The organism is Pseudomonas defluvii, assembly GCF_001695625.1.
In the GTDB taxonomy this organism is placed as follows: domain Bacteria; phylum Pseudomonadota; class Gammaproteobacteria; order Pseudomonadales; family Pseudomonadaceae; genus Aquipseudomonas; species Aquipseudomonas defluvii.
Map to the genome: position 1 here is coordinate 1 of NZ_MBPN01000006.1, position 56628 is coordinate 56628.

The 56628-nt window shown below is 60.9% G+C and carries 52 protein-coding genes and 1 pseudogene (1 of these 53 only partly in view); 20 read left to right on the plus strand and 33 right to left on the minus strand.

Features of this window, described 5'->3' with window-relative positions:
- From ftsY to rpoH, 4 genes are all read left to right on the plus strand, one after another.
- The coding region (gene ftsY, locus EKA13_RS02560) for a signal recognition particle-docking protein FtsY (protein ID WP_065757979.1) at positions 1-1115 on the plus strand (1115 nt) is incomplete at its 5' end.
- Complete coding sequence (gene ftsE / locus EKA13_RS02565) at positions 1112-1783, plus strand: cell division ATP-binding protein FtsE (protein WP_065757980.1); 672 nt, start codon at positions 1112-1114, stop codon at positions 1781-1783. The genes ftsY and ftsE, both read left to right, overlap by 4 nt.
- Positions 1780-2808 (plus strand): permease-like cell division protein FtsX, encoded by a 1029-nt coding sequence (gene ftsX, locus EKA13_RS02570; RefSeq protein ID WP_065757981.1) that lies wholly within the window; start codon positions 1780-1782, stop codon positions 2806-2808. Before ftsE ends, ftsX begins: the two co-directional genes overlap by 4 nt.
- Before the next feature lie 113 nt (positions 2809-2921).
- Entirely contained in the window at positions 2922-3776 is an 855-nt protein-coding gene (gene rpoH / locus EKA13_RS02575; RefSeq protein ID WP_065757982.1) for an RNA polymerase sigma factor RpoH, read from the plus strand.
- A gap of 130 nt (positions 3777-3906) precedes the next feature.
- On the opposite strand, the gene EKA13_RS02580 is transcribed toward rpoH, so the two are convergent.
- Complete coding sequence (locus EKA13_RS02580) at positions 3907-4227, minus strand: DUF3077 domain-containing protein (RefSeq protein WP_065757983.1); 321 nt, start codon at positions 4225-4227, stop codon at positions 3907-3909.
- 454 nt (positions 4228-4681) lie between these two features.
- Here EKA13_RS02580 and EKA13_RS02590 point away from each other — a divergent pair, with 454 nt between their 5' ends.
- Positions 4682-6073, plus strand: coding sequence for an L-cystine transporter (locus EKA13_RS02590; protein WP_065757984.1), 1392 nt, complete (start codon positions 4682-4684; stop codon positions 6071-6073).
- Positions 6074-6088: 15 nt separating this feature from the next.
- On the opposite strand, the gene EKA13_RS02595 is transcribed toward EKA13_RS02590, so the two are convergent.
- Positions 6089-6610 (minus strand): dihydrofolate reductase, encoded by a 522-nt coding sequence (locus EKA13_RS02595; protein WP_065757985.1) that lies wholly within the window; start codon positions 6608-6610, stop codon positions 6089-6091.
- Between the two features lie 63 nt (positions 6611-6673).
- Between EKA13_RS02595 and EKA13_RS02600 the strand changes: the two genes are divergently transcribed.
- Together EKA13_RS02600 and EKA13_RS02605 are read left to right on the plus strand one after the other, a co-directional pair.
- A complete protein-coding gene (locus EKA13_RS02600) occupies positions 6674-8065 on the plus strand; it encodes a DUF2868 domain-containing protein (RefSeq protein WP_065757986.1) in 1392 nt (463 codons plus the stop codon).
- The gene (locus tag EKA13_RS02605) at positions 8058-9422 is read left to right on the plus strand and encodes a GTPase/DUF3482 domain-containing protein (RefSeq protein ID WP_065757987.1); all 1365 of its coding nucleotides are present in this window, start codon (positions 8058-8060) and stop codon (positions 9420-9422) included. The genes EKA13_RS02600 and EKA13_RS02605 overlap by 8 nt, the downstream gene beginning before the upstream one ends.
- Positions 9423-9432: 10 nt before the next feature.
- Here the strand turns inward: EKA13_RS02605 and EKA13_RS02610 are convergent, their stop codons facing one another.
- From EKA13_RS02610 to EKA13_RS02630, 5 genes are all read right to left on the minus strand, one after another.
- Positions 9433-10458, minus strand: coding sequence for a putative 2-aminoethylphosphonate ABC transporter substrate-binding protein (locus EKA13_RS02610; RefSeq protein WP_065757988.1), 1026 nt, complete (start codon positions 10456-10458; stop codon positions 9433-9435).
- Between the two features lie 36 nt (positions 10459-10494).
- Positions 10495-12219 (minus strand): putative 2-aminoethylphosphonate ABC transporter permease subunit, encoded by a 1725-nt coding sequence (locus tag EKA13_RS02615; RefSeq protein WP_065757989.1) that lies wholly within the window; start codon positions 12217-12219, stop codon positions 10495-10497.
- Position 12220: 1 nt separating this feature from the next.
- Entirely contained in the window at positions 12221-13285 is a 1065-nt protein-coding gene (locus EKA13_RS02620; RefSeq protein WP_065757990.1) for a putative 2-aminoethylphosphonate ABC transporter ATP-binding protein, read from the minus strand.
- Positions 13286-13510: 225 nt separating this feature from the next.
- Positions 13511-14380 (minus strand): LysR family transcriptional regulator, encoded by an 870-nt coding sequence (locus tag EKA13_RS02625; protein ID WP_065757991.1) that lies wholly within the window; start codon positions 14378-14380, stop codon positions 13511-13513.
- Between the two features lie 6 nt (positions 14381-14386).
- Positions 14387-16642 carry a heavy metal translocating P-type ATPase gene (locus tag EKA13_RS02630; RefSeq protein ID WP_065758068.1) on the minus strand — a complete coding sequence of 752 codons (2256 nt, stop codon included), beginning with the start codon at positions 16640-16642 and terminating at the stop codon, positions 14387-14389.
- An 82-nt stretch (positions 16643-16724) separates the two neighbouring features.
- On the opposite strand from EKA13_RS02630, the gene cadR reads away from it, so the two are divergent.
- Entirely contained in the window at positions 16725-17168 is a 444-nt protein-coding gene (gene cadR, locus EKA13_RS02635) for a Cd(II)/Pb(II)-responsive transcriptional regulator (protein ID WP_065757992.1), read from the plus strand.
- Between the two features lie 6 nt (positions 17169-17174).
- Here the strand turns inward: cadR and EKA13_RS02640 are convergent, their stop codons facing one another.
- Complete coding sequence (locus EKA13_RS02640; RefSeq protein WP_065757993.1) at positions 17175-18098, minus strand: LysR family transcriptional regulator; 924 nt, start codon at positions 18096-18098, stop codon at positions 17175-17177.
- 194 nt (positions 18099-18292) lie between these two features.
- Between EKA13_RS02640 and lysA the strand changes: the two genes are divergently transcribed.
- Complete coding sequence (gene lysA / locus EKA13_RS02645) at positions 18293-19531, plus strand: diaminopimelate decarboxylase (protein WP_218060837.1); 1239 nt, start codon at positions 18293-18295, stop codon at positions 19529-19531.
- A 53-nt stretch (positions 19532-19584) separates the two neighbouring features.
- Here the strand turns inward: lysA and EKA13_RS02650 are convergent, their stop codons facing one another.
- The 3 genes from EKA13_RS02650 to EKA13_RS02660 are packed head-to-tail and all read right to left on the minus strand — an operon-like array spanning position 19585 to position 22216.
- Positions 19585-20556 carry a thymidylate synthase gene (locus EKA13_RS02650; RefSeq protein ID WP_065757994.1) on the minus strand — a complete coding sequence of 324 codons (972 nt, stop codon included), beginning with the start codon at positions 20554-20556 and terminating at the stop codon, positions 19585-19587.
- Between the two features lie 48 nt (positions 20557-20604).
- Complete coding sequence (gene lgt, locus EKA13_RS02655; RefSeq protein ID WP_065757995.1) at positions 20605-21417, minus strand: prolipoprotein diacylglyceryl transferase; 813 nt, start codon at positions 21415-21417, stop codon at positions 20605-20607.
- 16 nt (positions 21418-21433) lie between these two features.
- Positions 21434-22216 (minus strand): sulfite exporter TauE/SafE family protein, encoded by a 783-nt coding sequence (locus EKA13_RS02660; RefSeq protein ID WP_065757996.1) that lies wholly within the window; start codon positions 22214-22216, stop codon positions 21434-21436.
- A 112-nt stretch (positions 22217-22328) separates the two neighbouring features.
- Here EKA13_RS02660 and EKA13_RS02665 point away from each other — a divergent pair, with 112 nt between their 5' ends.
- Complete coding sequence (locus EKA13_RS02665) at positions 22329-23075, plus strand: NRDE family protein (RefSeq protein WP_065757997.1); 747 nt, start codon at positions 22329-22331, stop codon at positions 23073-23075.
- 87 nt (positions 23076-23162) lie between these two features.
- On the opposite strand, the gene ptsP is transcribed toward EKA13_RS02665, so the two are convergent.
- Together ptsP and EKA13_RS02675 are read right to left on the minus strand one after the other, a co-directional pair.
- Entirely contained in the window at positions 23163-25442 is a 2280-nt protein-coding gene (gene ptsP / locus EKA13_RS02670) for a phosphoenolpyruvate--protein phosphotransferase (RefSeq protein ID WP_065757998.1), read from the minus strand.
- Positions 25443-25464: 22 nt separating this feature from the next.
- Complete coding sequence (locus EKA13_RS02675) at positions 25465-25944, minus strand: RNA pyrophosphohydrolase (RefSeq protein ID WP_065757999.1); 480 nt, start codon at positions 25942-25944, stop codon at positions 25465-25467.
- Between the two features lie 140 nt (positions 25945-26084).
- Between EKA13_RS02675 and EKA13_RS02680 the strand changes: the two genes are divergently transcribed.
- Positions 26085-26741, plus strand: coding sequence for a histidinol-phosphatase (locus EKA13_RS02680; RefSeq protein WP_065758000.1), 657 nt, complete (start codon positions 26085-26087; stop codon positions 26739-26741).
- 74 nt (positions 26742-26815) lie between these two features.
- On the opposite strand, the gene EKA13_RS02685 is transcribed toward EKA13_RS02680, so the two are convergent.
- Entirely contained in the window at positions 26816-27226 is a 411-nt protein-coding gene (locus EKA13_RS02685) for a DUF2269 family protein (RefSeq protein ID WP_065758001.1), read from the minus strand.
- A gap of 47 nt (positions 27227-27273) precedes the next feature.
- A complete protein-coding gene (gene ilvA / locus EKA13_RS02690) occupies positions 27274-28788 on the minus strand; it encodes a threonine ammonia-lyase, biosynthetic (protein WP_065758002.1) in 1515 nt (504 codons plus the stop codon).
- A 136-nt stretch (positions 28789-28924) separates the two neighbouring features.
- On the opposite strand from ilvA, the gene rpiA reads away from it, so the two are divergent.
- Positions 28925-29596, plus strand: a complete 672-nt coding sequence (gene rpiA, locus EKA13_RS02695) for a ribose-5-phosphate isomerase RpiA (protein ID WP_065758003.1) — start codon at positions 28925-28927, stop codon at positions 29594-29596.
- A 40-nt stretch (positions 29597-29636) separates the two neighbouring features.
- On the opposite strand, the gene EKA13_RS02700 is transcribed toward rpiA, so the two are convergent.
- The 4 genes from EKA13_RS02700 to EKA13_RS02715 all read right to left on the minus strand — a co-directional run bounded on the left by EKA13_RS02700 (position 29637) and on the right by EKA13_RS02715 (position 33847).
- The gene (locus EKA13_RS02700; RefSeq protein ID WP_065758004.1) at positions 29637-30551 is read right to left on the minus strand and encodes an SdiA-regulated domain-containing protein; all 915 of its coding nucleotides are present in this window, start codon (positions 30549-30551) and stop codon (positions 29637-29639) included.
- Between the two features lie 80 nt (positions 30552-30631).
- Positions 30632-31564, minus strand: a complete 933-nt coding sequence (locus EKA13_RS02705) for an SdiA-regulated domain-containing protein (protein WP_065758005.1) — start codon at positions 31562-31564, stop codon at positions 30632-30634.
- 177 nt (positions 31565-31741) lie between these two features.
- Positions 31742-32407: a fumarylacetoacetate hydrolase family protein gene (locus tag EKA13_RS02710; protein WP_065758006.1), complete on the minus strand. Its 666-nt coding sequence runs from the start codon at positions 32405-32407 to the stop codon at positions 31742-31744.
- 42 nt (positions 32408-32449) lie between these two features.
- On the minus strand, positions 32450-33847 hold the full coding sequence (locus EKA13_RS02715; protein ID WP_065758007.1) for an FAD-binding oxidoreductase: 1398 nt from the start codon (positions 33845-33847) through the stop codon (positions 32450-32452).
- A 172-nt stretch (positions 33848-34019) separates the two neighbouring features.
- Here EKA13_RS02715 and serA point away from each other — a divergent pair, with 172 nt between their 5' ends.
- Positions 34020-35249: a phosphoglycerate dehydrogenase gene (gene serA, locus EKA13_RS02720; RefSeq protein ID WP_065758008.1), complete on the plus strand. Its 1230-nt coding sequence runs from the start codon at positions 34020-34022 to the stop codon at positions 35247-35249.
- Between the two features lie 59 nt (positions 35250-35308).
- Here serA and EKA13_RS02725 read toward each other — a convergent pair whose 3' ends face one another.
- Entirely contained in the window at positions 35309-35782 is a 474-nt protein-coding gene (locus tag EKA13_RS02725) for a DUF4399 domain-containing protein (RefSeq protein WP_065758009.1), read from the minus strand.
- Positions 35783-36014: 232 nt separating this feature from the next.
- Between EKA13_RS02725 and EKA13_RS02730 the strand changes: the two genes are divergently transcribed.
- Positions 36015-36785 (plus strand): transporter substrate-binding domain-containing protein, encoded by a 771-nt coding sequence (locus tag EKA13_RS02730; protein ID WP_065758010.1) that lies wholly within the window; start codon positions 36015-36017, stop codon positions 36783-36785.
- Here the strand turns inward: EKA13_RS02730 and EKA13_RS02735 are convergent.
- Together EKA13_RS02735 and EKA13_RS02740 are read right to left on the minus strand one after the other, a co-directional pair.
- Entirely contained in the window at positions 36782-37270 is a 489-nt protein-coding gene (locus tag EKA13_RS02735) for a 2-thiouracil desulfurase family protein (RefSeq protein ID WP_065758011.1), read from the minus strand. The genes EKA13_RS02730 and EKA13_RS02735 overlap by 4 nt on opposite strands.
- 1 nt (position 37271) lies before the next feature.
- Positions 37272-37904, minus strand: a complete 633-nt coding sequence (locus tag EKA13_RS02740; protein WP_065758012.1) for a 2OG-Fe(II) oxygenase — start codon at positions 37902-37904, stop codon at positions 37272-37274.
- 113 nt (positions 37905-38017) lie between these two features.
- Between EKA13_RS02740 and EKA13_RS02745 the strand changes: the two genes are divergently transcribed.
- Complete coding sequence (locus EKA13_RS02745) at positions 38018-38767, plus strand: DUF2059 domain-containing protein (RefSeq protein WP_065758013.1); 750 nt, start codon at positions 38018-38020, stop codon at positions 38765-38767.
- Here the strand turns inward: EKA13_RS02745 and bipL are convergent.
- Positions 38760-39701, minus strand: coding sequence for a phospholipase BipL (gene bipL / locus EKA13_RS02750; RefSeq protein WP_065758014.1), 942 nt, complete (start codon positions 39699-39701; stop codon positions 38760-38762). The two genes, EKA13_RS02745 and bipL, sit on opposite strands and share 8 nt — an antisense overlap.
- 97 nt (positions 39702-39798) lie before the next feature.
- Here bipL and EKA13_RS02755 point away from each other — a divergent pair, with 97 nt between their 5' ends.
- The gene (locus EKA13_RS02755) at positions 39799-40368 is read left to right on the plus strand and encodes a DUF6436 domain-containing protein (protein WP_065758015.1); all 570 of its coding nucleotides are present in this window, start codon (positions 39799-39801) and stop codon (positions 40366-40368) included.
- Positions 40369-40475: 107 nt separating this feature from the next.
- Positions 40476-42851 carry a penicillin acylase family protein gene (locus EKA13_RS02760; protein ID WP_065758016.1) on the plus strand — a complete coding sequence of 792 codons (2376 nt, stop codon included), beginning with the start codon at positions 40476-40478 and terminating at the stop codon, positions 42849-42851.
- A 45-nt stretch (positions 42852-42896) separates the two neighbouring features.
- Here the strand turns inward: EKA13_RS02760 and EKA13_RS02765 are convergent, their stop codons facing one another.
- The 5 genes from EKA13_RS02765 to trxA form a co-directional block, all read right to left on the minus strand.
- Positions 42897-43544, minus strand: coding sequence for a gamma-glutamylcyclotransferase (locus EKA13_RS02765; protein WP_065758017.1), 648 nt, complete (start codon positions 43542-43544; stop codon positions 42897-42899).
- 273 nt (positions 43545-43817) lie between these two features.
- Entirely contained in the window at positions 43818-44789 is a 972-nt protein-coding gene (locus EKA13_RS02770) for a CDP-6-deoxy-delta-3,4-glucoseen reductase (protein WP_065758018.1), read from the minus strand.
- Positions 44789-46255 (minus strand): 4-hydroxy-3-polyprenylbenzoate decarboxylase, encoded by a 1467-nt coding sequence (gene ubiD, locus EKA13_RS02775; protein ID WP_065758019.1) that lies wholly within the window; start codon positions 46253-46255, stop codon positions 44789-44791. Before ubiD ends, EKA13_RS02770 begins: the two co-directional genes overlap by 1 nt.
- 127 nt (positions 46256-46382) lie before the next feature.
- Positions 46383-47642 (minus strand): transcription termination factor Rho, encoded by a 1260-nt coding sequence (gene rho, locus EKA13_RS02780; RefSeq protein ID WP_065758020.1) that lies wholly within the window; start codon positions 47640-47642, stop codon positions 46383-46385.
- A 229-nt stretch (positions 47643-47871) separates the two neighbouring features.
- Positions 47872-48201, minus strand: coding sequence for a thioredoxin TrxA (gene trxA, locus EKA13_RS02785; protein WP_065758021.1), 330 nt, complete (start codon positions 48199-48201; stop codon positions 47872-47874).
- Positions 48202-48442: 241 nt separating this feature from the next.
- Here trxA and ppx point away from each other — a divergent pair, with 241 nt between their 5' ends.
- A complete protein-coding gene (gene ppx / locus EKA13_RS02790; protein WP_065758070.1) occupies positions 48443-49945 on the plus strand; it encodes an exopolyphosphatase in 1503 nt (500 codons plus the stop codon).
- Here ppx and ppk1 read toward each other — a convergent pair.
- Positions 49932-52172 (minus strand): polyphosphate kinase 1, encoded by a 2241-nt coding sequence (ppk1, locus tag EKA13_RS02795; RefSeq protein WP_065758022.1) that lies wholly within the window; start codon positions 52170-52172, stop codon positions 49932-49934. The genes ppx and ppk1 overlap by 14 nt on opposite strands.
- Before the next feature lie 19 nt (positions 52173-52191).
- Complete coding sequence (hemB, locus tag EKA13_RS02800; protein WP_065758023.1) at positions 52192-53202, minus strand: porphobilinogen synthase; 1011 nt, start codon at positions 53200-53202, stop codon at positions 52192-52194.
- 208 nt (positions 53203-53410) lie between these two features.
- Between hemB and EKA13_RS02805 the strand changes: the two genes are divergently transcribed.
- The gene (locus EKA13_RS02805) at positions 53411-54091 is read left to right on the plus strand and encodes a DedA family protein (RefSeq protein ID WP_176717390.1); all 681 of its coding nucleotides are present in this window, start codon (positions 53411-53413) and stop codon (positions 54089-54091) included.
- Between the two features lie 501 nt (positions 54092-54592).
- Here EKA13_RS02805 and EKA13_RS28250 read toward each other — a convergent pair.
- Positions 54593-55219 (minus strand): annotated as a pseudogene (locus EKA13_RS28250) (sterol desaturase family protein); the annotation flags it as partial.
- 113 nt (positions 55220-55332) lie between these two features.
- On the opposite strand from EKA13_RS28250, the gene elbB reads away from it, so the two are divergent.
- Positions 55333-55998 carry an isoprenoid biosynthesis glyoxalase ElbB gene (gene elbB, locus EKA13_RS02815; protein WP_065758025.1) on the plus strand — a complete coding sequence of 222 codons (666 nt, stop codon included), beginning with the start codon at positions 55333-55335 and terminating at the stop codon, positions 55996-55998.
- A gap of 6 nt (positions 55999-56004) precedes the next feature.
- Here elbB and EKA13_RS02820 read toward each other — a convergent pair whose 3' ends face one another.
- Positions 56005-56466, minus strand: a complete 462-nt coding sequence (locus tag EKA13_RS02820; RefSeq protein WP_065758026.1) for a YaiI/YqxD family protein — start codon at positions 56464-56466, stop codon at positions 56005-56007.
- Positions 56467-56525: 59 nt separating this feature from the next.
- On the minus strand, positions 56526-56628 hold the 3' end of the coding sequence (locus tag EKA13_RS02825; protein WP_065758071.1) for a cytochrome c/FTR1 family iron permease. The gene runs 1796 nt beyond the window's last position; only the last 103 of its 1899 coding nucleotides appear in the window; the start codon falls outside the window, past its right edge; its stop codon occupies positions 56526-56528.

Consider the following 56628-nt stretch of genomic DNA (forward strand, 5'->3'; position numbering starts at 1 on the left):
CGATTCCCCATCGCGATGCACCGGTTGCGCCGCTCGAATCGACCCCGCCGGTGGTTGCAGCGCCTGCGCCAGCCGCCGAACCTGCACCTGCGTCGGTCGTAACTGCGCCGATCACTCAGGCAGCGCCACCTGCGCCTGTGGCTGCACCAGTCGAGCCGGCACCAGAGCGTACCGAAGAAACCAAAACTGGTTTCTTTGCCCGCCTCAAGCAAGGCCTGTCGAAAACCAGCGCCAGCATCGGCGAAGGCATGGCCAGCCTGTTCCTGGGCAAGAAGGCTATCGACGACGACTTGCTCGACGAAATCGAAACCCGTCTGCTGACCGCCGACGTCGGCGTTGAAGCCACATCGGTAATCATCCAGAGCCTGACCCAGAAGGTCGCGCGCAAGCAGTTGGCGGACAGCGATGCCCTGTATAAATCGCTGCAAGGCGAACTGGCCGACCTGCTCAAGCCTGTTGAACAACCGTTGCGCATCCAGTCGCAGAGCACGCCTTTCGTGATTCTGGTCGTCGGTGTCAATGGCGCGGGCAAGACCACCACCATCGGCAAACTGGCGAAGAAACTGCAGCTTGAAGGCAAGAAAGTCATGCTGGCAGCAGGCGACACCTTCCGTGCCGCCGCCGTCGAGCAGTTGCAGGTGTGGGGTGAGCGCAACAATATCCCGGTCATTGCCCAGCACACCGGCGCCGACTCGGCCTCGGTCATCTTTGACGCACTGCAGGCCGCGAAAGCCCGCGGTATCGACGTGCTGATCGCCGACACCGCAGGCCGCCTGCATACCAAAGACAACCTGATGGAAGAACTCAAGAAGGTCCGTCGGGTAATGGGCAAACTCGATGCGGCTGCCCCACACGAAGTCCTGCTGGTGCTGGACGCCGGCACCGGGCAGAACGCCATCAATCAGGCCAAGCACTTCAACCAGAGCGTTGAGCTGACCGGCCTGGCATTGACCAAACTCGACGGCACCGCCAAAGGCGGGGTGATCTTCGCCCTGGCCAAGCAGTTTGGCTTGCCAATTCGTTACATTGGTGTGGGCGAAGGCATCGACGATCTGCGGACCTTCGAGGCCGAACCCTTTGTGAAAGCACTGTTTGCCGAGCGGGAGCATCCATGATCCGATTCGAACAGGTCGCCAAACGCTATCCGAATGGTCACGTTGGCCTGCATGAATTGAGTTTTCGGGTACGTCGGGGCGAATTCCTGTTCGTCACCGGCCATTCCGGCGCCGGCAAGAGCACCTTGCTGCGCCTGCTGCTGGCCATGGAACGTCCGACCAGCGGCAAGTTGCTGCTGGCTGGCCAGGACCTGGGGCAGATCAGCAACGCACAGATCCCGTTCTTACGCCGCCAGATTGGCGTAGTGTTCCAGAACCACCAGTTGCTGTTCGACCGCACCGTGTTCAACAACGTCGCCCTGCCGCTGCAGATTCTTGGCCTGTCCAAGGTCGAGGTGGCCAAGCGGGTCGACTCCGCACTTGAACGCGTGGCCTTGTCGGACAAAGCCGAGCTGTACCCCGGCGACTTGTCCACAGGGCAACAGCAGCGCGTCGGTATCGCCCGGGCCATCGTTCACCGCCCGGCCTTGCTGCTGGCTGACGAACCGACCGGTAACCTTGACCCACGCCTGGCGGCAGAGATCATGGGTGTTTTCGAAGACATCAACCGCCTGGGCACCAGCGTGCTGATCGCCAGCCACGACCTGGCACTGATCGCACGCATGCGTCACCGCATGCTGACCTTGCAGCGCGGCCGTCTGATCGGCGATGGGGAGGCCGGGCAATGAGTGCAACACGTAGTCCCAAGGTTTCCGAGCGGGTGGCACCGAAACCGGCCGACCCTGCCCCGGAGAAGAAAAAACGCGGCAACGACGACGATGACGGCCCGGACTTCGGCACCCTGCTGCATGCGTGGCTGGAAAGCCACCGCTCGAGCCTGCTCGACAGCCTGCGTCGCCTGGGCAAACAACCGATTGGTAGCTTCTTCACCTGCCTGGTGATGGCCGTCGCCCTGAGTCTGCCCATGGGCCTGTCATTGCTGCTGAGCAATGTCGAGCGGCTCGGCGGCTCCTGGCAGCGCGCAGCGCAAATCTCTTTGTACCTGAAGCTGGACGCCAGCAGCCGTGACGGCGAAGCCTTGCGCGACCAGATCAAAGGCATTGCGGGTGTCGCCGAGGCAGAGTTTGTCAGCCGTGATCAAGCCCTCAACGAGTTTCAGAAGCAGTCCGGCCTGGGCGAAGCCCTGCGCGAGCTGCCCGAAAACCCGTTACCCGGTGTAATCGTGGTCACCCCGAAAGAAGTCGACAAACCGGCGCTCGAGGCCTTGCGTCAGCGTCTGGCCGAACTGCCACGGGTTGAACTGGCCCAACTGGACCTGGTCTGGGTCGAGCGCCTGGCAGCGATCCTGAAGCTGGGTGACCGCTTTGTGTTCGGTCTGACCGTGCTGCTGGTCTCGGCGTTGCTGCTGGTAATTGGTAACACCATTCGTCTGCATATCGAGAACCGCCGCATCGAAATTGAAGTCATCAAGCTGGTCGGCGGTACCGATAGCTATGTCCGTCGACCGTTCCTGTACATGGGCGCACTCTACGGATTTGGCGCAGGTGTACTGTCCTGGGGCGTGCTGGCATTTGGCTTGAACTGGCTGAATGATGCGGTGATCGGGCTTTCTGGCCTCTACGGTAGCGATTTCGCACTGGCAGGTGTGCCGCCAGCCGATGGTCTATCGCTCTTGCTTGGTGCAGTGTTGTTAGGGTATATCGGTGCTTGGATTGCGGTCGCTCGTCACTTGAGCGAGCTCGCACCGCGATAAAAGTGTCTTTTTGCCTGCATTGACGTAGCGTTTGGGGGAACTTGTTCTGGGTTCCCCGGTCAATGTTGGCAGTGCCCACGGGCACGAATTCAGTGAGTCGGAGGTTTTTTCGTATGACCACTTCGTTGCAACCTGCTTATGCCCTGGTCCCCGGTGCAAACCTGGAGGCCTACGTACACACGGTCAACAGCATCCCTTTGCTGACCGTCGAGCAGGAGCGTGAACTGGCCGAGAGTCTCTACTACCAGCAGGATCTTGAGGCGGCTCGGCAAATGGTGCTCGCCCACCTGCGTTTTGTCGTGCATATCGCCCGCAGTTACTCGGGTTACGGGCTGGCCCAGGCTGACCTGATCCAGGAAGGTAACGTTGGCCTGATGAAGGCGGTCAAACGCTTCAATCCGGAAATGGGCGTTCGTCTGGTGTCGTTCGCCGTGCACTGGATCAAGGCCGAGATCCACGAATTCATCCTGCGTAACTGGCGGATCGTCAAAGTCGCGACCACCAAGGCTCAGCGCAAGCTGTTCTTCAACCTGCGCAGCCAAAAGAAACGTCTGGCCTGGCTGAACAACGATGAAGTGCATCGTGTAGCCGAAAGCCTGGGTGTAGAGCCGCGTGAAGTCCGCGAGATGGAAAGCCGCCTGACCGGTCAGGACATGGCCTTCGACCCAGCCGCTGAAGCGGACGACGACAGCGCCTTCCAGTCTCCAGCCAACTACCTGGAAGACCACCGTTACGACCCGGCCCGCCAGCTTGAGGATGCCGACTGGAGCGACAACTCCACCAGCAACCTGCACGAAGCCCTGCAAGGCCTGGATGAGCGTAGCCGCGACATTCTCTACCAGCGCTGGCTGGCCGAGGAAAAGGCCACCCTGCATGACCTGGCTGAGAAATACAGCGTGTCGGCTGAGCGTATTCGCCAGCTGGAGAAAAACGCGATGAACAAGGTCAAGGCGCTGATCGTCGCCTGAGACCGCCTTAGCGGCCCAAACCCATCGTTGGCAAGCCAACTCCCACACCGCCTTGTGCAATCCAGTGGAAGTCAGGCTTGCCTGCGATACAGGCGCCGCGAACCGACTGCCCTGCAGAATCATGCGCTCGCTACGTTGACGTAGGCGCCGGCCCTGCCGACGACACCGGCATCCCATCCAATACGCCTTCAACCAATGCCTTGGCCATTTCCGCCGAATGCAGCACCGACCACAACATCCCACGCCCGGTTTCTTCGGCATGGTGCTGGCAGTAGTAGTCGGTAACGTCACGGATACCACGCAGCAATAGGGTCGCATGAACCAGCGCGTCTTCGGCCTGGACACCGCTGCAAACGCTGAACATCGGAGGATGACTGGACTGGCAGGTGCCAAAAGGGATGGCGGCAGTGGTGCCAAGGGCGGGCGGCGGATCGGGGACGATTTTTTTCATGGTGCAGCCTCCAAACTCATTATTGAAGCTGACCACCCCTCCTTCTCACAGAATGGGTGGCAGCCATGCGCGGAGTGAGAAACCGGCGAGTTTGGAGACCGGCCAGGCATAAGCCTGCCCGCGCACAGCTACCATAAAGACGCTGCTACACGAAAACTCGCGGGTTCTCACGCCCGATCGCCGATGGAGCGGCGACTGAACGAAAGTAATCTCACGATTCCCCCCGAACAACCTTTCGAGTTCGACAGCGCTCGTAGGATAGTTCCTAAATTCTAGAATTACAGTAGCCCGTGACACCGGTTAGCTAACGCTTCAACGCTTCGCAACACTTTTTTATTCCAAAAACAACTAAGCAAATTCCATTTCGATATAAATTCGTCAGTTTTCATGCTGTTAGCATTTCTGTTCGCAATCGCACACAGAAGCGATGCCCCTGCTTTGTTCTGGAGCTTCAATGAATCTGCCGTTAACCCTCAACCTGCTGGCGTTCCTCGCATTGCTGCTAGGCCTGGCACAAACCCGTAACAGCACCTGGAGCCTGGCGAAGAAGGTCCTCGCGGGCCTGATCCTCGGCGTACTGTTCGGAACCGCTCTGCATGCCATTTATGGCGCCGGCCACCCGGTGCTCAAGGCCACCCTCAGTTGGCTCGATCTGGTCGGTAACGGCTATGTGCAGTTGCTGCAGATGATCGTCATGCCGCTGATCTTCGCGTCGATCCTCAGCGCTGTGGCCCGTTTGCACAACGCCTCGTCACTGGGCCGGATCAGCTTCCTGACCATCGGCACCCTGCTGTTCACCACGGCCATTGCCGCGCTGATCGGCATCGTGCTGACCAACCTGTTCGGTCTGAGTGCTGAAGGGCTGGTCGCCGGCACTCAGGAAATGGCGCGCATGCAGGCCATCCAGAGCGATTACGCCGGTAAGGTCGCCGACCTGAATATCCCGCAATTGCTGCTGTCGTTCATCCCGCAGAACCCGGTGGGTGATCTGGCACGGGCCAAGCCAACCTCGATCATCAGTGTGGTGATCTTCGCGGCCTTCCTCGGCGTGGCCGCGCTGCAGCTGCTCAAGGACGATGCGGAGAAAGGCAACCGTGCCCTGGCGGCCATCGACACCCTGCAAGCCTGGGTGATGCGCCTGGTTCGCCTGGTGATGAAGCTGACCCCCTACGGCGTGCTCGCACTGATGACCAAGGTGGTGGCCAGCTCGAACCTGGACGACATCCTCAAACTGGGTAGCTTTGTGGTGGTGTCCTACATCGGCCTGGGGCTGATGTTCGTGGTGCATGGCCTGTTGCTGTCGCTGAGCGGCATCAACCCGCTGCGTTTCTTGCGCAAGGTCTGGCCGGTGCTGACCTTCGCCTTCACCAGCCGCTCCAGTGCAGCCAGTATTCCGCTGAATATCGAAGCGCAAACCCAGCGCCTGGGCGTGCCGCAGTCGATTGCCAGCTTCGCTGCCTCGTTCGGCGCCACCATTGGCCAGAACGGCTGTGCCGGCCTGTACCCGGCAATGCTGGCGGTAATGGTTGCACCAGCGGTGGGCATCAACCCGCTCGACCCTCTGTGGATCGCAACCTTGGTGGCGATTGTGACCCTGAGTTCGGCCGGTGTGGCGGGCGTGGGGGGCGGAGCTACCTTCGCCGCGCTGATCGTGCTGCCGGCGATGGGCTTGCCTGTGGAACTGGTGGCGCTGCTGATTTCGGTAGAACCGCTGATCGACATGGGCCGTACAGCGCTGAACGTCAGTGGCTCCATGACAGCGGGCGTGGTTACCAGCCAGATGATGCAGCAGACCGACAAGGCACTGCTGGCGGCGGATGAACACGCGGCGCTGTCAAATACCTGAGTAGGGCGTCAGCGCCTACAAGGCCTTCTCCCAGACCTCGAAGTGATACGCCGGGGTCTGTTCATTGGCCGGGTTTTCCTGGGTGGATGCCAAGCGCCAGTGCGCAGCATCAAACTCAGGGAACCAGGCGTCCCCTTCCGGGCTCAACTCGACCCGGGTCAGGTACAAGCGATCTGCCAGACCACCCGCCAGCGCCTGGGTGTAGAGCTGCGCACCGCCGATCAGCATCAGCTCGTCCACCCCCTGCTCACGCGCCCAGGCGTCGGCACGGGCGATAGCCGCCTCCAGCGAATCGAACACCTCGGCACCTTCCAGTGTCAGCCCGGGCTGGCGGCTGACCACCAGATTGAGCCGCCCCGGCAATGGTCGACCGAGCGAATCCCAGGTCTTGCGACCCATGATGATCGGCTTGCCCAAGGTGGTGGCCTTGAAGTACTTGAAATCCCCCGGCAGGTGCCAGGGCATGCGGTTGTCGATGCCGATCACACGGTTCTCGGCGAGCGCCGCGATCAGGCTGAGGGGAAGTGATGTTTTCATGTCGGCGAGGATAGCAAAGCCCGCTGTGCCACGCCTGGGTTATGCTCTGGACTGACGTGATCAATGGACTTTTGCGTGACTGGACTGACAGACCTGGACAAACGCTGGCTTACCGAAGCGGTACGCTTGCGCGAAGAACACGCCGGCCCTCTGGACGATCAGGAGGCTAATCGCCGTGCCCGCCAACTGGGGGGCGACCTCGCAACGCGGATCGAAAACCGTGCGCTCTGGCTGGCTGAACGTGACGGCATGCGTGCCGCGCTGCTGCACTGGAAACAGGGCGCGCGCCTGGCACTGCTGGTGCTGCTGGCGGTGGCTGTGCTGAGCGGTGCCGGTTTGGCCTTTGCCGCGCTGGGCGACGGCCAGCGACCGGTGAATGTGTTCTGGGCCGTGGGCAGCCTGCTCGGGGTCAACCTGCTGCTGTTGCTGAGCTGGGCCATGAGCTTTTCCCTGGCTGGCGAGCAAGGTGCAAGCCTGGGCCGTGTGTGGCTATGGCTGAGCGAAAAGCTCGCCCGTGACGCGCAGGCGGTGCATCTGGCGCCGGCCTTACTGCTGTTGTTGCAACGCCAGCGGCTCAACCGCTGGCTGCTCGGGGCACTGGTCAACGGCCTCTGGCTATTGGCACTGGGCAGCGCCCTGCTGGTGCTGCTGGTACTGCTGGCAACCCGCCGTTATGGCTTTGTCTGGGAGACCACCATCCTCGGCGACCAGACCTTCATTGACCTGACCCAGGCACTCGGTGCCTTGCCGGCACTGCTGGGTTTCAGCGTACCGGACGTGGCCATGATCCGCGCCAGCGGCGTCAGCCAGCCGGTGCTGGAACTGGCCCGTCAGGCGTGGGCCGGCTGGTTGCTGGGCGTGCTGGTGGTCTACGGCCTGCTGCCGCGCCTGCTGCTGGCCGCGACCTGCCTGTGGCGCTGGCGACGCGGCCGTCAGCACCTGAGCCTGGACCTGCAACTGCCCGGCTACAGCACCCTGCGTGAGGCCCTGATGCCCAGTAGCGAACGCTTGGGGATCAACGACCCAGAACCCGCGGCCATGCCAGAGGTCACTCGTCTGGCCGACGCGGAACACAGCGCAGGCGCCCTGCTGGTGGGCCTTGAGCTGGACGACCAGCGCCCGTGGCCACCCGCACTACCCGCCAGCGTCGTGGATGCCGGCATCCTCGACAGCCGCGAGTCGCGCAACCGGCTGCTGGAGCAACTGAGCCGCTTCCCCCCTGCACGTCTGGCGATAGCCTGCGACCCACGCCGCTCGCCGGACCGTGGCAGCCTGGCGTTGATCGCCGAACTGGCGCGCAGCGCCGGGGCCACGCGGATCTGGCTGATGCAAGCGCCACCTGGGCAAGCACTGGACAGCGAGCGACTGGGCGACTGGCATCAGGCGCTGGAAAAACTTGACCTGACGTTCGCCGACACGGCGCCCTTGCACTGGCTGGAGCATGGCCATGACTGAGCCCTTGAAGCTGGCCGTGGTCGGCCACACCAACGTCGGCAAGACCTCGCTGCTGCGCACCCTCACCCGCGATGTGGGGTTTGGTGAAGTGTCACACCGGCCCAGCACCACCCGCCACGTGGAAGGCGCACGGTTGTCGGTGGCGGGCGAGCCCCTGCTGGAGCTTTACGACACACCGGGCCTGGAAGACGCCATCGCCCTGCTCGACTACCTCGAACGCCTGGAGCGGCCCGGCGAACGCCTCGACGGCCCGGCACGACTGGAGCGCTTTCTGCAGGGCAGCGAAGCCCACCAGCGTTTTGAACAAGAAGCCAAGGTGCTGCGCCAGTTACTGGCCAGCGATGCCGGGCTATACGTGATCGATGCCCGCGAGCCGGTGCTGGCCAAATACCGCGATGAACTGGAGGTGTTGGCAGGCTGCGGTAAACCGCTGCTGCCGGTGCTCAATTTCGTCGCCAGCAGCAACCATCGTGAACCAGACTGGCGCGAAGCGCTGGCCCGTTTGGGGCTGCATGCGCTGGTGCGCTTCGATAGCGTGGCCCCACCGGAAGATGGCGAACGCAGGCTTTATGAGAGCCTTGGCATTCTGCTGGAAAGTGCCCGCCCGGCCCTGCAGCGCTTGATCGACGACCAACAGGCGCAGCGCGAAGCGCGTCGGCACAGCGCCCGCCAACTGATCGCCGAATTGCTGCTCGACTGCGCAGCCTGTCGCCGCAGTGTAGTGGCAGACCCCGCACAGGAGGCGGCGGCTATCGAGCAGTTGCGCCAGACCATACGCCAACGTGAACAACGTTGCGTCGACGCCTTGCTCAAGCTCTATGCGTTCCGCAGCCAGGATGCCAGCGCCGAGGACCTGCCGTTGCTCGACGGACGCTGGGGCGATGACCTGTTCAACCCGGAAACCCTCAAGCTGCTGGGTGTTCGCCTGGGTAGCGGCGTGGCGGCAGGGGCTGCCGCAGGTGCGGGCGTTGACTTGCTGGTAGGTGGCCTGACCCTGGGCGCGGCAGCATTGGCTGGCGCCATTGCCGGCGGCGCGCTGCAGACCGCACGCAACTATGGCTCGCGCTTGCTGGGCAAGCTCAAAGGGCAACGTGAACTGACAGTGGACGATGGTGTGTTACGCCTGCTGGCCTTGCGTCAGCGCCAGCTGGCCCAGGCATTGGACCACCGTGGGCACGCAGCACAGGCGCGCATCACACTGGGCACACCACAGGACAACAGCTGGCGTGACGGCAAGCTACCCGAAGCCCTCAACAAGGCTCGGGCGCACCCGCAGTGGTCATCGCTCAATGCGGGGGCGCGGCTGAGCCAGGCAGAGCGCCTGGAGCAGCTTGAAGCCTTGGTGCAAGAGCTGTAGGCCCTGTCACTTACTGCTGCGCCACCTTTTCCGACTTGCCGTCATAGCGCTTGCGCCATTCAGCCAGGATGCCGTCACGGTTTTTCGAGGCCCAGGCGAAGTCGTTCTTGATCAGGCGCTGTTCATAGTCGGCTGGCAGTTCGGTCTGTGGCTTGGCGATGCCCGGCTGAGCCAGCACGGCGAAGTTTTCCTTGTACAACCCCATCGCTGCCGGGCTGGCGGAGAAGTCGGCCAAGCGCTTGGCGGCTGCTTCATGCTGGCTGCCCTTGAGTACGGCAGTAGCCTCGATCTCCCAGCCCAGGCCTTCTTTTGGCAAGACGATGTCCAACGGCGCACCCTGGCGCTTGAGCTGAACCGCCGGGTATTCGAAGGAAATACCAATCGGGAATTCACCGGCCGCGGCCAACTTGCACGGTTTGGAACCGGAGTGAACGTACTGGCCGATGTTCTGGTGCAGAGCGTCCATGTACGCCCAGCCCTGTGGTTCACCAAAGGTCTGCAACCAGGCGCTGACGTCCAGGAAGCCAGTGCCGGAGGACGCAGGGTTCGGCATGACGATCTTGCCCTTGTATTCCGGCTTGGTCAGGTCCTGCCAGCTCAGAGGCTTGCTCAGGCCCTGCTTCTCGGCCTCGATGGTGTTGAAGCAGATGGTCGCCGCCCAGACGTCCATGCCAACCCAGGCCGGTGGATTGGCCGCGTCGCGGTAGTTGCCACCGATCTTTTCCAGGTCTTTGGGGGCGTAGTGCTGCAGCATGCCCTGCTGGTCAAGAACCGCCAGGCTGGAGGCCGCCAGGCCCCAGACCGCATCGGCTTGCGGGCGATCCTTTTCCGCCAGCAGCTTGGCGGTAATGATGCCGGTGGAGTCACGTACCCATTTGATCTCGATATCCGGGTTGGCCTTCTCGAAGGCCTGTTTGTAGGTCTTCAACTGCTCGGCCTCCAGTGCGGTGTACACCGTCAGTTGAGTCGTAGCGGCCTGGGCCTGCACAGTCATGGCAGTGAGGACGGCAGCGGCAAGAGCAAGTGGCTTGAACATGGTGCGGTTCCTTGAGCGGTACAGGTTAGAGGGTGATCAGTGGCCTGGCGCACGCTGGCGCCAGGCTTGGGAGCGTTGCAGCAGGCCGCGCGAGGCCCAGGCCAGCAGCAACGAGACGGCCGCGCTGGTCAGCAGAATCAGGGTGGACATGGCCGCCGCGCCGCCGACGTTGCCGGCATCGTCCATGTTCAACACAGCGACGGCGGCGAGGATGGTGTCGGGGCTGTAGAGGAAGATCGCCGCTGACACCGTGGTCATCGCCGAGACGAACAGGTAGCGAATGATGTCCAGCAGTGCGGGCAGGCAGATCGGCACAGTCACCCGCAGGAAATGCCGGTACAGCGGCGCCTTGAGCGACAGTGCGGCGGCCTCGAACTCGCCGTCGAGCTGGCGCAGTGCGGTGGTCGCGGTCATCTGAGCGGTGGTCAAATAATGTGCAATGGTGCACACCACCAGCAACGTCATGCTGCCGTAGAACACATGCAACGGGTTGCCGCTCAAGTTGAAGAAGAAGACATAGCCCAGACCCAGCACCAGCCCCGGCACAGCCATCGGCACAAAGCTGAGCAGGCGCAGCAGCAGGTTCAGGCTGCGTTGGCCGCGGGTTTTCTCCATCAGGTAGGCACCGGTGAAGATCACCACACTGCCAATCAGTGCCACACCCAGGGCCATGGTCAGGCTGTTGCGATAAGCGAGCCAGCCGCCACCGGCGGTGTCGTCGAACTGGTAGTGCTTGAGTGAAAGCGACAAGTTGTAAGGCCAGAACTTCACCAGCGACGAGTACACCGCCATGCCCACCACCAGCAACAGGATCGCGCACACCAGCAGTACCAGCGCCAGGAACCAGCCATCGCGCTGCCGCGATGGCGCCGGCAGGAACACCTGTGCCCGGCCACTCATTGCATCGCCCTGACGGCGGCGCAACCAGGCATCGACCGCGAAGCTGAACAGCGCTGGCAGCAACAGCACCATACCGATCAGTGCGCCGCGACCGAACTGCTGCTGCCCCACTACGGCCTTGTAGGCTTCCAGCGCCAACACCTGATAGTCGCCGCCCACCACGACCGGCACACCGAAGTCCGTGATGGTCAGGGTGAATACCAGGCAGAATGCAGCGAAGACCGCCTGCCGGGTTGCAGGCCAGGTAATGCTGTGGAACGCCCGCCAAGGGCCTGCGCCCATACTGGAGGCTGCATCGAACAACCGTGCATCGGCCAGCGACAGTGCCGACAGCAGGATCATCAGGGCATGAGGAAAGGTGTAGATCGCCTCGCCAAGGACAATGCCCCAGAAGCCGTAGATGTTGTCGTTGAGCAGACCGCGCAACAGCCCCTGGTTACCGAACAGGTAGACCAGCGCAATGGCCGGCAACATCGACGGCGCCAGCAGTGGCAACAGCGAAATCCCGCGCCAGATCGACTTGCCCGGAATCAGCGTGCGCTGCAGGGCATAGGCGAACAGGTAGGCCACGGGCACGACGATGGCTGCCACACTCAGCGATACCTTGAGACTGTTGCCCAGCAACCAATGGAAATTGGCGCTGGTCACCAGCTCAATGGCCGCCGTCAGGCCACCGCCCTGCCCGGCCTCGCTGCTGAAACCACGCCAGAAAATCGCAAGCAGCGGCAGCAGGACAGCGACGGTCAACAGCAGCAGCAACACCACCTTACCGCCGACCACGAACAGGCGATCACCCCGTGCGATGCGGGCCGATTGAGTGCGGGACGCCTGAGCGCCCGGCAGTGCGATTGGCGCAGCCATCTCAGGCAAACACCTGCAGGCTGCGCGGTGGCAGGGCGACCCAGATGTCCTGTGAACCCAGGCGCGGCATGGCCTCTGGCGCGACTTCCGCCAACAGCGGATGGCCGGGTAGTTCGTTGAACTCAAAGCTCATGCGGCAGCGGTTGCCGAGGAACGTGATCTCCCGCACCCGGGCCGGGAACAGGTTTTCTTCGTGGGTCGGCGGGTTGACACTGATCGCCTCGGGGCGGCAGAACAACCGACCGCTGCGGGCCTGGCTAGCGCCTTGGTCGAGGCGCATGTTCATCGAACCGACCTGTGCATGGCTGTCGCTGCTGCGCTGGAACGGCAGCCAGTTACCCTGGCCGACGAACTCGGCCACAAACGGAGTGGCCGGTTTGTCATAAATCGCCTGCGGGGAGGCGTACTGCTCAACCTGCCCGTTGTTCATCACGGCAATGCGGTCGGCCATCAGCATGGCCTCGTCCTGATTGTGAGTCACCATCAGGGTGGTGATGCCAAGCTGACGCTGCAGTTGGCGTAACTCGCTGCACAAGTGCTCACGCACACGGGCGTCGAGCGCCGACATTGGCTCATCGAGCAGCAACAGTGAGGGGGCTGGCGCCAGGGCACGCGCCAAGGCAACGCGCTGCTGCTGCCCGCCAGAGAGTTGCCCAGGGTACTTTTTCTCGCTGCCCGACAGGCCCACCAGTTCCAGCATCTGCGCGACACGCTGGCGCACTTCATCACGGCCACTGCCGCTCAGGCCATAGGCAATATTGGCTTCGACCGTGAGGTTGGGAAACAGCGCATAGGACTGGAACAGAATGCCGTAGTCCCGCGCCTGCGGTGGCAGGTCGGAAATATCACGATCACCGATGTACAGCGTGCCACGGTCCTGGCGCTCCAACCCGGCGATGCAACGCAGCAACGTGGTCTTGCCGCACCCGGAAGGGCCAAGCAGGCAGACCAGCTCGCCTGCGGCGATATCCAGGGATACATCCTGCAGTGCCGTGAAAGCACCGAAGCGTTTGTGGATGCCGCGCACCTTCATCTGTGCGCCAGGGTTTACGAGTGGGTTGTTCATGGCAGGGCCTCACCGAGCAGATGAGGGTCATGCTAGGAGGCGAATGCGAAGCTTCTGTGGCGCGCAGGCAAAAGCTACCGATAGTGGTATAGGCAGATTTGGGTTAACTGCCATTGCCAGCAAAGCCGCACCTTTTGCAGCGGCGGGGTGCCCGTGGGTGCGCAGCGCCTGCATCGCGGGCAAGCCCGGCTCCTACAGGGATAGGCGCAGCAGGCTTGCCTTGGCCTACAGGTCGCAGGCCGCGACTTCTTGGGCGAGGCCAAGAAACGCTGCGGGCAGGCGGGCCTGGCGCCGTTCCTTCAGGCAATAGAGGTATTCGTACATGTGCGGAGCGCCCTCCAGGGTCAGCACGCGCAATTCCGGGTTATGCGGCACTTCATGGCGGGCAATGATGCTGATGCCGATGTTGCGCAGCACCCCCTCGCGAATCGACTCGCGACTGCCGATTTCCAACAACGAACCCGCCTTCACCCCGGCATCGGCCAGCATCTGTTCAGTCAGGCGACGCGTCGTGGAACCAAGTTCACGCATCAGCAGGCAATGCCCGCTCAAGGCGCTGAGCGGCACAGACCCGCGATTGGCCAACGGATGATTGCGATGCACCGCCACCACCAGCGGGTCGGTGCCAAGTACCCGCCGCACCAGCCGGGCATCTTCGAGTAACTGCGAGGACGCCGCGAGGTCCACCCGGTAGTCTTCCAGCAACTCCAACACCTGTTGGGAGTTGCCGATCTCTACCGAAACCTCAACCTGCGGCAAGCGTTCACGGAAGATCTTCACCAAGTCGAGAATGTAGTACGGCGCCGTCGCGGCGATGCGCAGGGTGCCCTGGGCCTGGCCGCTGTTACGCAGGAAGAACTCGATGTCCGCTTCCTGCTGCAACAGCACCTTGACCATCGGCAACAGACGCGCACCGTCGTCACTCAAGGTCAGGCGACGACCGCCACGGTAAAACAACTCAACCCCGTACTGGCTTTCCAGATTGCGGATCTGCGTGGTCACGGTCGGTTGGCTGAGCCCGAGCTTCTTCGCCGCCAGGGTAATGCTGCCCAACCGCGCGACCATGTAGAACGCTTTCAACTCGGCACTCAACATACATCCTCATTTTCTCAGCAGACGCAGACCGTTGAAGACCACCAACAGACTGACGCCCATATCGGCAAACACGGCCATCCACATGGTCGCCATGCCAGCAAAGGTGATGCCCAGGAAGATCGCCTTGATCCCCAGCGCCAGCACGATGTTCTGCTTCAGAATCGCCGCGCTGTTGCGCGAGAGCCTGACGAAGGCCGGGATTTTGCGCAAGTCGTCATCCATCAACGCCACGTCGGCCGTCTCGATGGCCGTGTCGGTGCCGGCTGCAGCCATGGCAAAGCCAATTTCGGCCCGTGCCAGTGCCGGAGCATCGTTGATACCGTCGCCGACCATGCCCACCCGATGACCTTTGCTGTAGAGGTCTTCAATGGTCTTGAGCTTGTCGGCGGGCAACAGGTTTCCGTAGGCCTGATCGATGCCCACCTGGGCGGCAATGGCCTCGGCGGTATGCGGGTTGTCGCCGGTCAGCATGACGGTGCGGATGCCCAGTTCGTGCAATTGAGCGATGGCCTCACGGCTGCTGTCCTTGACCGTGTCGGCCACGGCAAACAACGCCACCGGGCCGGAGCCGTCAAGCAACAACACGACACTTTTGCCCTGACGCTCCAGAAGATCGAGACGGGCTTCCAGTTGCGGCGAGCACAGGCCAAGGTCTTCTACCAGCCGATGGTTACCCAGGTGGTACAAGGTGCCCTCGACCAGCCCGCGAACCCCTCGCCCCGGCAGGGCCTGGAAGTCATGAACCTCATGCACGACGATGCCCTGCTGTTCGGCCTGCTGCGCTACCGCATGGGACACCGGGTGGTCGGAACGGGCGGCGAGGCTGGCGGCGATGCGCTGCGCGGCGCTTTCGAACAGTGGATCGAGCAGTTGGAAATCGGTCTGCACCGGTTTGCCGTGGGTTAGGGTGCCGGTCTTGTCCAAGGCCAGGAAATCAAGCTTGCGACCGCCCTCCAGGTACACGCCCCCCTTGATCAGAATGCCCTTGCGCGCAGCAGCGGCCAGGCCACTGACAATCGTCACCGGGGTAGAAATCACCAAGGCACAAGGGCACGCGACCACCAGCAAGACCAAGGCCCGGTAGATCCAGTCGAACCACGCGGCTCCAGTGAACACTGGCGGCACGACCGCTACAAGCAGGGCAAGGGCAAACACCACCGGGGTGTAAATGCGCGAGAACTGATCAACGAAGCGCTGCGTCGGCGCACGCGCACCTTGTGCCTGCTCCACGGCCTTAATGATCCGCGCCAGGGTCGATTGACCGGCGGGCGCTGTTACACGGAACTCCAAGGCCCCACCCTGGTTGATGGTGCCGGCGAACAGTTTGTCGCCCGGCCCTTTCTCGACGGGCAGGCTTTCGCCGGTGATCGGCGCCTGATCGACGCTGGATTGCCCCAGCAGTACCTCACCGTCCAAACCGATACGCTCACCGGGACGAACCCGTACACGAGCGCCCAACGCCACGTGTTTGACCTCCATCTCCAGCCACTGGCCATCAGCCTGTTGCACGGTGGCGCGGTCAGGGCTCAACTGCATCAAGCCGCCGATGGCGTTACGCGCACGGTCCAGCGAGCGGGCCTCGATCAGTTCGGCCAAGGTAAACAGGAACATCACCATCGCCGCTTCCGGCCACTGACCGATCAGCACTGCACCGGTCACCGCGATGCTCATCAGGGCGTTGATGTTCAGGTTGCGGTTTTTCAGGGCGATCCAGCCCTTCTTGTAAGTACCCAGGCCGCCGCTGAGGATCGCCACCAGCGCGACCAGTGCCACCACCCAGTTCGGCGCGACCGCCGTGAAGTGAATGACTTCCGCCACCAGGGCCGCGACGCCAGAAAGCGCCAGCGGCCACCAAGGCTTCTTCGCCGTTACACGCGGCTCATCCTGCGCCTCGGCGTTCTCTGTCAGCGGTTCGGCCTGCATGCCCAGGCCAGCGATGACCTGCTCGATAACCTTTGCCTCAACCAGGGTATGCCGCACGCCAAGCACGCGGTTGATCAAGTTGAATTCCAGTTGCTCGATCCCCGCCAGTTTGCCCAGCGCGTTCTGGATCAGGGTCTGTTCGGTCGGGCAGTCCATGGCCTCGATCCGAAAGCGGCTCAGGCGAGCGTTGGCACTGCTCGCCTCGCTCAACTGAATCAGCGCCGGCGCCTCGGCAGCCGAGCAACAGGCATGGCCGTGCGCTTGATGGCCATGAGCGTGGTCATTGTCGTGGTCATCATGCGCCTTATGGGCGTGGTTGTGGCTGACAGGCTGGTGCATACGGTTCATCCCTAAAGGTCCTGTTGCCAAGTACACACCCTGTAGCCACTATAGGGTCAAGCAATCTGCCGGGGAATGTGCAATGAAAATCGGTGAACTGGCCAAAACGACTGACTGCCCGGTGGAAACCATCCGCTACTACGAGCGCGAAGGCCTGCTGCCAGAGCCTGCGCGCAGCGAGGGTAATTACAGGCTCTACACCCAGGCGCATGTCGAGCGCCTGACCTTTATCCGCAACTGTCGAACCCTCGACATGACCCTGGATGAAATCCGCAGCCTGCTGCGTCTGCGCGACAGCCCGGAGGCTCAGTGTGAAAGCGTCAACGCGCTGATCGATGAACATATTCAGCACGTCAAGGCACGGATCGACGGGTTGCTGGCCTTGCAGGAGCAGTTGCTGGAACTGCGCCAGCATTGCCACGCCCAAGAGGAACAGTGCTCGATCCTGCAGCATCTGGAGGTCAACGGGGCGGTCACCGCGCCGGGCGCAGAGCATTCACACGTAGGCCGCAGCCACGGCCACTGATGGCCCTCACAGTGCCTGGGGATTAACCGCCAACTGCGCCTTGACCGCCTCTGCCTGCTGGCGCAGGGCGTCCTCGAACAGGCTGACCAACTGTGACGGTGGCCGATGCAGGGGTTTGACGATATTCACGGTAAAGGGAATCGGCACCGTGAAGGGACGGATCTGCACACCCTGGCCAACGAAGTCCAGGGCGGTCAGCGGGTTGACGATCGCCAGGCCAATCCCCTCGCGGACCATTGAGCACACCGATGCCGCACTGTGGGTGTCCAGTACCAAGCGCCGCTCGACCTGCGCTTGCCGGAAGATTTCGTCGATCTGCTGCCGGTAGGTGTCCAGTGTGGACAGGCTGATAAAGGGTTGCCCGGAAAAGTCGGCGGGCGCCAGGCGTTGCTTTTCCAGCAACGGATGCCCGTTGGGCAATACACAAACCTCATCCACAGTCATCAGCGGCGATAGCACGGTGCCAGGCGGCGTGCTGCTCACCTCGGTCAGGCCGATGTCGTGCCGCTGCGCGGAGAGCCATTCTTCCAGCAAAGGCGATTCTTGCTGGCTGATGGTGACACTGGCCTTGGGGAACTGCGCCAGAAAGCGCTGGCAGGTCTTGGGCAGCAGCGACTGGGAAAACACCGGCAGGCAAACAATCGACAACTGCCCCTGCTCGAACTCGCGCAGGGCGTCCACCGTATTGAGAATGCGATCAAGGCCAAAGTAGGCCCGCTGCACTTCCTCGAACAGCGCCAGCGCCTGTGAGGTCGGTCGTAATCGACCGCGGGCCCGCTCGAACAGCTTCAAACGGGACAGTTGCTCGAAGCGCGCCAGTTCACGGCTGACGGTCGGCTGCGAGGTGTGCAGCATGGCGGCGGCCTCGGTCACGCTGCCCGAGGTCATGACCGCACGGAAAACCTCAATGTGACGCAAGGAGATGGACATGGGCCGCTCGGGAGATCGAAAGCCATATCATAAATGAATGACCTCACGGCAAATTGATATTTTATGCCGCCCCCACCTTTCTCCATGATGCAGGCCATCCACGCCCCGCCACGCCGGGGCCGCGCCAAACCCCAGGGAGAACATCATTGGAACACGCCGCCGCACAACGTCCAGGCCCATGCCGGACCACCGCCATCACCGATAGCATGCTGACCCGGTTGGTCGCCGAACACGGCACCCCACTGTGGGTGTACGACGCCCAGGTAATTCGTCAGCGCATCCAGCAACTGGCGGGCTTCGACACCATCCGCTTCGCCCAGAAAGCCTGCTCGAACCTGCATGTATTGCGCCTGATGCGTGAAGCGGGGGTAGCGGTTGATGCCGTGTCACTCGGTGAAATCGAGCGCGCACTCAAGGCCGGCTTCAAAACCGGCCGCACCTCAGGTGCTGCCGAAGTGGTGTTCACCGCCGACCTGTTCGACCGGGCCACCCTGAACCGCGTGGTAGAAACGCAAATCGAGGTCAACGTGGGCTCGATCGACATGCTTGAGCAACTGGGCGAGCGCTCCCCTGGGCACCGGGTCTGGCTGCGCATCAACCCGGGCTTCGGTCACGGCCATAGCAACAAGACCAACACCGGCGGTGAAAACAGCAAGCACGGAATCTGGCACGAGCAGCTGCAAGAGGCGCTGGCCCAGGTTCGCAAATATCAGCTGCATCTGGTCGGCCTGCATTTCCATATCGGCTCGGGCGTGGACTACTCCCACCTGCAGCGAGTATGCAGCGCCATGGTGGAACTGATTGGCCGCCTGGACCACGACATCGAAGCGATCTCTACCGGTGGCGGGCTGTCGGTACCTTACCGCGATGGCGAGCAGGCCGTAGACATCGCGCACTACCTCACGCAGTGGCGTGAAGCCAAACAGCAGATCGAGCAGCAGTTGGGTCACCCGGTGCGCCTGGAAATCGAGCCGGGTCGTTTTCTGGTGGCCGAGTCCGGCCTGCTGGTCGCTGAAGTACGCGGGACCAAGCCGATGGGCGGCAACCACTTCACCCTGGTCGATGCCGGCTTCAATGACCTGATGCGCCCCTCGATGTACGGCAGCTACCACGAGATTTCACTGATTCCACAGCCTGGCACCGCGCAGGCGCCGCGTCCGCCGCGCGCTACCGTGGTAGCAGGCCCGTTGTGCGAATCCGGTGATGTGTTTACTCAGCTTGAAGGCGGCATTGTCGAATCGCGCCTGCTGCCGTCGGCTCAGGTGGGGGATTACCTGGTGTTCCATACCGCCGGTGCCTATGGCGCGTCGATGTCGTCGAACTACAACAGCCGCGGGCATGCCGCTGAAGTACTGATCGACGGCGAGGCCTGTCGGTTGATCCGCAAACGCCAAAGCCTTGAGTCGTTGCTGGCGCTTGAACTGGACGCCTGAGGCTGTAACCAAACACAACACAGGCCGCAATGGCCTGTGTTGTGAGGCGGCGGTCAGACCGCCATTGGCGCGGTCATCGGCGCATGGTGCTCGTAGCCTTCAAGGCTGAAGTCGCTCGGCTCGATCAGTTCCAGCCACTCGGGCTGGTAAATACCCGTCTTGGCGAATTCCGGCACGCGGTCGGAGATCACCAGCTTCGGCGCGGCCAGTGGTTCGCGCTTGAGCTGCTCGTTGAGCATGTCCAGGTGGTTCTCATAGACGTGCGCATCGCCAATGAAGTAAGTGAACCAGCGTGGCGTGTAACCGGTCAGACGGCCCACCAGCGACAGCAGTGCAGCGCCTTCGGTGAGGTTGAACGGCGTGCCAAGGCCCAGATCGTTGGAGCGGATGTAGAGGGTCAGGGAAATTTCCTTGGTTTCGACATTCGGGTGGAACTGGTACAGCAAGTGGCACGGCGGCAGGGCCATCTCGTCAAGCTGGGCACAGTTCCAGCCGTGGAACAGGATGCGTCGGCTGCCTGGGTCATTGATGATGGTGTCGACGCACTGGCGAATCTGGTCAATGGCCTTGTACAGCACCACGAACGCTTCACCGCCTTCCTCGGCCTCGGCAATCGTCTGGAAGCCCTGGCTTTGAGCGAGCGCGATGGCAGCCGGGTTACTCAGCGCAATACGCTTGTACGCCGGCCACTGGCGCCATTGCACGCCGTAGATTTCACCCAGGTCGTCGGCGCCCTGACGGAACGGGTTGGCCAGCCACTGCGCATTCTCGTTGGCGTTCTGGTCCCAGACCTTGCAGCCCAGTTCGCGGAACTGCGCAGCGTTCTTCACACCGCGCAGGAAACCGACCATCTCGCCAATGGCTGACTTGAACGCCAGGCGGCGGGTGGTGATGGCCGGGAAGCCCTCCTGCAGGTCGAAACGCAGCATGGCACCGGGGAAGCTGATGGTGCGGATGCCGGTACGGTTACCCTGCAGGGTGCCGTGCTTGATCACGTGGGCGACCAGATCTAGATATTGCTTCATGACTTACCTGTTTCAAAACAGGCAGAGGCGCACCCCTGCCTTACACATTTAAAGCGCAGCGCCCTTGGCGGTCGGCGCGCGGCGATAGGCCCACCAGATCAACCCGATACCACCGAGGATCATTGGTACGCAAAGCAGTTGGCCCATGGTCAACCAACCAAACGCGATGTAGCCCAGTTGCGCATCGGGCACGCGGACGAACTCGACGATGAAGCGGAAGATGCCGTAGAACAGCGCGAACATACCGGAAATGGCCATCGTCGGGCGTGGTTTGCGCGAATACAGCCAGAGAACCAGGAACAATGCCACACCTTCCAGTGCAAACTGGTAAAGCTGCGACGGATGGCGCGGCAATTGTGCCGGATCACTGAAGGGCGGGAAGACCATGGCCCACGGCACATCGGTCGCCTTGCCCCACAATTCGGCGTTGATGAAGTTGCCGATACGCCCCGCACCCAGGCCAATCGGTACTAGCGGTGCAACGAAGTCCATCAGCTCAAAGAACGACTTGTTGTTACGCTTGCCGAACCACAGGGCCGCCAGCATGACGCCGATAAAGCCGCCATGGAACGACATGCCGCCCTTCCAGACTTCGAAAATCAACGCGGGATTGGCCAGGTACGCACTCAGGTCATAGAACAGTACGTACCCCAAGCGGCCACCGACAATCACCCCCATGGACAGCCAGAACACCAGGTCGGAAAGCTTTTCGCGGCTCCAGGTCGGGTCGAAACGCTTCAACCGGCGCGATGCCAGCAGCCAGGCGCCGCCGATGCCGATCAGGTACATCAGACCGTACCAGTGGATTTTCAGCGGCCCGATGGCCACGGCCACAGGGTCGATATTCGGATAAGGCAGCATCAAACGTCCTCTATTCTTAAAGCAAAAAGCTCAGGCCGACACAAAACAACAGTGCGGCAAACAGCCGTTTCAACAGGCGGGGCGACAGCTTGTGGGCCAGCCGCGCACCAAAACGGGCAAAAAACATACTGGTCAGGGCAATACCCAACAGCGCCGGTAAATACACGAACCCGAGACTATGCGCTGGCAACAACGGGTCGTGCCAGCCCAGAACCATGAAACTTAGCGCACTGGCCAGGGCAATCGGGAAGCCGCAGGCCGATGAAGTCGCCACCGCCTGCTGCATCGGCAAGCTGCGCCAGGTCAAAAACGGCACGGTCAGCGAGCCGCCGCCAATGCCGAAGATCGCCGAGGCCCAGCCGATCACACTGCCGACAGCGGTAAGGCCGGCTTTGCCAGGGATGCTGCGGCTGGCCTTGGGCTTGAGGTCCAGCGCCATCTGCAGGGCAATGATCAGGGCGAACACACCAATGATCTTTTGCAGGTTCGGGCCCTGAATCGCCGAGGCGGTTTTCGCACCAATGCCGGCGCCGATCAGGATCCCAAGGGTCATCCAGATGAAGATCGGCCACTGCACCGCGCCTTTGCGATGGTGTTCGCGAATGGCATTGACCGAGGTGAAGACGATGGTCGCCAACGAGGTGCCGACCGCCAGATGGGTCAATACCGAGGCGTCAAAGCCCTGCGCGGTGAAACTGAAGACCAATACCGGCACGATAATGATGCCGCCACCAACGCCGAACAGCCCGGCCAGCACGCCTGCACAGGCACCCAGCACTAGATAGAGCAGGAATTCCATTGTCGCCCCCGGAAAATTCTGTCCGGCATGGTAACGGAAGCCGGGGTAATGGCTCCAGTGGCTCGCAGCGAAGGCTCTGTTACAGTGAGTGAAAACCCAGGAAAGTCCAGCCATGTGCCTGATCGTTTTTGCCTGGCGACCGGGGCATCCCCAGCCGCTGATCGTTGCCGCCAACCGCGATGAATTCTATGCCCGCCCTGCCCAACCGCTCAGCCATTGGGCCGATGCGCCAGGGGTGTATGCCGGCCGCGACCTGGAAGCCGGTGGCACCTGGCTGGGCGTCGGCCCTGCCGGTCGCTTCGCCGCACTGACCAACATCCGCGACCCCGACCAGCCTCTGGGCCAGCGCTCACGGGGCGAGTTGGTGTCGGGGTTTCTGACCGGGACGCAGCCTATCGAGGCCTATCTGGATCAGGTGGCCAGCCGTGCCTCGGAGTACAGCGGCTTCAATTTGCTGCTGAGCGATGGGCAACAGTTGGCGTACTTGAGTGCGCGGGAGGCCACCCCTAGGCTGCTGGATACCGGCGTCTATGGCCTTTCCAATGCCGGGCTCGACACACCTTGGCCCAAGTTGCTCAAGGCCCGTGCCGCGCTGCAGGCACAGTTGCATGAGCCTCAGCCCGAGGCATTGTTGACGTTGCTGGCCGATGGCCAACAGGCGGCAGAAAGCGAACTGCCGGAAACCGGCGTAGGCATGGCCACGGAGCGGCTGTTGTCGAGTGTGTTCATTGCCAGCCAGAGCTACGGCACACGGGCCAGCACGGTGCTGCTGGTGTCGGCAGATGGTTCGCGGCAGTTGGTAGAGCGCAGCTTCGGGCCCTTTGGCGGGCATTTGGGCGAGGTGGCATTGCACCTATGACCCTATGAAATGCGAACCTATGAAATGCGCGGTGCCTGAGAGACAGGCACCGCGCAAGGTTATAGCGATGACGCGGCGTAGCAGCCCCTACAAGGTCTTCGGCGACGCCGGGTTGATCATCCGCGCCAGGCCCAGGTTCTTCAGGGCCAATTGCAGCGAGCTGTGGATAACTTGCGGGTTGTCGATCTTCATGGCCTGGGCCAACAAGTCCTTGGACTGGCTCAGGCTGATCTGACGCAGCATCCACTTCACCTTGGGCAGGTTGGTGGCGTTCATCGACAGGCTGTCAAAGCCCATGGCCATGAGCAGCACCGCCGCCGCCGGATCACCGGCCATCTCACCGCAGATACTCACCGGTTTGCCTTCGGCATGAGCGTCGTTGACTACGTTCTGCAACGCTTGCAGCACCGCCGGGTGCAGGTAGTCGTACAGGTCGGCAACCCGCGGGTTGTTGCGGTCGACGGCCAACAGGTACTGCGTCAGGTCGTTGGAGCCGACCGACAGGAAGTCCACCATGCGTGCCAGTTCGCGGGTCTGGTAGACCGCCGCAGGAATCTCGATCATCACTCCCACCGGCGGCATCGGCACATCGGTACCTTCATCACGCACTTCGCCCCAGGCGCGGTGGATCAGATGCAAGGCCTCTTCCAGCTCATGAATACCGGAAATCATCGGCAGCAGAATGCGCAGGTTGTTCAACCCTTCGCTGGCCTTGAGCATGGCGCGGGTCTGCACCAGGAAGATCTCGGGGTGGTCGAGGGTCACGCGGATACCGCGCCAGCCGAGGAAGGGGTTGTCTTCCTTGATCGGGAAATAGGACAAGGCCTTGTCGCCGCCGATGTCCAGGCTGCGCATGGTCACAGGCTGCGGATGAAACGCCGCCAGTTGCTCGCGGTAGATCGCCAGCTGTTCCTTCTCGCTGGGGAAGCGCTGGTTGATCATGAACGGGACTTCGGTGCGGTACAGGCCGACACCCTCGGCACCGCGCTGCTGGGCGCGGGCGACATCGGCAAGCAGGCCGGTGTTCACCCACAGCGGCATGCGATGGCCGTCGGTAGTGATGCACGGCAGCTCGCGCAGGGCGTCGAGCCCCTGAGCCAACTGGCGCTCCTCTTCCACCACCTCGGCATACTGCTTGCGCAGTACCTCGCTGGGGTTGGTGTAGACCTCGCCGTGGTAGCCGTCGACGATCATCTGAATGCCGTCGACCTTGGAGTACGGCAGGTCGACCAGGCCCATGACCGTCGGAATACCCATGGCCCGGGCCAGGATCGCAACGTGGGAGTTACCCGAACCCAATACCGAGACCAGGCCCGCAAGCTTGCCCTCAGGCACTTCGCCAAGCATGGCAGGGGTCAGCTCTTCGCTGACCAGAATCGTGTTGTCGGGATAGACCAGCGTCTGCTGGCGGGCCTCCTGCAGGTAGGCCAGCAGTCGCCGGCCCAGATCCTTCACGTCGGAAGCCCTCTCCCGCAGGTAGTCGTCGTCCATCAGCTCGAAACGGCTGACGTGCTCGCCGACCACCTGACGCAAGGCGCCTTGGGCCCATTGGCCGGTCTTGATCACCTGCACGACTTCACCGCCCAGGGCAGCATCTTCGAGCATCATCAGGTAGACGTCGAACAACGCCCGCTCTTCTGGGCGCAACTGGGTAGCCAGCTTGGCCGAGAGGGTGCGCATGTCGTTGCGCACGCCTTCAAGGGCGTTGTTGAACAGGCTTAGCTCGGCGTCGATGTCCGTGACGGTCTTATCCGGCACGACGTCGAGGTCGGCCGGCGGCAGCATGACCACGGCGGTACCGACCGCTGCACCCGGCGAACCCGGCACACCGACGAATTTGGCTTCCTGGATACCTTTGCCTTGGCGGCCCAGGCCACGGATCGAACCTGTCGCCTCGGCATGGGCGATAACCCCGGCAAGCTGCGCGCTCATGGTCACGAGGAAGGCTTCTTCGCCCTCATCGAACTGGCGGCGCTCTTTTTGCTGGATAACCAGAACACCAACCACGCGACGGTGGTGGATGATCGGCGCCCCGAGGAACGAGGCAAAGCGTTCTTCGCCCGTTTCGGCAAAGTAGCGATAACGCGGGTGATCGGCGGCGTTTTCGAGGTTCAGCGGCTCTTCGCGGGTGCCCACGAGGCCGACCAGGCCTTCGTTGGGGGCCATGCTGACCTTGCCGATAGACCGCTTGTTCAGGCCCTCGGTGGCCATCAGGACGAAACGGTTGGTTTCGGGATCAAGCAAGTAGACCGAGCAGACCTGACTGCCCATGGCCTCTTTGACGCGCAAGACAATAATCCCCAACGCCGTTTTCAGATCCTTGGCGGAGTTAACTTCCTGGACGATCTTGCGCAGCGTATTGAGCATGGCTCGGGGTCGAACTCCGTCGTCAGTCGCGCGCCAACAGGCGCGGTGCAAGCTCTTTGAGAGCGCGGCGGTAAACCTCGCGCTTGAATGTCACCACCTGGCCCAGCGGGTACCAATAACTGACCCAACGCCAGCCATCGAACTCCGGTTTCCCGGTCAAATCCATCCGCACTCGCTGCTCATTGGACACCAGGCGCAGGAGAAACCATTTCTGTTTCTGGCCGATACACAGCGGTTGGCTGTGGGTACGCACCAGGCGTTGGGGTAAACGATAACGCAACCAGCCACGGGTGCAGGCAAGAATTTCAACATCATGTCGTTCAAGCCCCACTTCTTCGTTCAGCTCGCGGTACAAGGCCTCTTCTGGTGTTTCCTCGGGGTTGATCCCGCCCTGGGGAAACTGCCAGGCATCCTGGTTGATACGACGAGCCCATAGCACCTGCCCGGCATCATTCGTCAGAATGATCCCGACATTGGGGCGAAAACCATCGGGGTCGATCACGGCAGCAACCTCGCAAACGCATGTCCCCGCATTGTTCCACAAAGCCCACAAGGCCAGCAACGCGCCTGCGGACCTTATGTGCATCGATGTGAAAAGTCCGTATTCTTAAGGACTTTTCAGATGTTATGCGAGTGACTGCAATGCGCCTGGCTTTATTCGATCTGGACAATACTCTCCTTGGCGGTGACAGCGATCACGCATGGGGCGATTACCTCTGCGAGCGCGGCATTCTCGACCCTGTCGAGTACCAGAACCGCAACGATGCCTTCTATCAGGACTACCTGGCCGGCAAGCTGAATCTGAACGACTACCTGAACTTCAGCCTGGAAATCCTCGCCAGAACCGAAATGGCGCAACTCGACGAATGGCACCGCGACTTCATGCGCGACTGCGTTGAGCCGATCATCCTGCCCAAAGCCCTTGAACTGCTGGAAGAACACCGTAGCGCAGGCGACAAGCTGGTGATCATCACCGCCACCAACCGTTTCATCACCGGCCCGATTGCCAAGCGCCTGGGCGTACAAACCCTGCTGGCCACCGAATGCGAGATGATTGATGGCCGTTACAGCGGGCGCAGTACCGATATACCGTGTTTCCGTGAAGGCAAAGTGACACGCCTTAATCGCTGGCTGCTGGAAAACGGCTTCAGCCTGGAAGGCAGCCATTTCTACAGCGACTCGATGAACGACCTGGCGCTGCTGGAAGCGGTCGAGCACCCGATTGCGGTCGACCCGGACCCGAACCTGCGCGCCGAAGCCGAAAAGCGTGGCTGGAGAGTCATCAGCCTGCGTGACTAAGGGCTGAAGGCAATCAATCGCCAGCACGTCCTGCACCCAAGTAGTGCAGGGTGTGCTGGCGACAGGCGCGACGATTACACCGGTTTAGCGACCATCAGGCCGATGATGCTGAGGAAAATAACCGCGCTCAGCGCTGCCAGTATCACGACCGAGCGTCGACTGGCTGTGGCCTTGCCCAGTCGCCCTACCAGCAGCAACCAGCACACGCACCCCAGCAGGTAGAGTACGGCCCCGCCAAGCAGCCAGGCCTGTTCCAGCGGCCAACCAATCAGGTGCACCAGCCACCAGCCACTGAAGGGCAGGCTGAACAGGCTCAGGCCCATCAGAATCCAGACGAACAACCAGGGCCGCTGCAGGCTCGTCGCTGGGCCGGCTACCGTATTGGCGCGCTGACGCCACGCCTGGAACACCAGACCCAGCGCACACCCCAGCGACAACGCCGTCGCCAGGCCATGCAACATTTTCATCACGCTTAAAGTTTCCATACGAAAGCATCCCGCCCCGTCAAAGCATCGTCTTGAGCGTAGCAGCCTCAGCCGAGGAACAGCCGGTACGCCGGGTTCTCGGTTTCATCCCAGTAGGGGTAGCCGATCTTGGCCAGCGCTGCGGGCACCAGATGGCGCTCTTCGTCCGGCACCTGCAAACCTGCAACCACACGGCCGTCAGCCGCACCGTGGTTACGGTAATGGAACATCGAGATGTTCCAGCGCCCACCCAGTTTGTTGAGGAAGTTGAACAACGCACCCGGACGCTCTGGAAACTCGAAGCGCAGGACCATCTCGTTGCTGACACCCGCCGCATGACCTCCGACCATGTGCCGGATATGCAACTTGGCCAGTTCGTTGTCGGTCAGGTCGAGCACCGGGAAGCCCTGCTCACTCAGGCTTTGCAACAAGGCGCTGCGCGGGTCGGTGTCAGGATGGGTTTGCACGCCAACAAAAATATGGGCTTCGCCCTCGGCGTGGTAACGGTAGTTGAACTCGGTGATCTGGCGCTTGCCAATGGCCTCGCAAAACGCCTTGAAGCTGCCCGGTTGCTCAGGGATGGTCACGGCAATGATTGCCTCACGCCCTTCACCCAGCTCGGCGCGCTCGGCCACATGGCGCAGACGGTCGAAGTTGACGTTGGCACCGGAGTCGATGGCCACCAGCGTCTGGCCGCTGACACCGCGCAGTTCGACGTATTTCTTGATACCCGCCACACCCAGGGCACCCGCAGGTTCAGTGATCGAGCGGGTATCGTCGTAAATATCCTTGATCGCCGCACAGATCTCATCGGTACTGACGGTAATGACCTCGTCGACGTAGTCTTTGCAGATCTCAAAGGTGTACTGGCCGATTTGCGCGACTGCCACGCCATCGGCGAACAACCCGACCTGCGGCAATACCACGCGCTCACCCGCAGCCATGGCGGCTTGCAGGCAATTGGAGTCATCCGGCTCGACGCCGATCACCTTGATCTCCGGGCGCAGGTACTTCACGTAGGCCGCGATACCGGCAATCAGGCCACCACCACCGACCGGAACGAAGATCGCGTCCAGCTGGCCCGGGTGCTGGCGCAGAATCTCCATGGCCACGGTGCCTTGGCCTGCAATGGTGTGCGGGTCGTCGTAGGGGTGGATGTAGACGAAGCCCTTCTCATCGACCAGTTTCAGCGAATAGGCCAGCGCTTCGGGGAAGGAATCACCATGCAGCACAACCTTGCCGCCACGCGAGCGTACACCTTCGACCTTGATCTCGGGCGTGGTCTTGGGCATGACGATGGTTGCCTTGATGCCCAACTCCTTCGCCGCAAGTGCTACACCCTGGGCATGGTTACCCGCCGACGCGGTGACCACGCCACGGGCGAGTTCTTCGGGGGTCAGTTGGGCCAGCTTGTTGTAGGCGCCACGAATCTTGAAGGAGAACACCGGCTGCAGGTCTTCGCGCTTGAGCAGCACGGTATTGCCCAAGCGCTTGCTCAGCTGCCCGGCACGTTGCAATGGCGTTTCGACAGCGACGTCATAGACGCGCGAGGTGAGGATCTTCTTGACGTACTGTTCGAGCATCGGGAAAGCATCACTGGGCGGCTGGGACAAGGCCTGGGAGTCTACCCCAGCGCCCTGTCGGGCGACCACCGCCAGCCTGGGGTTTTAGCCGTTATACTAGGCAACCTCAGATACTCCTCCCCGCTTCGGAGCCCGCATGACCCAGGACCAACTCAAACAGGCTGTCGCCCAGGCCGCTGTCGATTTCATTCTGCCCAAGCTCGATGACAAGAGCATCGTCGGCGTCGGCACCGGCTCGACCGCCAACTGCTTCATCGACGCCCTGGCCAAGCACAAAGGTGCCTTCGACGGTGCCGTTGCCAGTTCCGAAGCCACTGCTGCGCGCCTGAAAGGCCATGGCATTCCGGTGTATGAGCTGAACACCGTCAGCGAGTTGGAGTTCTATGTCGACGGTGCCGACGAAAGCAACGAGCACCTGGCCCTGATCAAGGGCGGCGGCGCCGCACTTACCCGCGAGAAGATCGTTGCCGCCGTGGCCAAGACCTTCATCTGCATCGCTGACGCCAGCAAGCTGGTTCCGGTACTGGGCGCCTTCCCGCTGCCAGTGGAAGTGATCCCGATGGCCCGCAGTCACGTTGCCCGCCAACTGGTCAAACTGGGCGGCGACCCGGTGTACCGCGAAGGCGTGGTAACCGACAACGGCAACATCATCCTCGATGTGTACAACCTGCAGATCACCAACCCGGTGGAACTGGAAAATCAGATCAACGCCATCGTTGGTGTCGTCACCAACGGTCTGTTCGCCGCGCGCCCTGCCGACCTGCTGCTGCTGGGTACCCCGGAAGGCGTAAAAACACTGCGTAACTGATACACCCGTCAAGCTCAGGCCGGCCCCCAACGATGGTCGTTTACGGGGCCGGTTGCTTCTTGAAGATGTAGAACAGGTTGGGTTCACTGACCAGGTAGAGCGTCCCGGCATCGTCCAGGGCAATACCTTCTGCCTGCGGCACGCTCTGCTGCAACCCTTGAAAACCCTTGTGCAGAGACAAGCTGTTCAACGGTTTCCCTTCAGTATCCAGCTCCAGCACCAGTTTCGATTCGTCCGACAAGGCCAGCAAATGGCCGCTGCGCTCATCGAACACCAGGCTCGACAAATCACGCATGAACAACCGTGAATCACGCTGGCGATCCTGCACTACATGCACGGAATAAGGCTGCCCGTCGCCCTCATGAGGGAACCCCTGCACCTCGTAGATCAACATCGGGTCGCGCTCCTTGGCCACGAACAGACGCTTGCCTGCCGAGTCATAGGCCAAACCCTCGAACCCTTTGTTGCCGTTCAGACCAACCCCCAGAGACAGCTGCTCAGCGGTACTGGCATCCAGCACACGGGTGTCATCATTCAGTTGAGCAAGGATCAGCCGCTGTTGGCGCTCGTCGGTGATGACATAGCTGCCAGGCCCGACATACTCAACGGCTTCCGGGTCGCCGAAACCAATCAACGGCAAGCGCCTCACGATGACGCCATCCAGCGACAGCTCTATCAGTTCTGAACGCTTGTTGGTGACACTGAACAGGCTTTTACGATCAGGGTCGTAGGTCAGTGCAGAGAGGTCATCGTCCAGCCCCTCGATAGGCTTGGCTTCAAGTACGACCTGATAGCGATCCAGGCCAATACCGTGCTCGACCGGCTGCCACCAGGTCTTGAGGTTGAACCAACCGCGCTCGAGCAATCGATACTCGTGCGCCGCCAAAGCCAACAAAGAAAGGGCCGACAGGCTGATAAGCAAAGCAAGCAGAGGTAAACGGATAAAACGTCGCATTCAGGCAGACTCAACAAAAATCGACCTAAAGCTAACCATACCCACCTGAATCGAAGCTTAAAGCACCAGGGCAAGCACGCTTAGTGCTTGCGGAAGCGATAGAACAGGTTCGGCTCGCTGACCATATACAGCGTGCCCTGCTCATCCATGGCAACCCCTTCAGCCCGTGGAATACGCTTTTGCAAACCGTTGAAGCCGCCCTGCAGGGTCATGAAGCTGACCTGTTGGCCCTGCTGATCCAGCTCGAGCAACATGTTGGAGTCGGCCGACAGCACCAGCATATGGCCCGTACGTGGATCGATGCCAAGGGCAGATACATTGCGCAGATCGAGTTCGTCGCTGGACAGCGACTGTTTCTGACCGCTCAATTGGCCCGAACTATCGCTACTCCAGGTGAACAACTTTGGTGGCCGCTCCTCACCCAACACCAACCGTTGGCGTTTTGGCTCCCAGGCAACCCCCTCGAACGCCTTGTTCTGATTCTTCGACGGCCCAAGGTCGTATTGCGGGAAGTCGGCGCTGTTCAGTGCCTTGGTATTGGCATCGACCCGAATGATGGTCACGGTATGATCGCGCTCATCGACAATTGCCATGCGCCCACCCTCCAGCACGGCAACCCCCTCGGGGTTGCTCCAGCCATTGAGGGGCATTTTGCGCAGCACATCACCGTCCAGCGTCAGTTGAACCAGGAACGGGTTCTTGCCCATCACCGCGAACAGGGTTTTGGTTTGCGGGTCGTAGGAGACATCGGAAGCTTCGTCATCTTCCATGCCAGGCAGCACCTTGGCATCAATGTCGGCGTGGTAGTCCGGCAACCAGACGCTAGCCCGTTGTTCTGCCGGGCTCTCGAAACGCTCTTTGATCCAGAGCAGGCCACGGTCATCCCAATGCATGGCATAGGTCACGCCATAGCCGATGACCGCCGCAGTCGCCAACCAGGTCGACCAACGCAACATAAAAGGACGCTTGCGTACAGACGGCAGAGAGTCGCCGGAAGGAAACGGTGTGGTCATCGAGGATTCCTGCTTGTTTTTTACCGATTTAATAGCACAGCACCGGCAGGTTCACGTGAACCAATGCGCAGGCATTATCCGGATGACTTGTGAAAAAATCGGTAAAAGCAGGCTGACTGTAACGATAAAGCAGGTGGCAGCCATTACGACTGCCACACAGATCCGGCGTACCGGCGCTCAGAGTACCTTGCTTTCGAAACGGCTGATGCCAGGCAGCTCCAGCACCAGTTCGTCCCCCTGATTCAGCGGGCCGACGCCTGCTGGCGTACCGGTGAGGATCACATCACCGGCCTGCAGGGAAAACTGTGCCGCCATGTACTGGATCATCGGAACAATCGGATTAAGCATCAGCTCGCTGTTGCCATCCTGGCGTACCTCGCCATTGATGCTCAGACGAATGCCGATATCGGTCAGGTCCTCGAAGGTACTGGCCGGCACGAACGGTGCCAGAACGCAGGCGCCATCGAACGACTTGGCCAACTCCCAGGGCAAGCCCTTTTCCTTCAGCTTGGACTGAACGTCACGCAGGGTCAGGTCCAGTGCCGGGGCGAAGCCGGAGATCGCATCGAGCACTTCTTCCTCGTCGGGCTGGGTCGACAGCGACTTGCCCAGCAACACGGCGATTTCCGCCTCGTAGTGCACCGAACCACGCTCGGTCGGGATCTTGAAGCCACCCTCGAGCGGCACGACACAACTGCCGGGCTTGATGAACAACAAGGGTTCAGTCGGTACCGGGTTATTCAGTTCCTTGGCATGTTCGGCGTAATTACGGCCAATGCACACCACCTTGCCCAACGGGAAGTGAATACGCGTGCCGTCTAGATACTGGTGCTGGTAGCTCATTGCCGACTCCTGGCGCTGTTAATCACTTTTGGGGGAAACGCGTCACTCGACCGGGAAGATCTTGCCCGGGTTCATGATCCCATTCGGGTCGAAGGCGGCCTTAACCGCCTTCATGTACTCGATTTCCACGGGCGAACGGCTGTAGGTCAGGTAGTCGCGCTTGGTCATGCCAACACCGTGCTCGGCAGAAATCGAGCCGTTGTACTTCTCTACTATTTCGAAAACCCATTTGTTGACGGTAGCGCACTTGGCGAAGAACTCGTCCTTACTCAGGTTTTCCGGCTTGAGGATGTTCAGGTGCAAATTGCCGTCGCCGATGTGGCCATACCAGACGACTTCAAAATCAGGGTAATGCTCGCCGACAATCGCATCGATATCCTTCAAGAACACCGGCACTTTCGATACGGTGACCGAGATGTCGTTCTTGTAGGGCGTCCAGTGCGAGATGGTCTCGGAGATGTACTCACGCAGTTTCCAGAGGTTTTTCAGTTGTTGCTCGCTCTGGCTCATCACACCGTCGATTACCCAGCCTTGCTCCACACAGTGCTCGAAGGTTGCCAGGGCGTCGTTGGCCACCTCTTCGGTGCTCGCCTCGAACTCCAGCAAGGCATAGAACGGGCAGTCGGTGTCAAAGGGTGCCGGCACATCGCCACGCCCCATGATCTTGGCCAGGGCCTTGTCGGAGAAGAACTCAAAGGCAGTGAGGTCCAGTTTGCCCTGGAAAGCATGCAGCACCGGCATGATCGAGTCGAAGTCCGGGGTGCCCAGGACCATCGCGGTGAGATTCTTCGGCGCGCGGTCCAGGCGCATCGTGGCTTCAACCACAAAGCCCAGAGTGCCTTCAGCCCCAATGAACAACTGACGCAGATCGTAACCGGTGGCGTTCTTGATCAAGTCCTTGTTCAACTCAAGCAGGTCGCCCTTGCCGGTGACGACTTTCAGGCCAGCCACCCAATTACGGGTCATACCGTAGCGAATAACCTTGATACCGCCGGCATTGGTGCCGATATTGCCGCCAATCTGGCTTGATCCTGCTGAGGCAAAGTCAACTGGGTAGTACAGCCCCTGGTCTGCCGCGAACTGCTGCAGTTGCGCGGTAATCACCCCAGGCTGGCAGACGACCGTACGATCACCGGCGTTGAAACCGAGAATCTGGTTCATGTAGTCGAAGGCCACTACCACTTCGCCATTGGCCGCCACGGCTGCGGCGGAAAGCCCGGTTCGCCCGCCCGACGGCACCAGCGCAACCTTGCGCTGGTTGGCCCAGCGGACGATGGCCTGTACCTGTTCGATGCTCTTCGGAAACACGATGGCCAGCGGTGCCGGCGCAAAATGTTTGGTCCAATCCTTGCCGTACGTATCGAGGGAAGCAGCGTCGGTGAGTACCTTGCCAGGTTCAACCAGAGTCAACAGCTCATCAATCAGCGCAGGATTGGTCATCGATAGAACTCTCGAACAATTCATAGTCACCCTGAGGACTCTTCACGTGCCAGGGATGGGCGTATCAAGGGGTCGTTATGCTAGCATATGCCCCCCGCTAATCGTGCTTCAGGCCGATCTGCGACAGCTTCTCTTCCCTGCCATTTTTTCTCCGGGACACAGGTTTACGCAGATGAGCAAGACTTCTCTCGATAAGAGCAAGATCAAGTTCCTTCTCCTCGAAGGCGTCCACCAAACTGCCGTGGACGTCCTTAAGGCCGCCGGGTACACCAACATTGAGTACCTCACCGGCTCTCTGCCCGATGCCGATCTGAAGGAAAAGATCGCCGATGCTCACTTCATCGGTATCCGCTCGCGCACTCAACTGACCGAAGAGGTTTTCGACTGCGCCAAGAAACTGGTCGCTGTCGGCTGTTTCTGCATTGGTACCAACCAGGTCGACCTCAACGCGGCTCGCGAACGCGGTATCGCCGTGTTCAACGCACCGTACTCCAACACCCGTTCCGTTGCCGAACTGGTACTGGCCGAGGCCATCCTGCTGCTACGCGGCATCCCGGAGAAGAACGCGTCCTGCCACCGTGGTGGCTGGATCAAGAGCGCGGCCAACTCCTTCGAGATCCGTGGCAAGAAGCTGGGTATCGTCGGCTACGGCTCGATCGGCACCCAACTGTCGGTCCTGGCTGAAGGCCTGGGCATGCAGGTTTACTTCTACGACACCATCACCAAGCTGCCGCTGGGTAACGCCACTCAGGTGAACAACCTGCACGAGCTGCTGGGCATGTGCGACATCGTCTCGCTGCACGTTCCAGAAACTGCAGCCACCCAGTGGATGATCGGCGAGAAGGAAATTCGCGCCATCAAGAAAGGCGGCATCCTGATCAACGCCGCCCGTGGCACCGTGGTCGAACTGGACCACCTGGCTGCCGCCATCAAGGACAAGCACCTGATCGGCGCCGCCATCGACGTATTCCCGGTCGAGCCACGCTCCAACGATGAAGAGTTCGAAAGCCCGCTGCGCGGCCTGGACAACGTCATCCTGACCCCGCACATCGGTGGCTCGACTGCCGAAGCGCAGGCCAACATCGGCCTGGAAGTGGCAGAAAAACTGGTCAAGTACAGCGACAACGGTACGTCGGTATCCTCGGTCAACTTCCCTGAAGTGGCCCTTCCGGCCCACCCAGGCAAGCACCGTCTGCTGCACATCCACCAAAACATCCCGGGTGTTCTCAGCGAGATCAACAAGGTCTTCGCCGAAAACGCCATCAACATCTCCGGTCAGTTCCTGCAGACCAACGAGAAGGTGGGTTACGTGGTTATCGACGTAGATGCCGAGTACTCCGACCTGGCCCAGGAAAAACTGCAACAGATCAAGGGCACCATCCGTTCCCGCGTTCTGTTCTAAGCATCCTGCGGCATAAAAAAGGGAGGCCCTGATGGCCTCCCTTTTTTTGTGTGCCGTGTTTACTTGACGGTCACTGTGATCTTCTTCGATTCAACACTTGGCTTGAATGGCACGTGGAACTTGTCGCCCAGCACCAGTTGCAGCGTGTGCTTGCCTGGCGTCAAGGTGATCTGGGTTTCAGTCTGCGCCTTACCGAAATGAACAACATGCTCACCCGGCGGCAGCGGCTGATTGTCGGCCGGCAACACCGTGGCTGGCAGTACCTGGTCAGCAGCAGGCTCTTTGCTCACGTCGACCAACAGGTGGTGATGACCGGTATGCGGGGTATCATCGCCGGCAGGCTTGAGCGCCATGCCTTCGATACCAAACTTGACGGTAAAGGTCTTGTCCACCGTAGCCCCATCGGCAGGGGACAGAATGGAAACCTTGGCCCCTGCAGGCGGTTCCTGGCTTTTCAGGCCTTCGGCTGCCGCCACAACGGAGACGCCCATCAGCAGACCAGCAATGGCTGCACACGAAATCAGGCTTTTCATTCACTACTCCTGTGATTTACTTCACTAACAGAGGCTGCAAAATAGTGCGGCAGCAGCCAATAACCATAGATCAATTGGAACGCTCTGTGTTTGTCTGTGTTCCTACAAAATATTTTGTAGGAAACGTCTAACATCCACTACCGACCAAGGTCCTAGGTGGCGTTCGACCGCAGCATTTGCATAAAGTCGCGGCGAACAGATCTTCAACTGCCAAAATAAAACAGGGGCAACAATGCGTTTGACCATAGGGGTATTGCTTGCAGCCCTGCTCAGTACAGCAGCGCACGCGGAACTGATCGACGACGTTAACGACCGCAACGAACTGCGCATTGCCGTCCAGGCATCCAACCCACCGTTCAATTTCAAGGACAATGACCAACTGAGCGGCTTCGAGATTGAACTGGGACGCGCCCTGGCAAATGAACTGGACGTCAACGCTTCGTTTATCGTGACCGACGCTACCGACCTGATCATGGGCGTGGAAAGCGGCAAATACGACATCGCCCTCAATCAGATCAGCGCAACCCCTGAGCTCAAGGATCGCCTGGATTTCAGCGCGCCCTACAGCTACTCCAGCGCCCAACTTATCGTGCGCAAGGAAGAAAAACGCCCACTGACAACCCTTGATGCCCTGAAGGGGCACACCCTGGGCTTCGTTCAGGGCAGCCAGTTTGCCGAACAGGCGCGCGTCATTGAAGGCGTAGACCTGCGCGGCTATCCGGATACGCACCAGCCCATAAAGGACATGGCCGACGATCAGATCGACGCCGTCATCAGTGATCGTTTGCTGGTGCCCTATGCCGTGCGCGACAGCAAACTGCCCGTTACCGAAGGTGCAACTGTCGGCCCTGTGCTCAACCTGGCGATTCCCTTCCAGAAGGGTAACCCGGCTTTCCACAGCGCTCTGGACAGCGCACTGCAGCGCATCAAGAACGATGGTCGGTTGAGCGCGATGTCGGAAAAATGGTTCGGGATGGATGCCAGCAAACCGCCGAAGCCTTAAGCCTCAAGCGCATTCAATGCCTGTAATGCGGCGTCCAGCTCCAGCTCGCTGAAGACCTGAACGCCCTCGCGGCGCAGCAGTGCCGTGGTAACACCCTCGCCCGGCACCTTGGTGCCACTGAACGTGCCGTCATAGGTCAGGGCATTGCCACAGGACGGGCTACCGGACTTGAGCACGGCAATACGGATGCCGTGTTGCCGCACCAGCTGCAATGCCCGCTCGGCACCGGCCAAAAAGGCCGTACTGACATCCTCGCCATCGACGTTCACGACCACTACACGCCCCTCAAGTACGGCAGCGCCCTGGCCTCCGGGGATTTCCGCAGGTGGCCGCGGTGTCGGCAAACCACCTGCCACCTCGGGGCACAAGGGCACGACACGACCTTGCCGTTGCCATTGCAGCAGGCAATCCGGATACCCGCTGGCACGACCGTCATAACGCACCGGCTGGCCGAGCAGGCAGGCACTGACCAACACCTTGTGCATGTCAGAACGGCTCGTTGCCGCGTCGGCGAAACCAGCCCGTCAGGGACAGGCGATCACGAGTGGCCGGCAGCACCTCATGGGGAATGTCCCCGGAGAGGAACACCACCAGGCAACCGCCAGTTGGCTGTACATCATGCTCGACCCCACCTTTGAGGCTCATGCGCAGTTGTCCGCCGTTCTCTGGCAGCCAGGCTTCATTGAGGTAAAGCACCGCCGACACCATACGTCGGTCATCGTCGCGGAATCGGTCCAGGTGCTGGCGATAGAACGCACCTGGCGGATAGAACGCAAAGTGGCATTCAAAGTCCTCAAGCCCAAGGAACAAGCTGCGGTTCATTGCCTCGCGCAGGCTGTCCATCACCCCCAGGTACTGATCGCAAGCCTCGGACTCACCGGGCTCGATCCACTGAATATGGTCGCCGCGAATGCCCTCGCGAACCTCCTGGGTAGCGCCGCGCCCGACGGCTGCCGGGGCTAGATCACCCTCGGTCTCACGCTTGCGGCACTCAGCCGCCAGCGCCCGCGTCAGGGTTTCTGGCAGGAAAATATTCTGCTGCGACCAGCCATGGCTGGCCAGGTCATCAACGATACGTAACAACAGTGGGTGATCAGAGGATATGCGCATGCCGCGCATAGTATCTATCTGCCAAAAAAATCGACAGCGCCACTTGGCTGACAGAACACATCGCGTCTCGACAAAGGCCCGCCAAGCCACGGACAATAGCGCTCTGCCGACAGGAGTCTTTAATGCGTCGTTTGTTTTTTCTGCTGCTATTGAGCTGCACCATGCCTGTCTGGGCAGACAGCCTCGACCAACTCTACAAGGTCGCCGGCTGGCCTGAGCAGCGCGCCCACTTTACCGATGCCCTCGATGCCGCCCAGCAGCGCTACCAAAACAGCCTGCCGCCTGCGGTGTTTCAAGCATTGGTCAACAACAGCAACCAGCGTTTCGAGCCAAAGGCTGTAGACGCGCGCGCCGCCGCCCAGTTACGCGCCAACCTGAGCAATCCGACACCGGCCCTGGCGTTTTTCCAGTCGCCGCTGGGACGCAAGATCGTCGCTGCCGAGCTGCTGGCCACCCGCCGCGACCAATTGGCCAAGAATGCCAAGGGCTTGCCGCGTATTCAGGCCAGCGATACCCGCCTGCTGATCATTGGTCACCTGGCCAAGGCCCTGCCGGCCCGCGAAGCCGGTGCCGAAGTCAGCCTGGCGATTGCCGGCGTGGCGGCGGACAGCCTCAGCCAGATGATTCCGGGACTGCTCGGTGGTGGTCAGGCTCAGGGCATGCTTGACGGCCAGCGCGCACGGCTGATGGAGCAGATCGGCAACGACCTGAACAACACCCTGCTCTACGTCTACCGCGACCTGTCGGACCCGGAGCTGGAAGAGTTCGCCAGTTTCGCCGAGTCTGCAGAAGGTCAGGCCTACTACAAGGCCGCCCTCGCGGCGATCCGAGCCGGCCTGGCGGTCGGCCAGAACAGCGCCGACCTCAAGTAAGGTGCTCGCCAATGAACGCGAAGTAGCGCTGGCGAATCGTCGGCAGTTCATTGGCCAGGTGGTGTCGCGCCTCGGGCAGCATCAGCACCTGAGGCTGGGCGAATTTCTCCCGTAGTACCAACAGGTTATGCGGCCAGTCAACGGTCATGTCCGACTGCCCCTGAATGATCAGCGGCCGACGCGTACTCGGCGGCGCCGCCTCGATACGCTTGACCCATTCAATCAGTGCTCCAACCCAGGCCGTGGGCAAACGCCGCGGCTGCAAGGGGTCTGCCAGCAGGAACGGCAGAAACGTCGGGTCGTTGGTGTTCTCGCTGAAACGCCGCTCAATGCCCTTCACGAACGGTCGCAACAGGTAGTAGCTGAACCTCGACCAGCCCCAGGCGCGAGGTCGCACCAGCGGTGCCAGCAAAATCACCCGGCCCTGGATCGGGCTGTCATCGCCGTGATTCAGTACATGGTCGATCACGATGGCGCCGCCCGTACTTTGCCCGCACAGGTGCCAGGGCTGCGGCAGGCCTAGTGCGGCCGCTTGCGCGAACAAGGCCTCAAGCACCTGTTGATACACCGCAAAGTCATCGATACTGGCCCGCTCGCCACTGGACAGGCCATGCCCGGGCAGGTCACAGGCAATCACACTGAAGCCCTGGTCCAGCGCCCAGTCGATGACATGCCGGTACAAGCCCATATGGTCGTAGAAGCCGTGCAACAGGATAAGTGTCGCCACCGGGGCCGGCGCCAGCCAGACCTGGCCGACCACGTCATAGCCGGCCACCTGGAATCGCCCCAACCAGCGCTCCACCGGTACCGGGCGCGCCGGCAGGTCCAGACCATAAAAGTGCTGATACGCCGCCGCCTGCGCTGACAGCGGCTGACGAGCCGATAGCGGCTGCAAGCTGGCGCGCAAAGCATCTGGCTGGAACGAAGCGGACATAGCGGGCATCCAGGCACAAAAACAAAGGATTGATCCACGATATTCATCTGTCGTCACTGGCATGGCAAGCTATGCGCCCTTTTGTGGACCCATGGACATGCCTCGACCACGTGCAAAAACGCTGTTAACCGGCCTGACCCTGCTGCTTTGCGCAGCCATCCTGTGGTGGGCCTATGACAGCTTCCAGAGCCGCTACCTGCGCACGTTCGACAACCAGACCGCACTGTTTGCCGGTGACAACCTGCACCTGCCTGCCGACCTCGCCGGCCCCGGGCCGATCCGCGTGGTGCACTTCTGGGACCCGGCCTGCCCGTGCAATGTTGGCAACCAACAGCACCTGGGTGAGTTGATCGCACATTTTGCGCCCCAAGGCGTAGCCTTCTATGCGGTACAGAAAGCAGGCAGCCACGGCCAGTTGCCGCCCAACCTGAGCGCCCTGAAGCCCTTGCCGACACTGCCAGGCGCTGAACAGCTGCCCGCCAGCCCAGCCGTGGCGATCTGGGACCGAGACGGCAAGCTGGCCTACTTCGGCCCTTACAGCGAAGGCGCGACCTGCAATTCGAGCAACAGCTTTATCGAGCCGATTCTGCAGGCGCTGAGCCAAGGACGCTCAGTCAGCGCCACGCACACCTTGGCAGTGGGCTGCTACTGCCCATGGGGCGCCTGATTTCTCACCCCCCTTGCCGATGGGTTGAGTTTGCAACGTCTATCCTCTGTCCGAAAACACACGCGCCCGTTGTTGAAGCCGTCACTCGCCACACACAAGGAGTCTCGATGAAACGCAGCCTGAGCTTACTCGCCGTCACTCTCACGGCACTGGCCGCCGGTGGCTTCTGGTATGTACAGAGCAAATTGCCGCAACGTCAGGGCGAGGTAACCCTGGCCAACCTGCAAGCCCCCGTCAGCGTACGCTATGACGAGCGTGGCGTACCGCATATCCGAGCGCGTAACGAGACCGACCTTTACCGAGCACTGGGCTACGTACATGCCCAGGACCGCCTGTTCCAGATGGAAATCATGCGCCGCCTGGCCAGAGGTGAACTGGCCGAGGTGCTCGGGCCGAAACTGGTGCCAACCGACACGCTGTTCCGCAGCCTGCGCATCCGCGACCAGGCCAAACTGATGGTGAGCCGTCAGGACAAACAATCGCCCGCCTGGATAGCCCTGCAAGCCTACCTGGACGGCGTTAACGCCTGGCAGGCCTCCCACCCCAAACCGATAGAGTTCGACATACTGGGTATCACGCCACGCCCCTTTACGGCCGAGGACACCCTGAGCATCGCCGGCTACATGGCGTACAGCTTTGCTGCCGCCTTCAGGACCGAACCGGTGCTCACCTATATCCGCGACCAACTGGGCCCGGACTACCTGAAAATCTTCGACCTGGACTGGCACCCTGAAGGCGCGGTACAGGCAGCACCCAAGCTCGCTGCCGCCGACTGGCAAAGCCTCAACCTGCTAGCCCAACGCAGCCAGCAGGCACTGTTTGACGCGGGTATCCCGCAATTCGAAGGCAGTAACGCCTGGGCCGTGGCCGGTAGCCACACCCGTAGCGGTATGCCGCTGCTGGCAGGCGACCCGCATATCAGTTTTGCCGTGCCAGCCGTGTGGTACGAAGCCGAGCTGTCCGCACCCGGCTTCAATCTGTACGGCTACCACCAGGCGCTGAACCCCTTTGCCTCGCTGGGGCATAACCGCGAGTTCGGCTGGAGCCTGACCATGTTCCAGAACGACGACCTCGACTTGATCGCCGAACAGGTCAACCCGACACAGCCCAATGAGGTTCGTATCAACGGCCAATGGCAAGCGCTGACACGTAGCGAAGAGCAGATCATGGTCAAGGGCGAACACCCGGTGACCCTCGCACTGCGCAGCTCACCGCATGGGCCAATCGTCAACGACGTGCTAGGCAAAACCGCCAGCACCACCCCGATCGCCATGTGGTGGACGTTTCTCGAAAGTGAAAACCCGATACTGGATGGTTTCTACGAAATCAACCGCGCCAATACCCGGGACAAAATGCGCAGCGCTGCCGCGAAGATCCACGCGCCAGGCCTGAACCTGGTCTGGGCGAATGCCCGCGGCGACATCGGCTGGTGGGCCGCCGCCCGGTTGCCGATCCGTCCGGAGGGCGTCAACCCGGCATTCATCCTCGATGGCAGCAGTGCACAAGCCGACAAGCTCGGCTTCTACCCGTTCAGCGCCAACCCCCAACAGGAAAACCCGGCCAGCGGTTATATCGTCTCGGCCAATGCCCAGCCACAGTCACCGACCGGCATGCCCATTCCCGGCTATTACAACCCGGCCGACCGTGGTCAACAGCTGGCCCACCACCTTGCAACCGACCAGACCCAATGGGATATACACAACAGCCAGGCATTGCAGTTGGGCACCACCACCGGCTATGGCCCGCGCACCCTCGCACCGCTGTTGTCGGTACTGCGAGAAGTCGCCGAGGGGGAACAGGAAAAGGAACTGGTCGAGCAACTGGCCGCCTGGCCTGGCGACTATCCGCTGGATTCGATCAGCGCCACCGTGTTCAACCAATTCCTCTATGAGCTGAGCCGCGCCGCCCTGCACGATGAGCTGGGCGATCTGTGGTTTGACACCCTGATCTCGACCCGCGTCATTGACGCAGCGCTACCGCGCCTGGCCGCTGACCCTGACTCGCCGTGGTGGGAGCATAGAGGCAGCAACGAACGTGGCAACCGCAAGGATGCTGTTGCCCAAGCCTGGCATAACAGCCTGGCGCACCTGCGCAAAACCCTTGGCAACGACCCGGCAAGCTGGCAATGGGGCAAAGCACACACCTTGACCCACGGTCACCCGCTGGGCCAACAGAAGCCGCTGGACAGGCTGTTTAACGTAGGGCCGTTCAATGCCCCGGGCAGCCATGAAGTGCCGAACAACTTCTCGGCGAAGATTGGCCCGGCACCATGGCCGGTGACCTATGGCCCCTCGACACGACGCCTGATCGACTTTGCCGATGCCGGCCAGTCCTTGAGCATCAACCCGGTTGGGCAAAGTGGCGTGTTGTTCGATACCCACTATGCCGACCAGGCCCGGGACTACATGGACGGGAAGTACCAGCGGGCGCAAATGGGGGTGATCCCGGCGAAGAGCATATTGCATCTGACACCGGAACCCTGACAGCCCTGCGACCAGCAAGTCGGTAGAGGCCAGCCTTGCTGGCCGCTACACCTCGCGGGAATGACAGCGACGAAAGCGTGCTTCCAGATTACGATCGGGCATGGCATGGCTGCGCAGGGCGTTCAGGGTCTGCTCGACATAGTCGCGGGTGCTGCCATACCGCCCCTTGGCCTGGGCAAAGATCTGGCTAAGCAACGTATCCGGCAGATTGCCGGCGTAACACGGCAAGTGCCGCTCCAGGACAAAACCCAGTGCCTGAACCTTGCTGCCGTCATCCAGTCGGCAACTCAGCCAATGTGGCCGATAGGCCGGATAGGGCATTTCTCGCTGCCAGAGCGCCAGCAACGAATCGTGCAGATGCTCTTCCGGCAGACGGTAGGCAAACCCGCTGCAGGAGCCGCCGCGGTCCAGGCCAAAGACCAGCCCTGGGCACTCCGGCGTGCCACGGTGCTCATGGGACCACAGGTAGAGGCCGCGATGATAACCATGCACCCGCCCCCGACGCCGCTCCTCGGCGGAGCACTCTGGACGCCAGATCAAAGAACCGTAGGCAAATAGCCAGACCGCCCCCCCTTGATGCAAGGCCATGGTGCGATGAACCGAGTGCAGAAGTTGCTCTTGAGTCAATTGCGACCCGAAATCAAGCAAGGGAGGATATGCCACATTCACAGATGCAGTTTCAATTGCCGACATAACCGTCGCCAGAATTCCCCGTGAGTTAATTAGGTAACTCACTCTAAAACAAATACACAGTCCATGCAGTTACCGTACGGCAGATAGCCCACGAAAAACAAGCCCTCAAACGGTCTGAAAGAGCCGCTTTACAAGTGTTTCAGCAAGTAATAGCAGACACTTGCAAGTGCCGCGAAAGTTAATTTCAGCCCCTGCAACAATGGCCTTTCATAATGGCAAGCGACAATAACGGTTAGTTAGTAAGGCGCGCTGTTGCAGCGCGCCTTGATCCCGTTAGCCGTTTCGCGGCGCATAGGCGAAGACATCGGCACGCATTTGATGCGCATCCATGCCGGCACTCACCAAAGCATCGAGCGTGGCATAGATCATGGCCGGCGAACCGCTGGCGTAGACCTGTACCGAAGTCAGTTCGGTAATGTCTTCACACACGGCTTCGTGCAACAGGCCGCAGCGCCCCTCCCAGCCACACAGGTCACTGACGACCTTGTGCAGGTATAGGTTAGGTAGCTGCTGCCACTCGTCCCAGTGCTCAAGCGCGTAGAAATCTTCTGGACGACGCACACCCCAGTACAGGTGCACCGGGTACTTGAAACCTTGCGCGCGGCAATGCTCGATCAGGCTGTGCATCTGCGCCATACCGGTGCCTGCAGCGATCAACACTAACGGGCCTTCCGGCAACTCGGCCAAGTGCGTATCACCGAACGGCAGCTCAACACGGGCCATGCCCTGACGCTGCAGTTGGGCAATCAAATCACGCGCACTGTTCTCACGGGCCAGCACGTGCAACTCCAGATCACGCCCACAATGTGGCGCCGAGGCCAGGGAAAAAGCCGATTTCTCGCCGTTTTCCCGCTCGATCATCAGGTACTGCCCAGCGTGATAGCGCGGTGGCTTGCCGGCAGGCGCACGCAGGCGCACGCGCCAGACGTCACCGCCAAGCTCGACACACTCACTCACCTGGCAAGCCAGCTTGCGCACTGGCAGCTCGCCCAGCGCCAACACACCGTCCCATAGCAAGGTGCAATCCTCGAGGGGTTCGGCAATACAAGTGAACAGTTCGCCGTGATCACGCACCTGCCCTTCCTGGCGCACACGACCGTCAACCAGCAGTGCGGCGCAGACATGGCAGTTGCCATTGCGACAGCTCTGTGGGCAGTCGTAACCGAGACGCTGCGCCGCTTCCAGAATCCGTTCTCCGGGCTTGATCGTCAATACCGCACCGGAAGGCTGCAACGTTACCTGCATCAGTCTATTCCCAACTGGTTCCACAACTCATCGATTCGCCGTGTGACAGCCTCATCCTTGACGATGACGCGGCCCCACTCACGGGTGGTCTCGCCTGGCCACTTATGGGTTGCGTCCAGACCCATCTTCGAACCCAGCCCGGAGATCGGCGAAGCGAAATCCAGGTAATCGATTGGCGTGTTGTCGATCATCACCGTGTCGCGCTTGGGGTCCATGCGCGTGGTAATGGCCCAGATCACGTCATTCCAGTCGCGGGCATTGATGTCATCATCAGTGACGATAACGAATTTGGTGTACATGAACTGTCGCAAAAACGACCACACACCCAACATCACCCGCTTGGCATGCCCCGGGTACTGCTTCTTCATGGTCACTACCGCCATGCGGTAGGAACAGCCTTCCGGCGGCAGGTAGAAGTCGGTGATCTCCGGAAACTGCTTCTGCAGGATCGGGACGAACACTTCGTTGAGTGCCACACCGAGAATCGCGGGCTCATCCGGCGGCCGCCCGGTATAGGTGCTGTGGTAGATCGGCTTGGTCCGGTGGGTGATTCGCTCGACGGTGAACACCGGGAAGCTGTCGACCTCGTTGTAATAGCCAGTATGGTCGCCATAAGGCCCCTCTGGGGCCATTTCACCAGGATGGATCACCCCTTCCAGGATGATCTCGGCGCTCGCCGGCACTTGCAAATCACTGCCACGGCATTTGACCAACTCAGTGCGGTTGCCCCGCAGCAGGCCGGCAAAGGCGTATTCGGAGAGGGTGTCGGGAACCGGGGTCACAGCGCCGAGAATGGTTGCCGGGTCAGCGCCCAAGGCCACCGCCACCGGGAATGGCTTGCCCGGGTTCTTCTCGCACCACTCACGGTAGTCGAGCGCACCGCCTCGGTGGCTCAACCAGCGCATGATGACCTTGTTGCGGCCAATCACCTGCTGACGATAGATACCGAGGTTCTGGCGATCCTTGTTAGGCCCACGGGTAACCGTCAGGCCCCAGGTAATCAGCGGCGCGACGTCGCCTGGCCAGCAGGTCTGCACCGGCAGCATGCCCAGGTCGACATCATCACCCTCGATAACCACTTCCTGGCAGACCGCGTCTTTGACGACCTTGGGTGCCATCGACACGACCTTCTTGAAGATCGGCAGTTTCGACCAGGCGTCCTTCAACCCTTTCGGTGGCTCAGGCTCCTTGAGGAAAGCCAGCAACTTGCCGATTTCGCGCAGCTCGCTGACCGACTCGGCACCCATGCCCATGGCCACGCGTTCAGGCGTGCCAAACAGGTTGCCAAGCACCGGAATATCGTGCCCGGTAGGTCGCTCGAAGAGCAGAGCCGGGCCTTTGGCCCGCAGGGTGCGGTCGCAGACTTCTGTCATTTCCAGGACAGGAGAAATCGGAACCTGGATGCGCTTGAGTTCGCCACGCTGTTCCAGGCCGCGGATAAAGTCGCGCAAATCGCGATACTGCATGCGTAAGCCTCATGTTGGCCGTATCGGACGGGGTGGCAAAGTGTAGCCTTATACCCGGTCAGCCAGAATAGCCAATGTGCAGATAGCAAAAAGCCGGGTTTCCCCGGCTCTTGCGACCTGCTCGAATTTACTTGCGCTTCATCGAGAGGAAGAACTCGTCGTTGGTCTTGGTCTGCTTGAGCTTATCGATCAAGAACTCAATGGCCGCAACTTCGTCCATCGGGTGCAGCAGCTTGCGCAGAATCCACATGCGCTGCAGTTCGTCATCGGCGGTCAACAGCTCTTCGCGGCGAGTACCGGAACGGTTGATGTTGATGGCCGGGAAGACGCGTTTTTCAGCGATCTTGCGGTCCAGAGGCAGTTCCATGTTACCGGTGCCCTTGAACTCTTCGTAGATCACTTCGTCCATCTTCGAACCGGTTTCAACCAACGCAGTGGCGATGATGGTCAGCGAACCGCCTTCCTCGATGTTACGCGCAGCACCGAAGAAACGCTTTGGCTTCTCCAGGGCGTGGGCATCGACACCACCGGTCAGTACCTTGCCGGAGCTCGGGATGACGGTGTTGTAGGCACGGGCCAGACGGGTGATGGAGTCGAGCAGGATGACTACATCCTTCTTGTGCTCGACCAGGCGCTTGGCCTTCTCGATCACCATTTCAGCCACTTGTACGTGGCGGGTTGGCGGCTCGTCGAAGGTCGAGGCAACCACTTCGCCACGCACCGTGCGCTGCATTTCGGTCACTTCTTCCGGGCGCTCGTCGATCAGCAGAACGATCAGGTGGCACTCGGGGTTGTTACGGGTGATGTTGGCCGCGATGTTCTGCAGCATGATGGTCTTGCCCGCTTTTGGCGGTGCGACGATCAGGCCGCGCTGACCTTTACCAATTGGCGCGCAGAGGTCAATGACCCGGCCAGTAAGGTCTTCGGTGGAACCGTTACCGGCTTCCATCTTCAGGCGCACGTTCGGGAACAACGGCGTCAGGTTTTCAAACAGGATCTTGTTCTTCGCGTTTTCTGGACGGTCGAAGTTGATGGTGTCGACTTTCAACAGCGCGAAGTAACGCTCACCTTCTTTCGGTGGGCGGATCTTGCCAACGATGGTGTCACCGGTGCGCAGGTTGAAGCGGCGGATCTGGCTAGGCGAAACGTAGATATCGTCGGGGCCGGCCAGGTAAGAGGCATCCGCCGAACGCAGGAAACCGAAACCGTCCTGGAGAATCTCCAGCACGCCATCACCGGAGATTTCCTCGCCGCTTTTCGCATGCTTTTTCAACAGGGAGAAAATCACATCTTGCTTGCGCGAACGGGCCATATTTTCTATGCCCATCTGTTCGGCCATTTCGAGCAGATCGGTAATCGGCTTTTGCTTGAGTTCAGTCAGGTTCATAAGGGGAGTGACGTAATCATGTAAGAAGGGAGAATTAAGCTTCTGGCTTAATGAAGCCGCGCCGCAAAGAAGGCGACAGGATCGCGTACTGATTCGAATTGGGGATGCGTCGGCGACGGCGTGCAGAGGGCACCGAAGAAACAGTGCGAGGCCGAATGTACCACTTGCTTTTTCTGGCGTCTAGTCACCGAGCAAAGAAAAGCCCCGACAAATGCGGGGCTTTTTTGACTCAGATATTGGCGTCCAGGAAGGCCGCCAGCTGAGACTTCGACAGTGCGCCGACCTTGGTGGCCTCGACGTTGCCGTTTTTGAACAGCATCAGGGTAGGAATACCACGCACGCCGTGCTTGGCTGGCGTTTCCTGGTTTTCGTCGATGTTCAGCTTGGCGACGGTCAGTTTGCCTTTGTAGGTTTCGGCAATGTCGTCCAGCACTGGAGCGATCATTTTGCAAGGGCCGCACCATTCAGCCCAGTAGTCCACCAGCACTGGGCCCTCAGCCTTCAGCACTTCCTGCTCGAAGCTGGCGTCAGTGACGTGTTTGATAAGATCGCTGCTCATGGAAGTCTCCAAGGTCGTAAGCAAAAAAACGTCGCCCATCATAGCCGCCCAGATGGCGGACAGGAAGTCGCAGGCGATTGAGTGTAACTATAGTTGTGGATGACTTTGCATATCGATTTGTCACAACAACGTCACATTCCCCCGTGCAACCTGCGCCATATCAAGCCTTCCTACACTGCGCGTTGGCGTCAGCGATGGATCATGTCAGGATTGGCGGGTTAAAGACCGAGAACCCATGATCATGCCGCAAACCACAGCCAAGAACCTGTCCTTGATCGCTGCTATCGACCTGGGCTCCAACAGTTTTCATATGGTCGTCGCCAAGGCCATCCACAGCGAGATCCGCATTCTTGAGCGGCTCGGTGAAAAGGTTCAGCTGGCCGCCGGCATCAATGAAGAGCGCCAGCTCAGCGAAGAATCCATGCAGCGCGGGCTCGATTGCCTCAAGCGCTTTGCCCAGCTTATCAACGGCATGCCTGACGGCGCCGTACGTATCGTCGGTACCAACGCCCTGCGCGAGGCCCGCAACCGCGGTGAGTTCATCCGCCGCGCCGAGGCCATTCTCGGCCACCCGGTCGAAGTCATTTCCGGTCGCGAAGAAGCCCGCCTGATCTACCTGGGCGTCTCCCACACCCTGGCCGACACGCCGGGTAAGCGCCTGGTTGCCGATATCGGCGGCGGCAGTACCGAATTCATCATTGGCCAGCGCTTCGAGCCGCTGCTGCGCGAGAGCCTGCAAATGGGCTGCGTCAGCTTCACGCAGCGCTACTTCCGCGACGGCAAGATCACGCCCGCTCGTTATGCCCAGGCCTACACGGCAGCACGGCTGGAGCTGATGAGCATCGAGAACGCCTTGCACCGCCTGACCTGGGATGAAGCCATTGGCTCGTCCGGCACTATCCGCGCCATTGGCCTGGCCCTGAAATCAGGTGGCCAGGGCTCGGGCGAGGTCAATGCCGAAGGGTTGGCGTGGCTCAAGCGCAAGCTGTTCAAGCTCGGCGATGTCGAGAAAATCGACTTTGAAGGGATCAAGCCAGATCGCCGGACCATCTTCCCGGCCGGCCTTGCCATCCTCGAAGCCATCTTCGACGCCCTGGAACTGCAGCGCATGGATCACTGCGAAGGTGCCCTGCGCGAAGGTGTGCTGTACGACCTGCTGGGCCGCCATCATCACGAAGACGTGCGTGAACGCACGCTCGGCTCGCTGATGGAGCGCTACCACGTCGATCAAGGCCAGGCCGCGCGCGTCGAGCGCAAGGCCCTGCATGCCTTCGATCAGGTAGCGGCGGCCTGGGATCTGGAAGACGGCATCTGGCGTGAACTGCTGAGCTGGGCAGCCAAGGTACATGAGGTGGGCCTGGATATCGCCCACTATCACTACCACAAGCACGGCGCCTACCTGATCGAGCACTCGGACCTGGCCGGGTTTTCCCGCGAAGACCAGCAAATGCTGGCGCTACTGGTACGCGGTCACCGGCGCAATATTCCCAAGGACAAGTTTGCCGAGTTCGGCGACGACGGCGTCAAGCTGATTCGTCTGTGCGTGCTGCTGCGCTTTGCCATCCTGTTCCACCACATCCGTGGCACTCAACAGATGCCGCAAGTCACCCTGCATGCCGCAGGCGATAGCCTCGACGTGGAGTTCCCGAAGGGCTGGCTGGAGCAGAACCAGCTGACCCAGGCCGACTTCGCCCTTGAGGCGGAGTGGCTGGCCCGGGTCGGCTTCGTCCTCAGCGTACGCTGAGGACCGGGTTGCTCAGGCGCTCAAGCAGAGTCGCCTGGGCACTGCGCGGGTTCTGGTTGCCGGTTGGCATGCTGCGTACGTAGCGGCCGTCCGACTGCAGAATCCAGGCGTGGGTGTTGTCGGTCAGGTAGCCTTCCAGCTCCTTTTTCACCCGCAGGATCAGCTTCTTGCCCTCGACCGGGAAACAGGTCTCCACACGCTTGTCGAGGTTGCGCTCCATCCAGTCGGCACTGGAAAGGAACATCTGCTCCTCGCCGCCATTAAGGAAGTAGAACACCCGCGTGTGCTCGAGAAAGCGACCGATGATCGAGCGCACATGGATGTTATGCGACACACCAGCGATACCTGGGCGAAGGCAGCACATGCCGCGCACCACGAGATCAATACGCACCCCGGACTGGCTTGCCTTGTACAACGCACGGATGATCTTCGGATCGGTCAGCGAGTTGAACTTGGCGATGATGTGCGCCGGCTTGCCGTCGAGGGCAAACTGGGTTTCACGCGCGATCATGTCGAGCATGCCCTTTTTCAGGGTAAACGGCGCGTGCAGCAGCTTCTTCATGCGCAGGGTCTTGCCCATGCCGATCAACTGGCTGAACAGCTTGCCGACGTCTTCGCACAGGGCATCGTCAGAGGTCAGCAGGCTGTAGTCGGTGTACAGACGGGCGTTGGCAGCATGGTAGTTACCCGTACCCAAGTGCGCGTAGCGAACGATCTCCCCGGCTTCGCGGCGCAGGATCAGCATCATCTTGGCGTGGGTCTTGAAACCGACCACACCGTAGATCACCACGGCACCTGCGGCCTGCAAGCGGCTGGCCATCTGCAGGTTTGACTCTTCATCGAAACGCGCGCGCAATTCGATCACCGCAGTGACCTCCTTGCCGTTACGCGCCGCGTCGACCAGCGCGTCAACGATTTCCGAGTTGGCCCCACTGCGGTAAAGCGTCTGGCGCACGGCCAGGACATGAGGGTCCTTGGCGGCCTGGCGCAACAGATCGACCACTGGAGTGAACGACTCAAAGGGGTGCATCAGGAGGATGTCCTGCTTGCTGACCACGCTGAAAATATTCTCGCTGTTCTGCAACAGCTTGGGGATGGCCGGAGTGAACGGCTTGTATTGCAACTCAGGATGGCTATCCAGGCCGGTAATGCTGAACAGTCGGGTCAGGTTGACCGGCCCATTGACCCGGTACAGCTCGCTCTCGCTCAGGCTGAACTGCTTGAGCAGGTAATCCGACAGGTGCTTGGGACAGGTATCGACCACTTCCAGGCGTACCGCATCGCCGTAACGACGCGAGAACAGTTCGCCACGCAGGGCCCGCGCCAAGTCTTCGACGTCCTCGGAATCGAGCGCCAGGTCGGCGTTTCGGGTCAGTCGGAACTGATAGCAGCCCTTCACCTTCATGCCCTGAAACAGGTCATCGGCGTGGGCATGGATCATCGACGAGAGGAACACATAGTTGTCGCCCGGGCCGCCAACGTCTTCCGGCACCTTGATGACTCGCGGCAACAAACGCGGTGCCGGGATGATCGCCAGGCCGGAATCGCGACCAAAGGCGTCAATCCCTTCAAGCTCGACAATGAAGTTCAGGCTCTTGTTCACCAGCAACGGGAACGGGTGCGTCGGGTCGAGACCGATCGGTGTAATGATCGGAGCGATCTCGTCACGGAAGTAGCGCCGCACCCAGGTCTTGAGCTTGGTGTTCCAGTAGCGACGGCGGATGAAACGGATCTGGTGCTTCTCCAGCTCCGGCAGCAACACGTCATTGAGGATCGCATACTGGCGGTCGACTTCACCGTGAACCAGCTCGCTGATGAGCGCCAGCGCCTGATGCGGCTGCAGGCCATCGGCACCCGCCTGTTCACGGGCAAAGGTAATTTGCTTTTTCAGGCCCGCTACACGAATTTCGAAGAACTCATCCAGGTTGCTGGAGAAGATCAGCAGGAACTTGAGCCGCTCCAAGAGTGGATAGGACTCGTCCAGCGCCTGTTCCAGCACCCGAATGTTGAACTGCAGTTGCGACAGTTCCCGATGGATATACAGGCTACTGTCGTCCAGGCCCGGAATGGCGATTGCCGGGGCGGCAGCCACCACAGGGGCCTCGACCACGGGCGCTTCCACCACAGGTGCCAGAACCGCTGCCGGCTCTGGCGGTGTTTCTACCATCGGCTCAGGCACTGGCTGGGCATCCTTCATAGCAGCGTCATTAAGCACTTCGTTATTCATCTAGCGTTCCTGAAGGGCGTTACTGCCCTCTCATCAATTGAGCAGCGCGAACAGCGAAATAAGTCAGGATGCCATCAGCACCTGCTCGTTTGAAAGCGGTGAGCGACTCAAGGATAACCCCTTCGCTGAGCCAGCCATTCTGAATGGCTGCCATGTGCATGGCGTACTCGCCACTGACCTGGTAGACGAAGGTCGGAACCTTGAACTCTTCCTTGACCCGGTAAAGGATATCCAGATACGGCATGCCGGGCTTGACCATTACCATATCAGCACCTTCGGCCAGGTCGGCGGCCACCTCATGCAAGGCTTCGTTGCTGTTGGCAGGATCCATCTGATAGGAGGCCTTGTTGGCCTTGCCCAGGTTAAGTGCCGACCCGACCGCATCGCGGAACGGGCCGTAATAGGCACTGGCGTACTTGGCCGAATAAGCCATGATCCGCACATTGACGTGACCGGCCAGCTCCAGCGCCTCGCGAATCGCCTGGATGCGACCGTCCATCATGTCAGAGGGCGCAACCACCTGCGCACCCGCTTCGGCATGGGACAGAGCCTGACGCACCAGGGCATCGACGGTGATGTCGTTCTGCACATAACCTTCTTCGTCGAGGATGCCGTCCTGACCATGGGTCGTGAACGGGTCCAGCGCGACGTCGGTGATCACACCCAGCTCAGGGAAGCGTGCGCGCAATGCACGGGTTGCACGCTGGGCAATACCCTCGGGGTTCCAGGCCTCGGCAGCGTCCAGCGACTTCTTCTCGGCCGGCGTGACCGGGAACAGCGCCAGCGCCGGAATGCCCAGCTTGACCCATTCGTCGGCTGCCTCGAGCAGCAGGTCGATGCTCAGACGCTCGACACCGGGCATCGACGCGACTTCTTCGCGGCGATTCTCGCCGTCCAGCACGAATACCGGCAGGATCAAATCATCGACAGTCAGAACATTTTCGCGAACCAGACGACGGGAAAAATCATCGCGACGGTTGCGACGCAGGCGGGTGGCAGGAAACAAACGGTTAGCGGGGGTAAAGCTCACGGCAGACTCCTGAGCCCGCGCAGGCGGGCGAGCGCGACAGTTATAAGCAGCCATTATGACGCGTGTATGACAGCTATGGGCAACCCTGCGACTTGAGGACGCAGACATTGTCCTTGTAGGAAATGTTCACGTCGAGACACATTTGGACACTTTCCCGAACGCGCTCGAAGGGGTAGGCTGCGCGTTCATTTCGCCCAGCTTCCAGAAAATGCTCCAACAATTCCTACAGGATTTCGGCTACTTTGCCCTTTTTCTCGGTACCTTTTTTGAAGGTGAGACCATTTTGGTGCTTGCCGGATTCCTTGCGTTCCGCGGATATATGGACATCAATCTGGTGGTGTTAGTTGCTTTCTTCGGCAGCTACGCCGGCGACCAGCTCTGGTACTTCATGGGCCGCAGGCACGGGCGCAAGCTGCTGGCGCGCAAACCGCGCTGGCAACTGATGGGCGACCGCGCACTGGAACATATTCGCCGTCACCCGGACATCTGGGTACTCAGCTTCCGCTTTGTCTACGGTTTGCGTACCGTCATGCCAGTGGCCATTGGCCTGTCCGGCTACCCGCCACGCCGCTACCTGCTACTCAATGGCCTCGGTGCCGCCATCTGGGCTGCGGCACTGGGCGCAGCTGCGTACCACTTCGGGGCCATCCTCGAAGGCCTGTTGGGTAACGTGAAGCGTTACGAACTATGGGTGCTCGGCGGTTTGCTGCTGCTTGGTGGAGTGTTGTGGTTGCGTCGGCGCTTCAGGGCCGCTCGTATTGCCAGGAAAGAAGCGGCTGACGCGCTGCAAGCCAATATGGCGGCTGGTGTGGAGGCCGATCAGGGCGAGGACACTGACGCCGCTGTAAGCGAGCAGCATGAGCCACCCCGGCGTCGTAACAGCCCATAACCCCACCTGCCCGGCCAGCGCCATGGCCGGCAGATTCAGTAGCAACCGCGCGCATTCCAGCCGAAAGGCCCAGGGCCGACTCTCCAGCACGGCGCCCAGTGCATACAAACCCAACGCCATCAGGCACCAGCCCAGGCCAAGCGCCGCCAGCGACAACTGCTCACCCTGCGCCAGCAGGTAGCTGCCAAAGGCGACGTAAACGGCAAACTGCACCACCCCGTACAGTTGCATTGGCCAGCCCAACGGGACCTCGAACTTCTGGAAACGACTCAGGTCCTGCTTGGCATGCGGATAACGCCGAGCCACATCGACCGGGCGCCAGCCAGTCGGCATGAACCAGATTCGCACCGCGTCCCACCAGCGCTCAGCGCGCCGGGCGTCTGCCCACAACTGCGCATAAACCTGCAGGTTGGCCCAAAGCGGGTTCCAACTGGCCAGGGGCGTGGTCACACCGAAAACAACCGGTTCCTTGTCGTCTTCCTCACAGAACGTGCCGAACAGGCGATCCCAGAAAATGAACACACCACCATAGTTACGGTCCAGGTACACAGGGTTCTGAGCATGGTGTACACGGTGATTGGACGGTGTAACAAACACCCACTCAAACCAGCCGAGCTTGGGAATATGCCGGGTATGCACCCAGAACTGGTACAGCAGGTTCAGCGCCGCGACGCTGACAAATACCAGCGGTGGCACGCCCAGGACAGCCAACGGCAAATAGAAGATCCAGGAGAAAATGAAGCCGGTACTGGTCTGGCGCAAAGCAGTGGACAGGTTGTAGTCCTCGCTCTGGTGGTGCACCGAATGTGCCGCCCAGAGCACATTGCGCTCATGCCCGAAGCGGTGCAGCCAGTAGTAACAGAAGTCATAGCCAACAAAGGCCAGCCCCCACACCCAGAAGCGCTCGGCCGGCAGGGCAAACAGCGCCAGATGCTCCCAGGCCACGGCGTACGTTACCAAGCCAACGCCCTTGGTCAGCAAACCACTGGTGGTCGACAGCACACCTGTGCTGAGACTATTGATAGCATCGGCCACGCGGTAATTGCGCATGCCCCGCCAATGGTCGGCCAGCAGCTCCAGCGCAATCAGCACAAAGAAAAAAGGCACCGCATAGAGGATGAAATCCATGCCCCGTCCACCGTCAGGTTGTTCACCCAGATTAGGCCGGGTTCGCTGGAATCCCTATGGCGACAACTGCCAAATTAGAGGACATTTAGCGCCTCGAATCGGGAGGAGTAAGCATGACTAAAAAAGTTGCAGTAATTCTGTCCGGCTGCGGCGTCTACGACGGTGCGGAAATCCACGAAAGCGTGATCACCCTGCTGCGCCTCGATCAGCGCGGTGCCCAGGTACAGTGCTTTGCACCCAACATTGCCCAGATGCATGTGATCAACCACCTGACCGGCGAAACGATGCCCGAATCGCGTAACGTGCTGGTGGAGTCGGCTCGCATTGCCCGCGGCAGTATCAAGGACCTGCAAGAGGCCGATGCCAAGGACTTCGATGCCCTGATCGTGCCCGGTGGTTTCGGGGCAGCAAAGAACCTGTCGAATTTTGCCACCGAAGGCGCAGGCTGCCACGTGCACCCAGACGTGCTGGCCGTGGCCGAAGCGTTCGCCGAAGCCGGTAAACCGGTGGGGCTGATCTGCATTTCGCCGGCCCTGGCAGCCAAGATCTATGGCCCGGGTGTGATCTGCACCATCGGCAACGATGCCGGCACCCGCGCAGCGATCGAAAAAATGGGCGGCACCCACCAGGAATGCCCGGTTGATGAGATCGTCGAAGACACTGCACGCAAGCTGGTAAGCACCCCGGCCTACATGCTGGCCCAATCGATCAGCGAAGCAGCCGCGGGTATCAACAAGCTGGTGGACCGGGTGCTGGAGCTGGCCTCGCAGGACGACTGAGTCGCCCTACCCCGGAAACTCGCGTGCCAGGCGCGTGAGGATGCGGTCCAGCGAGTTGGCGAATGCCTGCTTCTCGCGATCACCGTAAGGCGCCTGGCCACCCCCCACCTGGCCCTGCTCACGCAGATCGGTAAACAGGTTACGCACCGCCAGGCGCTCGCCCATGTTGTGTGGGTCAAACTCACGCCCACGTGGGTCGAGCGCGGCGACACCCTTCTTGATCAGGCGATCGGCCAACGGCACATCGCTGCAAATCACCAACTCGCCTGGAACCGCATGTTCGACGAGGTAATCGTCGGCAGCATCCGGGCCACTCGGCACCACGATCAGCCTGACACACGCAAACGCGGGCTTGATCTGGCTTTGCCCAGCGACCAACACCACCTCGAGTTGACGCTTGAGGGCGAATTTGACGACCTGATCCTTGGCTGCCTTGGGGCAGGCATCGGCATCGATCCAGACACGCATGGTTAAATTTTCCGGAAGAACAGGCGAACAGTATCCCTGCTCGCCTGTTCGGCTTCAAATCAACTGACCTGCACCCGGCGCTTTTCAGCCAGGCGGCTGCGCCCATACAGTGTCGCAACCGCCAGCAGCGCCACAGCCTGGGCCGCCAGCGAATAGGCGTCA

Bases quoted from the DNA above. Each gene is read 5' to 3' on its own strand.
- ftsE (WP_065757980.1), top strand. From the start codon at position 1,112: ATGATCCGATTCGAACAGGTCGCCAAACGCTATCCGAATGGTCACGTT.
- ftsX (WP_065757981.1), top strand. From the start codon at position 1,780: ATGAGTGCAACACGTAGTCCCAAGGTTTCCGAGCGGGTGGCACCGAAA.
- rpoH (WP_065757982.1), top strand. From the start codon at position 2,922: ATGACCACTTCGTTGCAACCTGCTTATGCCCTGGTCCCCGGTGCAAAC.
- EKA13_RS02580 (WP_065757983.1), bottom strand. From the start codon at position 4,227: ATGAAAAAAATCGTCCCCGATCCGCCGCCCGCCCTTGGCACCACTGCC.
- EKA13_RS02590 (WP_065757984.1), top strand. From the start codon at position 4,682: ATGAATCTGCCGTTAACCCTCAACCTGCTGGCGTTCCTCGCATTGCTG.
- EKA13_RS02595 (WP_065757985.1), bottom strand. From the start codon at position 6,610: ATGAAAACATCACTTCCCCTCAGCCTGATCGCGGCGCTCGCCGAGAAC.
- EKA13_RS02600 (WP_065757986.1), top strand. From the start codon at position 6,674: ATGGACTTTTGCGTGACTGGACTGACAGACCTGGACAAACGCTGGCTT.
- EKA13_RS02605 (WP_065757987.1), top strand. From the start codon at position 8,058: ATGACTGAGCCCTTGAAGCTGGCCGTGGTCGGCCACACCAACGTCGGC.
- EKA13_RS02610 (WP_065757988.1), bottom strand. From the start codon at position 10,458: ATGTTCAAGCCACTTGCTCTTGCCGCTGCCGTCCTCACTGCCATGACT.
- EKA13_RS02615 (WP_065757989.1), bottom strand. From the start codon at position 12,219: ATGGCTGCGCCAATCGCACTGCCGGGCGCTCAGGCGTCCCGCACTCAA.
- EKA13_RS02620 (WP_065757990.1), bottom strand. From the start codon at position 13,285: ATGAACAACCCACTCGTAAACCCTGGCGCACAGATGAAGGTGCGCGGC.
- EKA13_RS02625 (WP_065757991.1), bottom strand. From the start codon at position 14,380: ATGTTGAGTGCCGAGTTGAAAGCGTTCTACATGGTCGCGCGGTTGGGC.
- EKA13_RS02630 (WP_065758068.1), bottom strand. From the start codon at position 16,642: ATGCACCAGCCTGTCAGCCACAACCACGCCCATAAGGCGCATGATGAC.
- cadR (WP_065757992.1), top strand. From the start codon at position 16,725: ATGAAAATCGGTGAACTGGCCAAAACGACTGACTGCCCGGTGGAAACC.
- EKA13_RS02640 (WP_065757993.1), bottom strand. From the start codon at position 18,098: ATGTCCATCTCCTTGCGTCACATTGAGGTTTTCCGTGCGGTCATGACC.
- EKA13_RS02650 (WP_065757994.1), bottom strand. From the start codon at position 20,556: ATGAAGCAATATCTAGATCTGGTCGCCCACGTGATCAAGCACGGCACC.
- lgt (WP_065757995.1), bottom strand. From the start codon at position 21,417: ATGCTGCCTTATCCGAATATCGACCCTGTGGCCGTGGCCATCGGGCCG.
- EKA13_RS02660 (WP_065757996.1), bottom strand. From the start codon at position 22,216: ATGGAATTCCTGCTCTATCTAGTGCTGGGTGCCTGTGCAGGCGTGCTG.
- EKA13_RS02665 (WP_065757997.1), top strand. From the start codon at position 22,329: ATGTGCCTGATCGTTTTTGCCTGGCGACCGGGGCATCCCCAGCCGCTG.
- ptsP (WP_065757998.1), bottom strand. From the start codon at position 25,442: ATGCTCAATACGCTGCGCAAGATCGTCCAGGAAGTTAACTCCGCCAAG.
- EKA13_RS02680 (WP_065758000.1), top strand. From the start codon at position 26,085: ATGCGCCTGGCTTTATTCGATCTGGACAATACTCTCCTTGGCGGTGAC.
- EKA13_RS02685 (WP_065758001.1), bottom strand. From the start codon at position 27,226: ATGGAAACTTTAAGCGTGATGAAAATGTTGCATGGCCTGGCGACGGCG.
- ilvA (WP_065758002.1), bottom strand. From the start codon at position 28,788: ATGCTCGAACAGTACGTCAAGAAGATCCTCACCTCGCGCGTCTATGAC.
- rpiA (WP_065758003.1), top strand. From the start codon at position 28,925: ATGACCCAGGACCAACTCAAACAGGCTGTCGCCCAGGCCGCTGTCGAT.
- EKA13_RS02700 (WP_065758004.1), bottom strand. From the start codon at position 30,551: ATGCGACGTTTTATCCGTTTACCTCTGCTTGCTTTGCTTATCAGCCTG.
- EKA13_RS02705 (WP_065758005.1), bottom strand. From the start codon at position 31,564: ATGACCACACCGTTTCCTTCCGGCGACTCTCTGCCGTCTGTACGCAAG.
- EKA13_RS02710 (WP_065758006.1), bottom strand. From the start codon at position 32,407: ATGAGCTACCAGCACCAGTATCTAGACGGCACGCGTATTCACTTCCCG.
- EKA13_RS02715 (WP_065758007.1), bottom strand. From the start codon at position 33,847: ATGACCAATCCTGCGCTGATTGATGAGCTGTTGACTCTGGTTGAACCT.
- serA (WP_065758008.1), top strand. From the start codon at position 34,020: ATGAGCAAGACTTCTCTCGATAAGAGCAAGATCAAGTTCCTTCTCCTC.
- EKA13_RS02725 (WP_065758009.1), bottom strand. From the start codon at position 35,782: ATGAAAAGCCTGATTTCGTGTGCAGCCATTGCTGGTCTGCTGATGGGC.
- EKA13_RS02730 (WP_065758010.1), top strand. From the start codon at position 36,015: ATGCGTTTGACCATAGGGGTATTGCTTGCAGCCCTGCTCAGTACAGCA.
- EKA13_RS02735 (WP_065758011.1), bottom strand. From the start codon at position 37,270: ATGCACAAGGTGTTGGTCAGTGCCTGCCTGCTCGGCCAGCCGGTGCGT.
- EKA13_RS02740 (WP_065758012.1), bottom strand. From the start codon at position 37,904: ATGCGCGGCATGCGCATATCCTCTGATCACCCACTGTTGTTACGTATC.
- EKA13_RS02745 (WP_065758013.1), top strand. From the start codon at position 38,018: ATGCGTCGTTTGTTTTTTCTGCTGCTATTGAGCTGCACCATGCCTGTC.
- bipL (WP_065758014.1), bottom strand. From the start codon at position 39,701: ATGTCCGCTTCGTTCCAGCCAGATGCTTTGCGCGCCAGCTTGCAGCCG.
- EKA13_RS02755 (WP_065758015.1), top strand. From the start codon at position 39,799: ATGCCTCGACCACGTGCAAAAACGCTGTTAACCGGCCTGACCCTGCTG.
- EKA13_RS02760 (WP_065758016.1), top strand. From the start codon at position 40,476: ATGAAACGCAGCCTGAGCTTACTCGCCGTCACTCTCACGGCACTGGCC.
- EKA13_RS02765 (WP_065758017.1), bottom strand. From the start codon at position 43,544: ATGTCGGCAATTGAAACTGCATCTGTGAATGTGGCATATCCTCCCTTG.
- EKA13_RS02770 (WP_065758018.1), bottom strand. From the start codon at position 44,789: ATGCAGGTAACGTTGCAGCCTTCCGGTGCGGTATTGACGATCAAGCCC.
- ubiD (WP_065758019.1), bottom strand. From the start codon at position 46,255: ATGCAGTATCGCGATTTGCGCGACTTTATCCGCGGCCTGGAACAGCGT.
- rho (WP_065758020.1), bottom strand. From the start codon at position 47,642: ATGAACCTGACTGAACTCAAGCAAAAGCCGATTACCGATCTGCTCGAA.
- trxA (WP_065758021.1), bottom strand. From the start codon at position 48,201: ATGAGCAGCGATCTTATCAAACACGTCACTGACGCCAGCTTCGAGCAG.
- ppx (WP_065758070.1), top strand. From the start codon at position 48,443: ATGCCGCAAACCACAGCCAAGAACCTGTCCTTGATCGCTGCTATCGAC.
- ppk1 (WP_065758022.1), bottom strand. From the start codon at position 52,172: ATGAATAACGAAGTGCTTAATGACGCTGCTATGAAGGATGCCCAGCCA.
- EKA13_RS02805 (WP_176717390.1), top strand. From the start codon at position 53,411: ATGCTCCAACAATTCCTACAGGATTTCGGCTACTTTGCCCTTTTTCTC.
- elbB (WP_065758025.1), top strand. From the start codon at position 55,333: ATGACTAAAAAAGTTGCAGTAATTCTGTCCGGCTGCGGCGTCTACGAC.
- EKA13_RS02820 (WP_065758026.1), bottom strand. From the start codon at position 56,466: ATGCGTGTCTGGATCGATGCCGATGCCTGCCCCAAGGCAGCCAAGGAT.